The sequence below is a fragment of the Acidisoma sp. 7E03 genome (assembly GCF_054665075.1).
Genome location: NZ_BAAFHE010000001.1, coordinates 110,027 through 164,352 on the forward strand (window position 1 = coordinate 110,027; position 54,326 = coordinate 164,352).

Genomic DNA, 54,326 nt, shown 5'->3' on the forward strand with positions numbered 1-54,326 from the left:
TCATCGACAGCCATCTCGTGGATGGACTTGATCGCACGCAGCAAATCTTCCAGGCCGAGCAGCAGGTGAAGTTCATGGCGAGCCCGCTCACCAAGGAGAAGGGCATCCTTTGGCTCGATCCCGCGATCTGGGTCGAGACCGCGGAGAATCTGAAAGCCGCCGACGTCACCAAGACCGTGATCCCGACCGGCGACGGGCTGTTGACGACCTCGATCCTCGAACAGGCGAGCATGCCGAAGTTCTGAGGAGACGGGACCATGAGCATCATCCTCGCGGACGGCTGGGTCGTCACCATGAATCCCGCACGGGACGTGCTGGAGCAGGCCAGCATCCTCGTGCGTGGGGACAGAATCGCCGCCATCGGCACGCGGGCGCAACTCGCCGCGCAGGAGCCGGGGGCGGAGATCATCGACTGCCGCGATCGCATCGTCGTCCCCGGGATGGTGAATACGCATACGCATCTCTTCCAGACCCTGCTCAAGGGTCTGGGGGATGATCGCATGCTGAAGGACTGGTTCACCTGCATGACCGGCCCTGCGGCGGTGGAGCTGACGGTGGAGGATGTCGCCGCCGCCGCCCTGCACGGCTGCGTCGAGAACATCCGCGGCGGCGTCACCGCCCTCGTCGACTTCATGTATGCGCATCCCCGGCCGGGTCTCACCCAGCCGGTGATCGAGGCCTTCGAGGCGAGTGGCATCCGCGGCCGCGTCTGCCGCGGGTTCCTGACCGGCGGCGCCGAATTCGACGTGCCCGTGCCGCTCATCGAAACGGCCGAGCATGCGCTTGGTGATGCACGTGCCATCATCCGTGCCCATAACCGCCCGGGCGGCCGCGTGCAGGTCGGCCTTGCTCCCTCCATGATCTGGGCGCTGGACGCCGAGGCGCTGCGCGCCACGCGCCGCCTGGCAGACGAGGAAGGCGCCTTCATCACCACCCATGTCGCCGAAACCCCTTTCGAGATCGAGCAATCCCAAAGCCGCTTTCGCTGCACGGATACCGAGTTGCTGAGCGAGATCGGCTTCCTCGGGCCGGATGTGCTCGCCGTCCATTGCGTGCAATGCGGCGCGCGCGACATCGACCTGTTACGCCGTCATGATGCGCGGGTCTCGCACAATCCCTGCAGCAACATGTATCTCGCCTCTGGCGTGCCCCCCATCCCGACCATGCTGGATGCCGGGATCACTGTCGGCCTCGGTTCGGACGGGCCTGCGAGCAGCAACAATCACAGTCTGGTCCAGGCGATGAAATTCGCGGCCCTCATCCAGAAGGGCCATCACCGGAACCCCGAGATCATCACCGCGGAAAAGGCGCTGGAGATGGCGACGATCGACGGCGCACGCGCCATCGGCCTGGAGCACGAGATCGGTTCCATCGAAATCGGCAAGAAGGCCGATATCGCGGTCTTCGAGACGGAGGATTTCGCCATCGCGCCGGTACATCACCCGGTCTCGGCGCTGGTCTATTCCGCGCTCGGCCATGAGGTGTCGACCGTGCTGATCGACGGCCGCATCGTCTTGCGCGGCGGCCGGATGACGACGGTGGACGAAGGCGCCGTGCGCGCACGCTCCCGGTCCGCTGCCGCCTCCCTCGCCGCCCGCGCCGGCGTCGCGCATCTCGGCCGCCGCCCCTGGCGCTCCATCGGCGCCGCCCGCGCATGAGGGATCAATCCACCCTGCGGCGATGGTCGGCCGCCATCCTGCCGCCGGCGGTACTGCTCGCGCTGATCGTCGCGGCCTGGTCCATCCTCAGCGCGGAGGGGCTGATTCCGAACTACCTCCTGCCGGCCCCCCTCAAGCTCGCCGCCACCCTGGTCAGCGACCGCGCGATACTGCTGCGCCACGGGCTGGCGACGACCGAGGAAGCGCTGCTCGGCTACGGCATCGGCTCGGTCCTCGGCCTGCTGGCCGCCGTGCTGCTCAGCTTCTCGCGGACCCTGCGCCTGTGCTTCTTCCCGCTCGCCCTCGCGACGCAGGCGGTGCCTCTCATCGCCATCACGCCGCTCATCGTATTGGTGATGGGGCGCGGGCTGCCGGCCATCCTCACCCTCGTCGCCATCACCGCCTTCTTCCCGATGCTCATCAACATGACGCGGGGCCTGCGCGCCGCCGATCGCGGCTATCACGAGCTGCTGCACAGCCTCGCAGCCAGCCGCCTGCAGAGACTGGCCATGATCGAGCTTCCAGCCGCGGCACCCTATTTCTTCGCGGCACTGCGCGTGGCCGCGACGGCAAGCTTCATCAACGCCATCGTCGGCGAATGGATCGGGTCGAATGTGGGCCTCGGCTATCTCGTCGTCATCTCCGGCCAGTATTTCCGCATCCCGACGCTTTGGGCCGCCGTCTGCGTCACCGCTGCCCTCACCCTGCTGCTGGCGGGCCTCGTCGCCCTCGTCGAGCGGCTAGCGACGCCTTGGGCCGCGATGGAGGGCCGCGCATGACCCGTTGGCTCCGCATCGCCGGCCCTGCCGCCGTGCTGCTGGCGCTTCTCACCCTCTGGTGGGCGGCAACCGGGCTCGGCTGGGTCGATCCCCTGGTGCTGCCCGCGCCCGATGTCGTCTTCGGCGTCTTCTGGAACGAGCCCGGGTTGATCGCCCGCAATGCCGGTATCACCGCAGCGGAGGCGGTCATCGGTCTCGTCCTCGGCAATGGGCTCGGCCTGCTGCTCGCCATCCTCTTCGTCGCCTCTGCGACAACGCGCCGCGCCGTCCTGCCCCTCGCGATGGCAGCCCAGTCAGTACCCATCGTCGCCATCACGCCGGCGCTCATCATCGGTTTCGGCAATGGCATGGAGCCGAAGATCCTCGTCGCCATCTTCCTGGTCTTCCTTCCCATGCTGGTCAACGCCATGCGGGGCCTGCGTAGCGCGGAGGCCGAAGTCGGCGAGTTGATGCACAGCCTGGATGCCAGCGCCTGGCAGCAGCTTTGGATGGTGCGGTTGCCGGCGGCGCTGCCCTTCATCTTTACCGCGCTGAGATTCTCTGCCTGCTCTGCCTTCGTCGCCGCCATCGTCGCCGAATGGGTCGCGGCCAATCGCGGCCTCGGCTACCTCATCGTCTATGCCGGCGCGCAATACAAAACAGACGAGGTCTGGGCCGCGGTGCTGACGGGCACCGTCAGCAGCATGCTCCTGGTTGGCCTCGTGGTGCTGCTGGAGCGACGCGTGATGCCCTGGTCGCACGATCCGACGGAGGGCCTGTCATGAAGGGCACCGTACCGCCGCTCGGCCTCTTCAACCAGATGTGGGGGGCCACCCCGTTGTCCGATCGCGCCGTACTGGAAACGGCAATCGCGGAGATGGCGGTTGCGGGGTCTCTCGGCTTCGCCTCGCTCTGGATCGGCGAGCATCATCTGCCTCCCGGCACGGGCGCTTTCCACGGCCGCGTGCCGGCGGCCGAAGTGTTCCTCGCGCATCTCGCGGCGCGCCTGCCGCGCATCACCCTTGGCACCGGCGTGAAGCTCTTCGCGACCGATGCGCGCCGCGCGGCGGAGGAGATGATGACCCTCGCCCTCCTCGCACCCGGGCGCGTGGAATTCGGCATCGGCCAGGGCCCCACCCTGCCGGGCAGCGCCGAAAGCCGGGAGGAGAAGGCGCGCCGCTTCCGCCGCCAGCTCTCCGACCTTCTGTTTCATCTCTCAGGCGAAATGCCGCTCTCTCTCCAACCCCAGCCCGATCTGGTCGGAAAACTCTGGGTGGCGGCACGAGATGACGACACCATAACGCTGGCCGCCGAACGAGGTCTGAACTTCGTGGTGGGCCAGGCCGAGATCGGCATCGCCCAGGCGCGCTTCGTGCGGCGCTATCGCGCGGCCGGCGGCTGCGGCGAAGTGCGCGGTGTGCGCCTCGTCTTCCTCGCCGAAAGCGAGGCCGAGGCCGCAGCACTCACCGCCGACGCGACCGCGCTCTATTTCGGCGCGCTCGGTAACAAGGGCTACCACGCCCAGGCGGTGGCGGAGGGCCTGCTGCCCGCGCAGGCCGAAACGCCAGAGGAACAGCGCCGGCAGGTCGATTTCCTGGTTGGCCGGCCCGATCAGGTGGCGGAACAGCTCAACGCGCATATCGCGCTGCTCGGCCTCGACAGGCTCGATCTCATGCCGCAACTGCCGGGGCTGGCGAGCGATGCCGTGCAGCGCTCGCTGCATCTCATCGCGACGGAGCTGAAACCCCGCTTGCGGTTTCCGAAGAGGCTCGCTGCATGATGAGGGTTCTGGGTCCCGAAACCGTATCGCTCACCTTGGCCGATGGCGTGCGGCTGGATGCCGATCTCTATCGTCCCGCCGAAGGCGGCCCCTGGCCGGTCTTGTTGATGCGCCAACCTTATGGGCGGCGCATCGCCTCCACCGTCGTCTTTGCCCATCCCCGCTGGTATGCGGCGCAAGGCTATCTCGTGGTGATCCAGGACGTGCGGGGCACCGGCACCTCCCAAGGCCGCTTCATGGCCTTCGAGACGGAGGTCGCGGATGGCGCCGAAACCGTCGCCTGGGCCGCGGCCCTCCCCGGCAGCAATGGCCGCGTCGGCATGTACGGCTTTTCCTACCAGGGGATGACACAGCTTCTGGCGCTTGCCGGCGGCGCTTGCCTCGCCGCGCTCTGCCCCACCATGGTCGGCTGGGACGTGCATGGCGACTGGGCCTATGAGGGCGGCGCCTTCCGCCTCGCCGACAGCATCGGCTGGGGAATCCAGATGGCGGCGATCCGCGCCGCCCATGATGGCGAGGCAGAGGCCTTCACCGCCCTCTCCCGCGCTGCCAAATCGCTGCCTCTGCACGATGACACGCCGGCCTTCCCCGATATCCTGCGGCGCTACCGGCCTCTGGGTCATTTCGCCGACTGGGTGGAGCATGACGACGCGGCCGCGCCCTATTGGCAGGCCATTGCGCCGCGCGGCGCGCTGGTGGGAAAGGCCATGGACGTGCCCATGCTGCATGTCGGCGGCTGGTACGACACGATGCTGATGGGCACGCTGGACTGTTTCGCGACCACCCGTGCGCGGACGGCGCAGCCGCAGCGCCTCGTCGTCGGCCCCTGGCCGCACCTGCCCTGGGGGCGCCTCTCAGGCGGTGACATGGGCGATGCCGCTGATGCCGAGATCGACCGGCTGCAGCGGGATTGGTTTGATGCTTTTTTGAAGGATTCCGGAGGGGCCGCATCCCTCAAATCCGGCCTCGATCTCTTCGACGTCACCGCGCGCGGCTGGCGGCATTTCGCGGATTGGCCGGGCGGCACCCGCACCCTTTCTCTCGCGAGCGGAGGGCTCGCGGCGGCGACCGTGACCGATGGCGTGCTTCTGGACGCGCCCAGCGCGGCGGCGGCGCAGGATGATCTGGTGCATGACCCATGGCGCCCCGTGCCCTCGCTCGGCGGGCATGACGCGGCGCCGATGGGCCGGGCGGACCGCACGGCGCTCGACCAACGCGCCGACGTCGCCTGCTACACCTCCCCACCCTTCGAGGAGGATGCACTGTTCGTCGGCGCGGTCGATCTCGATCTCTTCGTCACCGCCGATGCCCCGTGTTTCGACGTCTCGGCCGTGCTCTCCGAAGTCACGCCCCAGGGCCGCGCGGTGGTGCTGACCCAGGGCTATGCGCGGCTTCTCGCGACGGACGCCCAGCCGCGCCGCATCTCGCTGCGCGCGCTCTGCGCCACCATCCCGGCGGGCCGCCGGCTGCGCCTGTCGCTCGCCGGGGCCAGCTTCCCGGCCCATCCCGTCAACCCCGGCACCGGCGCGCCACCGGCGACGGCGCGGATGGAGGAGGCGCGCATCATCACCCTCTCCCTCGCCCACGGGCCGGATGCCCCCTCCTGCCTGCATCTGCCCGTCACTGACCTGCGCCCCGCGCTCTCCCCTGCGCCCTTGAGGAGCCTGCACCCATGATCGCCGTCAGCACCGAAACGGTCGCGACTGCTCGCGCCTTCCGCATTTCGCCCAGCGACACGAACTACTTCGCCGTGCTCTTCGATCCGGAGAAGGACGGCATCCGCAACGTTTTTGTCATCGAAATATTCGCGTCTGGCGGCGCGACGCCGCCCAATACCCATGCGGACGCGGATGAGTTCTTCTATGTCCTCGCCGGCGAAGGCGTCGCGCGCTGTGGCGGCGCGGAGGTGCCCCTCAAGCCCGGCTCGGCGATGCTGCTGCATCCGGGACACGAGCACATCGTCGAGAATACGGGTACGAAAAAGCTTTATTGTCTTACCGTTATGACACCGAATGAAGGCTTCGCCGAACTCATCCGTTCCGGCGCGCCGGTGGCGCTCGATGCCGAAGACCTCGCCGTGCTCGGGGGCCTCGCCCATGGCTGACGGCGTCCCCCTCGGCGCCTCCCCGCGCAACCAGTGGCGGGTGAGCGCGAGCGCGGTCGATCTGCGCCGGGCGCCGCTGCCCGCCAAGCCCCGCACCATCCCGGCGGCCCCGCAGCAGGTGACGCTGGATCTCGCGCGCACCGCCCTCCTCGTCATCGACATGCAGAACGATTTCTGCCACCCGGCCGGCTGGCTCGGCCATATCGGGGTGGACGTCACCCCGGCGCGCGCACCCATCGCGCCGCTCGCCGCCCTGCTGCCCGCGCTGCGGGCCGAGGGCGTGCCGGTGCTCTGGGTGAATTGGGGCAACCGGCCGGACCGGCTGAACCTCAGCCCTTCGCTGCTGCATGTCTACAAGCCGCACGGCACCGGTATCGGGCTCGGCGACCCGCTGCCCGGCTCAGGCGCGCCTGTGCTGGAGGCAGGCAGTTGGTCGGCGGAAGTGGTGGAGGAACTGGCCCCCGCAGCGGACGACATTCATGTCGCGAAATTCCGCATGTCCGGCTTCTGGGATACGGAGCTCGACAGCATCCTGCGCAACCTCGGCGTCACCACCCTGCTCTTCGCCGGGGTGAACGTGGACCAATGCGTGCTGTGCACCCTGCAGGACGCGAATTTCCTCGGCTATGACTGCATCCTGCTGGAGGATTGCAGCGCCACCACCTCGCCCGACTACTGCTTCGCGGCGACCCTCTACAACGTGAGACAATGCTTCGGCTTTGTGGCGCAATCCACAACTCTGCTCGGCAGCCCTGCCTCGTAACCGCTCGTGCACCGTGCCATCCTCCTGCCCCTGAACGCGAGGAGGACGGCATGGGCGGGAACGAGGCGCAGAAAGACTACTGGAATGCCGCGGTCGGGCAGACCTGGGCGACGCTGCAAGGCCAGCTCGACCGGCAGCTGGCCCCCTTGGGTGCGGCGGGGCTCGCCGCCCTCGCACCCCGGCCCGGCGAAACCCTTCTCGACATCGGCTGCGGCGCGGGCGCCACGACCCTCGCCCTCGCCCAAGCGGCCGGCGCCACAGGCCATGTCCTCGGCCTCGACATCTCCGAACCCATGCTGGCCGTCGCCCGCCGCCGCATCGCCGAGGCCGGGGCCGCGGCCGAAGTGCAGACCGCGGACGTGCAGACCGCGGACATCGGCGAGAGCCGCTTCGATGGCGCCTTCTCCCGCTTCGGCGTGATGTTCTTCGCCGATCCCGTCGCCGCCTTCGCCAATGTCCGGCGCAGCCTCAAGCCCCAGGGGCGCCTCGCCTTCGTCTGCTGGCGGACGCTCGCCGAGAATGGCTGGCAGCGTGTGCCGCTGGAGGCCGCGAAGCCCATCCTGCCGCCGCTGGCACCGAGCGATCCCCTCGCCCCCGGCCCCTTCGCCTTCGCCGATGCCGCCCGCGTGCGGAACATCCTGGGCGAGGCAGGCTTCACGGATGTGGCCGTCAGCCCCTTTGACACCGAAATCGGCGCCGGGGATCTCGACCAGACCCTGGCGCTGTCGCTCGAAGTAGGTCCCCTGTCCCGTGCGCTGCGCGAGCATCCTGGCTACCGGGAGGCCGCGGTCGGCGTTGTGCGCCAGGCCCTCGCTGCCTATGTGACGCAGGCCGGGTTGAAGCTGCCGGCCGCCATCTGGGTGGTGACCGCGACGCGCGGCTGACCACCCGAGCCGGAGTTCTCGCCATGCCCCTCCGCATTCCCTTCGACAACAGCTATGCCAGCCTGCCGGAACGCTTCTACGTGAAGATGACGCCGGAGCCGGTGGCGGCCCCCGCCCTCATCCGCGTCAACCACGCCCTCGCCGCCGAACTCGGCATCGACAGCACGGCGCTGGAAACGGCGGAGGGTGTCGCCGTGCTCGCCGGCAATGCGGTGGCCGAGGGGTCAGAGCCGCTGGCCCAGGCTTATGCCGGCCATCAGTTCGGCGGCTTCTCCCCCCAGCTCGGGGATGGGCGCGCCATCCTGCTCGGTGAGGTCGTGGGCCGGCACGGGCGGCGGGACATCCAGCTCAAAGGCTCCGGCCCCACCCCCTTCTCGCGGCGCGGGGACGGGCGCGCGGCGCTCGGCCCCGTTCTGCGGGAGTATGTGGTGAGCGAGGCGATGGCGGCGCTTGGCCTGCCGACGACCCGCGCGCTCGCCGCCGTCACCACGGGCGAGCGGGTGCGGCGCGAACGGATGCTGCCCGGCGCCATCTTCACACGCGTTGCGGCCAGCCACCTGCGCGTCGGCACCTTCCAATACTTCGCCGCGCGCGGCGACACCGAAGCCGTGCGCATCCTCGCCGACTACGCCATCGCCCGGCACTACCCCGAGGCGGTGCAGGCGGAGAATCCCTATCGCGCCTTCCTCGAAGCCGTGATCCAGGCGCAGGCCGCGCTCATCGCCCGCTGGCTGCACATCGGCTTCATCCATGGCGTGATGAACACCGACAACATGACGATTTCCGGCGAGACGATCGATTTCGGGCCCTGCGCCTTCATGGACGAGTATGACAGCCGCCGCGTGCTGAGTTCCATCGATCATCAGGGCCGCTACGCCTACGGCAACCAGCCCAATATCGGCTTCTGGAATCTCACGCGCCTCGCAGAGGCGCTGCTCTCCCTGCTCGCAGAAAGCGAGGACACCGCCATCGAGGAAGCGAAGGCGGCGCTGGAACTCTACGTGCCGCGCTTCCAGCAAACCTATGATGACGGGCTCTGCGCCAAGCTCGGCCTGGCGCCGGGCGAGGAGAATACGGCCACCGCCCATGCCCTGCTGACGCTGATGGGCGAACACGGTGCGGATTTCACCCTCACCTTCCGCGCGCTTGCGGAGGCGCAGGAGCCAGAAGGCGAGATGGCCTTTCGCGCGCTCTTCGGGGATGCGGCGCCGGTTCTGGACGGTTGGCTCGCCCGCTGGCGCCAGCGCCTGGCAGCCGAAGCCGGTGCCCCCGCCAGCCGCGCCGCCGCCATGCGGGCGGTGAACCCCGCCTTCATTCCCCGCAACCACATCATGGAACAGGTGATCGTGGAGGCGGTGGACTCCCACAACTTCAAGCCCTTCGACGCCTTCATGGATGTTCTGTCGAAGCCCTATGAGGACCAGCCTGGGCGCGAGACCTACAGCTTGCCGCCGCAACCCGAGGAGCGCGTGCTGCAAACCTTCTGCGGCACCTGACCGAGAGACGAGGAGACGCCCGATGAAAGCCGCCATTCTCCAGGCCCCTGGTGGGTTCGACCGCATCGCCATCCGCGACCTGCCCGACCCCGGCGCGCCAGGACCCGGTGAGATCCGTGTCGCTCTGCACGGCAGCTCGCTGAATTTTCACGATCTTCTTGTCGCTAAAGGCACCTTGCCCACGGCAGACGGCCGCATTCTCATGGCGGACGGCGCCGGTGTGGTCGAAGCCGTGGGTGACGGCGTAGTCGCGTTCAAGCCGGGCGATACCGTCGTCTCCTGCTTCTTTCCGCAATGGCAGGACGGCACGCCGCAGGGGCATGTCGGCCACTTCCAGCACACGCCGGGGGATGGCGCGCACGGCTTCGCCTGCGCCTATGCGGTGCGGCCGGCCACCGCCTTCACCCTTGCGCCGCGCGGCTGGACGGCGCCCGAAGCCGCCACCATCACCACCGCGGGCCTTACCGCCTGACGCGCCATGGTCGGCGACGGCAAGCTCAAGGCGGGCGACACCGTGCTCGTTCTCGGCACGGGCGGCGTCTCCATCGCGGCCCTCCAGATCGGCCGCATGATGGGCGCCCGCGTCATCCTCACCTCGTCTTCCGACGAGAAGCTGGAACGCGCCCGCGCCCTCGGCGCGGATGCGACGATCAACTACCGCAGCACGCCGGACTGGGCGGAGGCGGTGAAGGATATGACCGCTGGAGAGGGCGTGGACCACGTGATCGAAGTGGGCGGCCCCGGCACGCTTGCGCAGTCTATCGCGGCAGTAAAGGTGGGTGGACACATCTCTCTCATCGGCGTGCTGACGGGCATCGAGGGACAGGTGCCGACGGCCCAGCTGATGGCCAAGCAGGCGAGGCTGCAGGGCCTTATCGTCGGCAGCCGGCGCCAGCAGACGGACTATGTCGCGGCCCTCGAACAGGCGGGCATCCGGCCGGTGATCGACCAGACCTTCCCGCTGGAAGGCATCGCCGATGCCTTCCGTGCGCAGGAGGGGGCCGGCCATTTCGGGAAGATCGCGCTCAGCTGGTAGCCGGATCATCACGGCCGCGTGGCGCACGGCTTCGTGCCCTGCGCTCGTGTTGAAGCGTGAAGCGGTGGCGCCGATCTCCTGACCAGGCCAAGCGATTGGCACCACGACAGGGAGAAGAATGATGGCAAACCATTCCACCCACGACAGCAAGCACGCGCAGGACGACAAGCACGGCACGTCGGCCGCCGGGCAGAAGGGCGTGAGCCAGGAGCAGGTGGGCTCCGGCAAGAAGAACGACCCGAACAACTTCGCCAACGACCGGGAGCGCGCCTCGGCCGCTGGTAAGAAGGGTGGCCATTCCAGCCACTGAGGCTTGCCTTCTCGATGACCGACACAGGGGGAGCCGCATCGCGGCTCCCCCGACGCATGTTCGGGGCCCGGCGCGCCGTCACCAATTCGTGCCGATACCGGACCATTGTCTTGGCAACGCGGCCTCCCATCTGCGGCCTATGCCCGATCAATCCAGCTCCTCTCCCCGCCCGAAACGACCGGCCACCCGCGAGCGGCAGATCATCCGCCTTCAGCGCCTCAGTGCCGTGCCGGAAATCGCCGCCAAGGAAGCGCAGCTCACCTACGTGAACGACGGCACGCCTGGCATCAGCCGGCTCGCCGGCCGCCGCGAAAAGTCCTTCACCTACCGCTATCCGGACGGTCGCCCGGTCAAGGATGCGGCGACGCTGGACCGCATCCGCAAGCTCGCCGTGCCGCCCGCCTACACCGACGTCTGGATCTGCAGCGATCCCGACGGGCACCTTCAGGCAACCGGGCGAGACGCGCGGGGGCGGCGGCAGTACCGCTATCACCCCCGCTGGCGCGCCGTGCGGGACGAGGCGAAGTTCGGACATATGATGCTGTTCGCGAAGGTGCTGCCGAAGATCAGGCATCAGGTCGAAGCCGATCTGGCTCGGCCCGGCCTGCCGCGGGAGAAGGTTCTCGCCGCCGTGGTCCGCCTGCTGGAAACCACGCTCATGCGTGTGGGCAACGAAGAGTATGCCCAAACCAACAAGAGCTTCGGCCTGACGACGCTACGCAACCGCCACGTACGGGTGCGCGGCCGTTCAATCCTTCTCGACTTTCGCGGCAAGCACGGCATCACCCATCACATCGATCTCGAGGATGCGCGCCTCGCCAAGATCGTGCGGCAATGCCAGCACCTTCCCGGGCAGGAGCTGTTCCAGTTCGTCGACGAGGACGGGGAGACGCACGGCATCGGCTCCTCGGACGTCAACCGCTACCTGCAGGAGATCAGCGGTGCCGATGTGACGGCGAAGGATTTCCGCACCTGGGCGGCCACCAATCTCGCAGCACTCGCTTTGCAGGAACTGGCCGTCGCGACGGACCCGCTGCCGCCCAAGAAGAGCATGCTGCAGGCGATCGAAGCGGTCTCCAAACTGCTCGGCAATACGCCCGCCATCTGCCGCAAATGCTACATCCACCCCGCCGTCTTCGACGGCTACCTGGACGGCTCCCTCCTCGAAACGCTGAAGACCCGGGCGACCGAGGAGTTGACCCAGGGCATCGGCCGGCTCAAGCCGGAAGAGGCGGCCATCACTGCCTTCCTGACGCAGCGGCTCGCACGTGGCACGGCCCAGCCGGAAGCGGCAGCGGCGGCGGCGAAAGCCGCGAAAGCGCCGGGCGGTCGCACGGCAAAGGCGAAGGCAGCCGCCCGTGCCGTGGCCGCGGCGTCGGCGGCAGGCGCCGCGCCACGGGCCTCCGCCTGACGGCGCCTCGCCTCAGTTGCCACCCTTGCGGCCCACGGAGGAGACGTCGAGATAGCGGTCCATCAGCATCTGGCCGTCGATCTTCTCCTCGGTCAACGCCATGGCCAGCACCTCCCCCCCGAAGACGTTCGGCGCCATGATCATGTCCGGCTGCACCCGGCGCACCCGATCCATGTTCTTGCGCGCGTTCACCGCCGCGATCTTGCGCGCCGGGCTGTCGAGATCCTTGAGCGCGAGGACGACGAAGGCGTTTTCGGCATCGTCCTCGGTGAGCGCGAGGACGGCCCGGGCGTTCTCCGCCCCGGCGCGGCGCAGCACGTCGAGATCGGTCGGGTCGCCCAGCTCCATCTCGGCCCCGTCCACCCGCGCCCCGTCGTCATCCGTGATGACGACGACGCCATAGCCGCGCTGCACCAGTTCGCGCGCCGTATTGCGGGCAAGCGCCCCGGTGCCGGCGATGATGTAATGATCGACGCGGCGCATTTTCTTGGCCCCTCTGGGTTCGAGGATATGCGACAGGCGGCCCTGCACGATGGGGCCGACGAGGGCGGACAGCGAGGTGACGAAGACCGTGATGCCGACCACGATGAGCGACACCACGAAGAGCCTGGCATCGTCGCTCTTGGGCAGGATATCGCCATAGCCCACCGTGCTCATGGTCACGACGGTGAAGTAGACCGCCTGCTGCAGGTCGTTGATCGGCGGGGAGAAGCCCTGGCCGAGGAAGAGCGAGCCGAGCACGCCATAGGCGAGCAGCAGCATGGTGGCGGCAAAGGCGAAGAGCGTGCTCGCCGTGACGGAGGAGCGGGTAAAGGCGCTGCCCGAGACCATCAGCGCCAGGAACAGCGCGATGACGTAGAGCACGTCCGGCGAGAAGACCGGCTGGTGGTTGTAGCCGATGGCGATGGCAACCTGCGCCAGCGTCATCAGAAGCGCCGTCACCCAGGCGAAGCGCGAGCGCAGCACCAGGCCGATCGCGACCAGCAGCTGCACCGCGCCGATCACGGCATTCGGCACGCCCTTGAGGATCAGCTCCGGCACGCTCGCCGCGAGAGGATGCAGGGAGCTGGTGAGGCCGGCGAACTGCAGGTGCAGATATTCGTCGAGATAGCGGGTGACGGCGGGGAGAAGCGCCAGACCACCTGCGACGCCGACGGCCAGTGCGAGCGGCAGTTGCGGGAACCAGAGATCGAGCCGGCCACGGTGATACAAGCGGCGCAAGCGGGCGCGGCTGCGGGGAAAACTCAGGAACCGATGAAGGGCGGGCGCGACCTGCATGCCCTTCTGACTAGCCGAGGCGACGCCGGATGACGAGCAGCCGGGTGCTCACAGGCCGTTCAACCCGCGGCTGCGAAGCATAGGGCGGCCGCGCCGATGATGCCGGCGTCGTTGCGGTGGGCCGCGAGCAGGATGCGGGGCGGCCGGTGGAAAGGGGCCCAGTAGAAGCGCGGTGCGTGCCGCAGCACCGGCGCCAGCAGCGTCTGCCCCGCATGGGACAGGCCGCCACCGAGGAGTACCGCTTCGAGATTGAGCAGGTTCGACATCATGCCGACGACCTGGGCGATCCAGCGTCCCTCTTCATCCATCACCTGGAGGGCAAGCGGCTCCCCCGCCTCGGCCCGCGCCACCACCTGCCGCGCTTCGGTGACGGACTCGTCACCGGACAGTGCGCGGTAGCGGCGCGCGAGCGCCGCAGCGCTCGCGAGATACTCGAAGGCGCCGGGCACCCCATCCGGCACGTCGGTGCGCGACGGATCGAGGCAAATGGCGCCGATCTCCGGCGGTAGGCCGTGCGGCCCGTCGATCAGCCGCCCGTCGATGACGAGGGCGCCACCGATCCCGGTGCCGAGCGTCAGCAGGGCGAAGCGGCGGAAAGCGCGGCCGGCGCCGAAGTCGCGTTCGGCCAGCGTGGCGCAGACCCCGTCATTCCCGACATGGACCGGCAGGCCGAACCGCGCCGCCAGCGCGGCCTTGAGCGAGCCGCGGTGCAGCGGCGGAACATTGGGCACGGGCGCCACCAGCGCGCCGGTCTCGGGGTGCGGATAGGCGGGCAGGCCGAGGCCGATGGCGGCCATGCCCTGCCCTTCCGCGAGCCGCGCCGCCGCATCGCCGATCGCCTCGGCGCAGGCCTCGAATGACCAGGACGGGTCGAAAGGGATGGCTTGGCGGGCCGTGACCGTGCCCGCTGCCGTCACCAGACCGAGCTTGACAGAAGAGCCCCCGATATCCACGCCCAAGGCCAGGCGGGGGCTCTTCTTCGACAGGTCCGGCTGCATCCGAGGCTCATCCAATCACGCGAGACGAGCCCCATCATGCAGCGGCCGCGGCGGGGCCGGAAGTCAGACAGTGAAGTCCAACACCATGCGGCCGTCGATCTTGCCCGCCTTCATGCGCTCGAAGATCGCATTGATCTCGGTGAGCGGGGCGCGGGTGATCTCGGCATGCACCTTGCCTTCGGTCGCGAAGGCGATGGCCTCGTCCAAATCCCGCCGCGTGCCGACGATGGAGCCGCGCACGGTGATGCGCTTGAGCACGACGTCGAAGATGGGCGTCGGGAAATTCCCGGGCGGCAGCCCCACCAGGGCAACCGTGCCGCCGCGCCGCACGAGGCTCAGCGCCTGGGCGAAAGCGGGCGGCGAGACGGCGGTGACGAGCACGCCATGGGCGCCGCCGCCGGTAGCCTTCACCACCTCGGCCGCGGCCGTTTCGCTCAGCGCATTCACCGCGACATCCGCGCCGCTGGCGCGCGCCAGTGCCAGCTTGTCCTCGGTCACGTCCAGGGCCGCGACGTGCAGGCCCATCGCCTTGGCATATTGAATGGCGACGTGGCCGAGGCCACCGACACCCGCAATGGTCACCCACTGGCCGGGGCGCGCCTCGGTTTCCTTCAGACCCTTGTAGGTGGTGACCCCGGCGCAGAGGATGGGCGAGATCTTGGCGAAATCCACGCCCGCCGGCAGGCGCGCCGCGAAAGCCGCCGAAGCGATCGCATATTCGGCGAAGCCGCCATCGCAGCTATAGCCGGTGTTGTGCTGGTGCTCGCACAAAGTCTCCCATCCGCTCTCGCAATATTCGCAGGCGAGGCAGGCATCGTGCAGCCAGGCGATGCCCACCGCATCACCTTCGCGAAAGCCCGTGACGTCGGGGCCCATGCCGACAACGATGCCGGCGACTTCATGCCCCGGAATGAAGGGCGGCTTGGGCTTGACCGGCCAATCGCCTTCGGCCGCATGCAGATCGGTATGGCAGACGCCACAGGCCATGACCTTCACCAGAAGCTGGCCGGGGCCCGGCGTCGGCACCGGCACGTCTTCGATCGCGAGCGGCTGGCCGAATGCGCGGACAACCGCAGCCTTCATTGTCTGGACCATCGTCCCTCTCCCCAAATGTCGGGGAGACCCTGCACCCCACGCCTGGCCGCCGCTTTGACCGAAATCAAAGAGAGGTCGCTTGTCGCGTCCAGGGCGCGGCGCCGGTCGCGAAGCGCGCGACGAGGAAATCCATCATGGCGCGGGTGCGCGCCGGGCGCGGGCCGCCTGCCGGCGTCACCAGATGCAGTGCCAACTCCGGGCTTTCCCACGCCGTCATCACAGCGATCAGGCGCCCCGCGGCGAGCGCTTCCCAGACGATGAAATCGGGCTGCAGGGCGATGCCCTCGCCCGCTTCCAGTGCGGCGGTGAGCGCTTCGGCGTTGTTCGCGCTCAACCGCGGCGTGACGGAGACGGTCTCCTCCCCCTCCGTCGGATGGCGGAAGTGCCAGCTATTGCCGCTCGCGAGATGGGCGTAGCCGAAGCAGCGGTGGCCCGCGAGATCGCGCGGCCGGGTGGGCATGCCGTGGCGCTGGAAATAGGCCGGGGCACCCACGACATAGCGCCGCACGGGGCAGAGGCGGCGGGCGATGAGGCCCGAATCCCCGAGCCGCGCAATGCGCAGCGCGATGTCGATCCCGCCCGCCACGAGATCGACCAGCCGATCCTCGAGATGCAGATCGACCGCGACTTCGGGATAGGCCGCGAGAAAATCGGGGAGCGCGGGCGCGACGTGGCGGAGGCCGAAGGACATGGGTGCTGCGACACGCAGGCGGCCGCGCGGTGCCGCCGATTTCGCCTGCGCCTCGGCCTCCACCGCCTCGCCCTCGGCCAGGATCTGCGCGGCACGCACGGCGAGCACGCGGCCGGTTTCAGTCAATGCGAAACGGCGGGAGGTGCGGTGGATCAGCTTTTCCCCGAACCGCGCTTCCAGCCGGGCCACTGCCTTGGAGATGGTGGGGCCCGAGAGGCCGAGATCCGCAGCGGCGCCGGCGAAGGAACCGGTTTCGGCGACTTTCGCGAAGATCGCCCAGGCTTCGAGATCGGGCAGGCTCATGCAAACCACTAAAACGGAAAGGATAAGCTTCTATCTTTTCTATTTATCGCGGAGATGTCCAGGTCCATCTTCCCGCTCAAGGACGGGACGACGGTGTCCCCCTCTTCAGGAGGTTTTTCCAATGATCGACGTCAGACCCTTCAAGAAACTGGGTGGCGCGAACCACGGCTGGCTCAATGCGAAGCATCACTTCTCCTTCGCCAACTACTACGACCCGGAGCGGATGAACTGGGGCGCGATCCGCGTGTGGAACGACGATGAGATTGCCGCCGGTACGGGCTTCCCGCCGCATCCCCATGCCGACATGGAGATCATCACCTATGTTCGGGATGGCGCCATCACCCACAAGGACAGCCTGGGCAATGCCGGCCGCACGGAGGCGGGCGACGTGCAGGTGATGTCGGCGGGCAGCGGCATCCGCCACTCCGAATGGAACGAGGAAGCGGAGACCACGCGAATTTTCCAGATCTGGATCATGCCCGAGACGCGCGGCGGCACGCCCTCTTGGGGCGCGCGGCCCTTCCCGAAGGACGAGCGCTCCGGCCGCTTCGTGACGCTGGCGAGCGGCGTGGCGGGCGATACGGATGCCCTGCCCATCCGCGCCAATGCCCGGGTGATGGGTGCGACGGTGAAGGCTGGCGAGACGGTGACCCTGCCGCTCGACCCCAGCCGCCACGCCTATCTCGTTCTCGCCCGCGGCGCGGTGACGGTGAACGGCACGGCGCTTGGCGCACGCGACGGCGCGGCCGTCACCGGGGAGGCCGAACTGACCTTCACGGGTGTGGAGGATGCCGAGGTGGTGCTGGTCGACGCCGCCTGAAATCGTGAAGCGGAGGGGCCTGTTGCAGCCCCTCCGCCACCTTTCTTTCGATCTCGTTCTCTTTAAGCTGCGCCGCACCATTCACCGCTGAAGGATGCCTGTCATGGCCGGAAAGACTGTCGCCGACCTCATCGTCGAAACCCTCGGCATCGCCGGGGTGCAGCGCATCTTCGGGGTGGTGGGCGACAGCCTGAACGGATTGACGGACTCGCTGCGCCGCCATGGCGGCATTGAATGGGTGCATGTGCGGCACGAGGAAGTCGCCGCCTTCGCCGCCGCCGGGGCGGCGCAGGTGACCGGCGAACTCGCCGTCTGCGCGGGTTCCTGCGGACCGGGCAACCTGCACCTCATCAACGGACTCTTCGACGCGCATCGCAGCCGCACGCCGGTGCTGGCGATCGCCGCGCACATTCCCTCGGGGGAAATCGGTGGCGGCTATTTCCAGGAAACGCATCCCGAAAACCTGTTCCGGGAATGCAGCCATTATTGCGAAATGGTGTCCGACCCCAGCCAGATGCCCTTCGTTCTGGAAAACGCGATCCGCGCGGCCGTGGGCCTGCGCGGTGTCGCCGTCATCGTCATTCCCGGCGACGTCGCCTTGAAGCCCGCGCCGGAGCGCGCGCCCACGCCGCAGGCGGCGCTGCTGCCCGCCGCCCCCATCGTCACGCCGCCGCCCGCCGAGCTTGCCCGTCTCGCGAGCCTGCTCAACGCCGCCGACAAGGTGACCCTCTTCTGCGGCCGCGGCTGCGCCGGCGCGCATGAGCCGCTGATGCGGCTTGCCGAAACCCTGAAGAGCCCCATCGTCCATGCGCTCGGCGGCAAGGACCATGTGGAATACGACAATCCTTACGATGTCGGCATGACCGGCTTCATCGGCTTCGCCTCCGGCTATGCCGCGATCAAGGAGACCGAGGTTCTGCTGATGCTGGGGACGGATTTCCCCTACAAGCAGTTCCTGCCGAGCCATGCCCGCGTGGCGCAGGTGGACATCCGGCCGGAAAATCTCGGCCGCCGCACCAAGATCGACATCGGGCTGGTGGGCGATGTGGGCGAGACGATCCGCGCGCTGCTGCCGCAGTTGCAGACGAAGACGGATCGGAAATTCCTGGATGCAAGCCTCGCCCATTACAAGAAGGCGCGTGACGGGCTGGACGAGCTGGCGCAAGGCACGCCGGGCCGCAAGCCGATCCATCCGCAGTATCTCGCGCGCATGATCAGCGAGGCAGCGGCGGAGGATGCGGTCTTCACCGCCGATGTCGGCACGCCCGTCATCTGGTCTGCGCGTTACCTTAAGATGAACGGCCGTCGCCGGCTCATCGGTTCCTGGGTGCACGGGTCCATGGCCAATGCCATGGCGCATGGCATCGGCATCCAGGCAGCGCAGCCAGGTCGACAGGTCATCTCGCTGTCCGGCGACGGCGGCTTTACCATGCTGATGGGGGATCTCATCACCCTGACGCAGCAGAAGCTGCCGCTGAAGGTGGTGATCTTCAACAACGGCATCCTCGGCTTCGTCGCCATGGAGATGAAGGCGAGCGGCTTCGTCGATACCGGCGTCTCACTCGAAAACCCGGATTTTGCCGCCATGGCGCGGGCGATGGGCCTTCACGCCCAGCGCGTGGAAGACCCGGGCGAACTGCCGCAGGCGATCGCCGACATGCTCGCGCATGACGGCCCGGCCGTGCTGGACGTGGTGACGGCAACCCAGGAGCTTTCGATGCCGCCTGCGATCCACGCGGAACAGGCCAAGGGCTTCAGCCTCTGGGTGCTGCGCGCCATCCTCAGCGGCAAGGGCGACGAGGTGATGGACGTCGCCAAGACCAATCTGCTGGCGCGCTGACCCTTTCAGCCGGGATGGGGGATGGTGGCGTAGACATCGTCCTCCGGCGCGTAGTCGAGCCAGGTTTCGGCTTCCGTCAGGCTCCATGGCATGTCGCGGTTGCGCGACATGCCATGGACGAGAATGGCGGGGCCAGGCCAGCCGGCGGGATCGGCACTGAGGCTATTGCGCACCAGCCTGCAGAAGTCATGGTTTGAGAGCCACATGCCCCGGTACCAGCGCAGCGTGCGCTGGTCTTCGGGATCGGTCGGCGGCGCGCCGACAAGACCCGGCGAGCCCGAGATGTTGAGCGTCTCTGGGCGGTTCTCACCCGGCTGGCACCAGCCGATGCGAATGGTGACGGTGGTGAGCTGGCTGCCTGCGTCGCGCGCGAGGGCCGCCATCGCCCGCTCGCCGATCAGCTTCGAGGCCGCATAGGGCGTGGAATCGTTAACGATCGTGCCGTTGCGCCATTTCGTGCCGGGGGCGGGCGGCATGTCGACCGTGAGGGTTCCGGGCCCGATGCGGCTCGCCAGCGGTTCGTCCTTGTAGCCGCCCATGACGTGGTTGGAGGAGAAGAAGACCATCCGGCGCAGGCCGAGCCGAAGGGCGGCGAGGCCCACGATCTCGATCATGTCGAAGGCGAGTGCCGCTTCCAGCCAGCTCGCTTCCGGAACCGGCCGAACGGCGGCGCAATGCAGCACCGCATCGCACTCCGCCATCGCCTCCTCCCAGCCGCTTTCGCGCCGCGTGAGGTCGGCATGGATCAGGCGCAGCTTGGCCTGAGCGGTTTCTGAAAACTGCGGCGCCTCGTCGCCATGCAGCGTGCCGATGATCTGGCGGCACCAGGGCGCGGCCGCCAGCGCCTCGACCGCCTTCTGCCCGAGATTGCCTCCCGCCCCGGTGATCATGACGGTCGCGGGGCGACGAAATTCGCGGTCGGTCATGGGCCTTCTCCTCCCGGTGCGGAAGCCTTCGCAGCGGCCGACGGAGGCGGTGTGACGACCGTCCAAGCCCGACGCCGTGAGCTTCTTCTCGGCTGACCTTACGGCGAAGGGCGCCCTTGGCAAGAGATTCCGCGTAGGCCGGCCCGGCACGCCCGGGCGCCCCTGCGCGCCAAGGCGTCAGGCCGCGTTGCGGCGATCGGCGGAGGCGCCGGAGGGCGGGGTGTGGAGGGTGAAGCGGCGTACCACCTTGACGAGACCGCGGCTCTCCTCGGCAAGCAACGTGGAGGCGGCATTGGTTTCCTCCACCATCGCGGCGTTCTTCTGCGTCACCCCGTCCATCTGGCTGATGGCCGTGTTGACTTCGGCGAGGCCGGTGGACTGTTCGCGGGCGGATTGCGCGATCACCTCCATGCCCGCGTTGATCGACTGAACGTGCTCCTGGATGGTTTCCAGGGCCTGGCCGGTGTCACGCACCAGGTCCACCCCTTTCTCCACCTGCGCGCTGGAGCGGCTGATCAGCGTCTTGATCTCGCGCGCGGCTTCGGCCGAGCGCTGCGCAAGCGCCCGTACTTCGGTCGCCACCACGGCGAAGCCGCGCCCGGCCTCCCCGGCGCGGGCCGCCTCCACCCCCGCATTGAGTGCGAGCAGATTGGTCTGGAAGGCGATCTCGTCGATCACGCCGATGATGCTGGAGATCTTGCGCGATGACTCCTCGATCTCCTGCATCGCCTGGATCGCCTCGCGCACCACCTCGCCGGAATGGACGGCGCTGCTGCTGGCCGCGCGGGCAACGCCGCGCGCCTCCTCCACCCTCTGCGCCGCGGCCGTCACCGTCTGGGTGATTTCCTGCAGGGCGGCCGCCGTCTCTTCGAGCGCCGCGGCCTGCTGCTCCGTCCGCCGTGACAGGTCGTTGGCGCTGCGATTGACCTCCTGCGCCCCCTGGCCGATGCCATCCGCGGCGGCCGCCACGTCGGCGATGCTCTCGGCGAGTTGCGCGACCGCGGCATTCAGATCGAGGCGCAGCGCTTCGAATTCCGGGCTGAGCGGCTCGACGAGACTGAAGGAGAGGTCACCGCCGGCGAGGCGCTTGAGGCCGGTGGCAAGGCCCGAGGTCGCCTGCAACAGGCGCTGCTGCGCCGCGGCTTCCGCCTCCTGCTGCAGCCTCTGCCGCTCGGCCGCCGCCGCCTCGCGCGCCGCTGCGGCCTCGGCCTCCAGGGCCCGGCTGCGCAGAATGCCTTCCTTGAAGACCTGCAGCGCCGCTGCCATGGCGCCCACTTCGTCCCGCCGCCGCGCCCCCAGGATGACGACCTCGGTATCGCCTTCTGCCAAGGCCCGCATCGCCGTGGTCATGCGCTTGAGAGGCCGAATGATATAGAGGGAGGAGAACAGCATGGCGGTGAGCGCCACGACCGCCCCGAGCGCCAGGCCGGCATAGATGGCCCGCTCGGTCCCCAGGATCCGCGCGAGATTGGCTTGGCCCTCATCGCTCACATTGTGACGCAGGTCGTCAACCGCGCCCTGGATCAGGTCACCCACCTTGTTGTAGGCCGCCAAAGCGTCCCCATCGAAGAGCGCCATGGCAGCGCCATGGTCCCTGCGCGCAGTCAGGCTTTGCACCTGTCCCCAGAGCCGGTCATAGGTGTCGAGACCGCTCACGATCTGCGCAAGATAAGCGAAATCCTCCTTGTCCACGAGCATCGGCCGGTAGCGGGTCACCTCGTCGCGCACCTTGTCGGAGGCGGCTTTCGCCGCGGCGAGGAAAGACGCGGCCTGATCGGCCGGCACATCGAGAGCGCCGTTTTGGGCGACGCGAACGTCGCCGAAATCCGCGTTCATCTGGCCGAGAAGCGTGAGCGCCGGAATGCGAAGGGTCTGGATGCCCTGCGTCCCCGCATCGATCGCCCGCAGCGAGAGTGCGCCGTAAAGGCCTTGCCCGGCGATGATGAGGAAGAGCAGGCCGAACAAGGCCGAGATGACCAGCCCCAGGGACATGCGCAGCCGCACCCAAACCTCCTATGCGCTGGAAGATCGTTCCGTTTTCAGCCCGACCCTGCGGACCCTAAGCGCGGGCTCTTAATTTTTTGCCCATGTCCCGGCATCCCGTTCCCGTGAGGCGGACAGGCCCCAGGCCGCCGCCGGGTCGCCAAATCCGCGCTGGGGTGGCAAGCTGACCGAAACGGGGGAAACGCATGAGCACCATCACCTATCTGACGCGCGTCGAGTTCGGCGAAGGCGAGATCCGGCGGTTGCCCGAGCTGCTGGCGGGCCTCGGCATCACCCGGCCGCTCATCGCGACCGATGCGGGTCTCGTGCGGAGCGGCCTCCTGGGCCGGATCGCGGAGATGCTGCCCGGTGCGGCCGTCTTCGACGAGACGCCCGGAAATCCCACGGAAGAAGCGGTGCTCGCCGCTTTCGCGCTGTATCAGGCGCAGGGCTGCGACGGCATCGTCGGCCTCGGCGGCGGTTCCTCCATCGACCTCGCCAAGGGCGTGCGCCTGTTGACCGGACATCCCGGCCCGCTCGCCCAGTATGTGGCGATCAATGGGGGAGCCGCGCGCATCCACGGCCGCATCTGCCCCATGATCGCGGTGCCGACGACGGCCGGAACCGGCTCCGAAGTCGGCCGCGGCGCCCTGATCACCACCGCCGAAGGCCGCAAGCTCGGCATCCTGTCGCCGCATCTGCTGCCCAGCATCGCCCTCTGCGACCCGGAGCTGACCTACGGCCTGCCGCCCTTTCTGACGGCCGCCACGGGCATGGATGCGATCTCGCATTGCCTCGAGACCTTCATGGCCCCGAGCTTCAACCCGCCGGCGGAGGCGATCGCGCTCGATGGTCTGCGCCACGGTCTCGGCGCCATCCTCCGTGCGACGCGCAACGGCCAGGATGCGCAGGCGCGGCGGGCGATGATGGTCGCCGCCTTCGAAGGCGCCATGGCCTTTCAAAAGGGCCTCGGCGCCGTCCATGCCATCACCCATCCGATGGGGGCGATTCGCAGCCTCAATCTGCATCATGGCACGCTCAACGCCATTCTGATGCCGGCGGTGCTGCGCTTCAATCGCCCCGCCATCGGCGCGAAATGGGAGGTGCTTCAAGGCATCATGGGCGGCGAGCCCGATGCGGTGATCGCGGCGCTCAACGCCGAGCTGGGGCTGCCCGCGGGCCTTGCCGCCCTCGGTGTCACGGAGACGATGATGGCGGAGGTGTCCGAGGCCGCGCTGCTCGACCATTGCCACGCCACCAACCCCCGCCCGGCGCGCGCGCAGGACTATCTGGACATCCTGCAGCAATCGCGCTGATCTCCTGTCATGAAACGGAAACGGACTTTCAAATGAGCGACAAGGCTGGCCCGCACACGGCCGCGGCCGCGCGGCCGGATGCGACGACGCTGCGGCCGCTGGGGCGGACGGGGCTTTCGGTGACGGCCCTTGGCCTCGGCACCGCGCCGCTCGGCGGGCTCTACGGCCCCCTGCCCCGCGCTCAGGCCTATGAATTGCTGGACTGCGCCTTCGAACAGGGCATCCGCTACTTCGACACTGCGCCCATGTACGGCATGACCCGGTCGGAGCACCTGACCGGCCACATCCTGCGCGAGAAGCCGGAACCCTTCGTGATCTCCACCAAGGTCGGGCGGCTGATGACGACGGAACGGGCCGGCCGGCGGCTGCCGCCCGAACCGCCGAAGAACCCGCTGGACCCAGGCTGGTACAACGGCCTGCCCTTCCGCGAGGTCTTCGACTACAGCTACGACGGCGTGATGCGCAGCTACGACGACAGCCAGCAGCGCACCGGCCTCGCCCGCTTCGACATCCTCTACGTCCACGACATCGGCCGCGTCACCCATGGCGCGTTGCATGATCATCACTGGAACGCGCTGACCAAGGGTGGCGGGTTCCGCGCCCTGCAGGAGCTGAAGGCGGCGGGTGACATCGCGGGCTTCGGCCTCGGCGTCAATGAATGGGAGGTGATCCGGGACGCGCTGGAGGAGACGGATCTCGACTGCTGCCTGCTCGCCGGGCGCTATACGCTGCTCGACCGCACGGCCGAAGAGACCTTGCTGCCGCTGGCGCAGAAGCGGGAGGTCGCGCTCGTCATCGGTGGAGTGTTCAACTCCGGCATTCTGGCCGGTCCTCCGCGTGGCGCACACAAGTTCAACTATGCCGACGCGCCGCCGGAAATCGTGGCGCAGGTGGACGCGCTGCGCGACATCTGCGAGGAGCATGGCGTGCCGCTGGGGGCAGCGGCGATCCATTTCCCGCTGCGCCATCCGGCCGTCACCTCCGTGCTGGTCGGCGCCCGCTCCCGCCCGCAGCTTTTGCAGAACATCGCCTGGATTGACATCGACCTGCCGGAGGCGATCTGGGCCGATTTCGACCGCGTGCTGAAGGGTACCTGAGGGGATGCTCGACGCCCATCAGCATTTCTGGCAGCTCGCGCGGGGCGACTATGGCTGGCTGAAGCCCGAGATGGCGGTGCTCTACCGGGACTATATGCCGGATGATCTGCGCCCGCTGATGCAGGCGGCCGGCATCCACCGCAGCATCGTGGTACAGGCGGCGGAAACCGAAGCCGAGACCGACTTTCTGCTGGCCCTCGCGCAGCAGGAGGACAGCATCGCGGGTGTCGTCGGCTGGCTCGACATGCAGGCGGCCAACTTCCCCGCCCGTCTCGCGCATTACCGGGCGCAGCCGAAATGGGTGGGACTGCGGCCGCTGCTGCAGGACCATCCGCCTGCGGCCATTCTCGATCCGCGCTTCCGCGCCAGCCTCGCCGAAGTTGCGCGCCAGGACGTGCCTTTCGACATCCTGACCTTCCCGCAGCATCTGCCGGCGATGCGCACCGTGCTGGCCGAAGTGCCCGACCTCTGGGGCATCCTCGATCACCTCTCCAAACCCGTCATGACCGACCCCTTCTCCGAGGACTGGGCGGCGAACATCACCGCGCTCGCTGCATACCCGCGGCTGATGTGCAAGATTTCGGGCATGGTGACGGAAGCGGGCAGCGATTGGACGGCGGACCGCATCCGCCCCTTCCTCCGCCATGTGGCAGAGGCCTTCGGGCCGGACCGTCTGGTCTTCGGCACGGACTGGCCGGTCTGCCTGCTGGCCGCAAGCCACGCCCAGGTCGTCGATCTCGCGCGCGGGCTTCTCAGCGAACTCTATGATGCGACCGATCTCGAAAAGATCTTCGCGCTGAACGGCGCGCACTTCTATCGTCTTTCCGCGGCCCTCTCCCCCTAGACAAAATCGTTTCCCCCCGGACAGGATGGGGCCGGCGTAACGAGCGGGCGGAGGCATGGTGGCGACAACAGGCGACGGGGCGCCCATCATCCGCCTGGAGGGCGTGCGCAAGATGTATGGCGGCGCCACCGCCATCGCGCATCTCGATCTCGACATCCAGGCCGGCGAGTTCTTCACCTTCCTCGGCCCCTCCGGCTCCGGCAAGACGACGACGCTGCGCATGATCGCGGGTTTCGAACAGCCGGATGCAGGGCGCATCACGCTGGATGGGCAGGACCTGTCCCGCCTGCCGCCCTACCGGCGGGACGTGAACACCGTCTTTCAGGACTACGCCCTGTTCCCGCACATGACGCTGACCGAGAACGTCGCCTACGGCTTGCGCGCCAAGAAGGTGCGGGAGGCGGAGGCGCTGTCCCGTGCGGCGGAGGCTTTGGCCGCCGTACAGCTCGACAGCTTCGGGGAACGCCGGCCCGGCCAGCTTTCCGGCGGCCAGCGCCAGCGCGTGGCCCTGGCCCGGGCCATCGTCAACCGCCCCCGCGTGCTGCTGCTGGACGAGCCGCTCGGCGCGCTCGACCTCAAGCTGCGGCACCAGATGCAGGTGGAGCTGAAGGCCCTGCAGCAGCGCACCGGCATCACCTTCATCTATGTCACGCACGACCAGGACGAGGCGCTGACGATGAGCGACCGCATCGCGGTCTTCAACCATGGGCGCATCGAACAGGTGGCGCGCCCCTGGGTGCTGTACGAACAGCCCGCCACCGCCTTCGTCGCGGGCTTCGTGGGTGTCACCAATATCCTCACGCGTGGTGCACGCCGCTACGCACTGCGGCCAGAGAAGATCCGCCTACTGCCGGAAGGTGCCACCGCCGAAGGGCTGGAGCAGGTCACCGCGACGGTGACCGCCGCAAGCTATCTCGGCATGGTGACGCGCTTCCTGCTGGACGCCGCCGACGGCACGCGGATCACCGCCGTCGAGCAGAATGGCGGGCTCGCCGCTGCCGCCCCGCGCCTCGCGCCCGGGGACCGCGTGACCGCCGCCTGGGCGGCCGAAGCCGCCTGGCCCCTCACCACCACCGATGCATCAAGGGAGTAGGAGACCATGAGACCGTCACTGACACGCCTGGCCGCCCTCGCGACCGCGCTCGCCCTGCCCTTCGCCCAAGCGGCGGTGGCGGCGGAACCTTTGCAGAGCATCGGCAAGGGTGAAGGCGCGCTCAACATCGTCGCCTGGGAAGGCTATGCGCAGGACGACTGGGTGAAGCCCTTCGAGGCCGCGACGGGATGCAAGGTCAACCGCAAATATGCGGGCTCCTCCGACGAGATGGTGGCGCTGATGCGCTCCGGCGGCGGCGGGCAGTATGATCTCGTCTCGGCCTCCGGCGATGCCACGCTGCGGCTGATCTACGGCCATAACGTCCAGCCCATCAACGTCGCCCTCATTCCCGCCTGGAAGGACTTCATCCCGGCGCTGCAGGCCCCGGACTTCAACACCGTGAAGGGCGTGCATTACGGCGTCTCCTATGAATGGGGCCCGAACGTGCTGCTCTACAACACCGAGAAGGTGAGCCCGGCGCCGACCTCCTGGTCCGTCCTTTACGACGCCGCGAACAAGGGGAAGATCACCGTTCCCGACAACGCTATCCAGATCGCCGATGCCGCGCTCTATCTCTCGAAGACCGATCCGTCGCTCGGCATCACCGACCCCTACGAGCTGACCCAGCCGCAGATGGATGCGGTGGTGAAGCTCTTGAAGCAGCAGCGCCCCCTGGTGCGGAAATACTGGGCCCTTGCCTCCGACGAGATCGACCTCTTCCGCAACGGCGACGTGACGATGGGTGCGGCCTGGCCCTATCAGACGAATACGTTGCAGGCGGCGAAGGTGCCCGTGGCCGATACGCTACCGAAAGAAGGCGTCACCGGCTGGGCAGACAGCTGGATGATCTCGGCCAAGGCGCCGCATCCGAACTGCGCCTATGAATGGATCAACTACGTCACCACGCCGAAGGTACAGGCGCAGCAGGCGATCTATTTCGGCGAGACGCCGGCGAATACCAAAGCCTGTGCCGAGATGGACACGCAGCAGCCAGGCGCCTGCAAGCAGTACCATGCCGATGCCCCCGCGAGCTATTTCGAGCAGATCCATTTCTGGAAGACGCCGCTCCGCGCCTGCGGCAATGGAAAGACCGACTGCCTGGACTATGGCGCCTGGCAGCAGGCCTGGCAGCAGGTGAAGGGCTGAGGCCTTGGCGCGGGGCGCGGCGGGCATGACGATCGGCACCCGGTTGGAAGCGCTGCTCTGGCGGCGCCCCGGCTGGCGCGCCGCCGCCCTGCTCTCCCTCCCCGCGGCCTGGTTCCTGGCCTTCTATCTCGCGGCCCTCGCCGCCATGTTCGTCTCCTCCCTGCACACGGTGAACGAACTGTCGGGCGAGATCGAACCGGGCTGGACGCTGGAGAATTTCCGCACCCTGCTGACGGGCTGGACCTATGGGCGTATCGCGCTCCGCACCATCGGCATCGCGGCGGCGGTGACGCTGACCGATGCACTGCTCGCCTGGCCCTTCGCCTATGTCATGGCCCGCCATGCCGGGCCGCGTGGGCGCGCGGTGCTGATGGCCCTCGTCATGCTGCCGCTGTGGTCGAGCTATCTCGCCCGCGTCTATGCTTGGCGGCTGATCCTCGCCCATGACGGGGCGCTCAACTGGGCGCTGCACGGCCTCGGCCTGCCCGGCGCTTCCATCGGCTACTCCAACTGGGCGATGTGGATCGTCTTCACCTATCTCTGGCTGCCCTTCATGATCCTGCCGCTCTTCGCGGCGCTGGAGCGGATTCCGCCGAGCCTGCTGGAAGCCTCGTCCGATCTCGGTGCCGCGGAATGGCGCAGCTTCCGCCGCGTCGTCATGCCGCTCACGCTGCCCGGCCTGGTCGCGGGCTCCATCTTCACCTTCTCGCTGACCCTCGGCGATTACGTGACGCCGCTCCTGGTCGGCGGCCCGGGGTCGGATTTCATCGGCAACGTCGTCTACGTGAACGTGGGCGTTTCCAACAACATTCCCTTCGCCGCCGCCTTCGCCATCCTGCCGCTGCTGGTGATGGCGGGCTATCTGCTGATCGCCCGTCGCACGGGAGCCTTCGATGCACTCTAGACCCGGCATCGGCACCTGGCTGTTGTGGGGCGCGGTGGGCCTGATCCTCGCCTTCCTCTTCATCCCCGTCGCCATCATCATGCTCTATGCCTTCTCGGCCTCGAACATTCAGGGCTGGCCGATCGGAGCCTTCAGCCTGAAGTGGTTCGCGCTGACCTGGAACGACGGGGAGGTACGCGCGGCGCTGTGGCTCTCCGTGGAAGTCGCCGTCGTCGCGACGGCGCTCGCGATGCTCATGGGCGGCCTCACGGCAATGGCCGTGCATCGGATGCGGGGCGCTGTGAGCGAGACGGTCTCCTTCGCAGTCGTCCTGCCCATCGCCCTGCCCGGCATCCTCACCGGCATGGCGCTGAATTCCTATTTCGTCCTGTGGGGCATGCCGCTGTCCTTCTGGACCATCGTCATCGGTCACGCGACCTTCTGCACCGTCATCGTCTACAACAACGTGGTGGCGCGGCTGCGACGGCTGCCCGCCTCCTGGGCCGAAGCCTCGGCCGATCTCGGAGCGGGCCCACTCCGCACCTTCCGCCTCATCACCCTGCCGATGATCGGCAGCGCCCTCGGCGCTGGCGCCCTGCTCGCCTTCGCGCTCTCCTTCGACGAGGTGATCGTGACGACCTTCACCGCGGGCGCACAGACAACACTGCCGCTATGGATCTTCGGTGCGATCCGCCTCGGCCAGCATCTGCCGGAGGTGAACGTCGTCGTCTTCGTGGTGATCCTGCTGACGATCGGGCCGGTGCTGCTGGCTCAGCGCCTGATGGGCCGGGCGGCGAGCCTGCACAAATAGGGCGGCGCCCGACCCTATTTCCCGAGCAGCGAATTGACCAGATCGACCAGCCCGAACATCGAGAAGGGCGTGATGATCAGCGAGATCGCCAAAAACAGGATGAAGCGGCTCAGCACCTTGTCACTCGGCATTTCAGGGCCGGAGGACGGCGGTGGCGGTTCGTGAAAATTGGTTCCATCGAAGGGCATAGGCAGCCTCTCCAGCCCGGCACGGTCCGATTGCGGTTGACAGGCGCAGGCTAGCACGCCGCGATTGCGGTTGTCGCCCTCTCAAGCGGGAAACATGCGGATGCCATCTGCCACCTTCGTCATCACGGCCCGGTGGGTGCGGCGCCCGCGCCCGCCGTGTTTCCGATCGCCGCCCCTGCCTGGGTCGCACCGCCCTCCGGCCCGCCACTGAGACCGCTCTGCGTGCCGGCGCCGGTCTGCGCACTCGCGGCAAGCGGCGTCGCGCTCGCGTTGGAGGCAGCCCCCGCAGGCGGAGTCGCCGCCGGCCGGTCAGCCCCGAGGCCGAAGGTGTCGCAGCCCGCGAGCAGCAGCGGCACGACGTACAGGAGATGACGCGGCTGCAGTCGTGGGAGGACGTTCATGGGGCGCTCCGAATGATGCCGTCTTGAGGTCGTCGGCCGGACGGCGATGCGCCAGGCCGCGCGCGGCAACCGCCCGATCATGCCTGCGTGAGGGTGAAGAATGCGGCCCCACGCCCTCTCCTTTTTGCGTCTTGCATCCGCTTTATGTTCCTGTTTCGTTCAATCCCGTTCCGCGGAGGAGCAGCGCGATGATCGGGAGAGAGCGGCCGGAGCAGGATGGGTTGACGCGGCAGGCGCTGGTCGCAACCGTCATGGCTGCCTTGTCCGAGGATTCACGCTGCAGCGCTCATCCGGCGGATCTGCGCGGGCGGCAAACCCAGGCCTTCCGTATCGTCGCGGCCATTGAGGCGGCGCTTGCTCTTCGCACAGGCGCCCCGGACGGCGCCGTGACCGAGGCGGCGGTCATCCCTTCTTATGAATGATATGCGACGCGGGGCATTACTCCCTCTGCAGCACTGCACCATATCGGGGTCAACCGAGCCGTTCATCTGTTGGGCGACGCGATATTTGAGCAGAATGGAGTTCATCCCATGAAGACCAATCTTTTCCTCTCCGCGACCACTGGCCTGATGCTGCTCGGCAGCACCGCGGTCTTCGCCCAGGGCTATGCCGACCCCAACGCCGTTCTGCTGAAGCCTGGCCAGGCTGCGGCCCCTGTCGCGACCGAGACGGCCGCGCCGGCCAACCAGGCCGTCGGCATCATCACCCTCAAGCCGGGTGAGACGGTGGCGACGGCCGGCAACCAGGACCTCGGCGCCATCCAGGCTGGCGCGACTCAGCAGCCGGCGGGCAGCTTCCAGCTTCTGGAGCCGGGCCAGCAGGCCAGCTAAGACGGTCCTCAGGACTGACGAACGGGCGGGGATGCTTCGGCATCCCCGCTTTTTTGTGTTCAGCGCACGCCAATTCCGGCGGTGAGGCCGCCGTCGATCTTGAAATCGGCGCCGGTCACGAAGGCTGCCTTGGGCGAGACGAGGAAGCTGACGAGATCGGCCACTTCCTCCGGCTCGCCGATGCGGCCCAGCGGATGCGCCGCGCCGAACCGGGCGAAGGCGCTCTCCACATCCGCCTCCGGCCCGTCGAAGGTCTGCGCCGCCAGGGTCAGGATGGGCGTGCGGATGGAGCCCGGGCTGATCGAGACGACGCGGATCTGGTCAGCCGCGAAATCCAGCGCCATAGCCCGCGTCAACGCGTGGATCGCGCCCTTCGACGCGACATAGGCGGCAACCCCCGCCTGACAGGCGAAGCCCTGCACGCTGGAGAGGTTGACGATCACCCCGCCGCCCCGCTTGCGCATCTCCGGCACGCCATACTGGGCGGTGAGATGGATGGAGCCGACGTTGACCGCCATGCAGCGCATGAAGGTCTCGTGGCTGGTCTCCACCGCATCACCATAGGGATGGATGGCGGCGGCATTGACGATCGCATCCAGCCCGCCATGCAGCGCGACCGTCTCGGCAACGGCCGCGGCAACCGCCGCAGGCTCCGCCACATCCGCCTGTCGCACCGTGACGGTCAGCCCTGCCTCCACCGCCAGCATCTCAAGCCCTTCATTGCCCGCGGCATCGATGCCGAGCGCCATCACGGCATAGCCTTCGCGCGCCAGAGTAAGCGCCGAGGCGCGGCCGATGCCGGTGGTGCCGGTGACGAGCGCCACCTTGGGCTTGGTATCATTCATCGCAGTCTCTCCCTTGCGCATGCCCCTGCCTGCGCATGCCCTTGTCGCCTAGCTCCCCGGCTGGCTGCAATGGTTGACGCGCCGGGGCGAAGTGGAGAGCTTGCGGCCCAAGATGGAGCCGGAGGAGGCATCAGATGGAACAGACCTGGCGGTGGTTCGGACCGGACGATCCGGTACCCCTCGCCCATGTGCGGCAGGCCGGCGCCACGGGCATCGTCACCGCCCTGCACCACATCTATGACGGCCGCGCCTGGACGGATGCCGACGTGCTGGAACGCAAAGGCATCGTGGAAGCGGCGGGGCTGCGCTGGTCGGTCTGCGAATCGATCCCGGTGCCGACGGCGATCAAGCTGCGCAACGGGGCCCATACGGCGGCGATCGACGCCTGGAAAGACAGCCTCGCCGCCCTCGGCCGCGCCGGCATTCCCACCGTCTGCTACAATTTCATGCCCGTAGTGGACTGGACGCGCACCGACCTGCGCTACGCCATGCCGCATACGGGCCTCGCGCTCCGCTTCGACATGGTCGAGTTCGTGGCCTACGACGCCTTCGTCCTCAAGCGCCCCGGGGCCGAAGGGGATTACCCGGCAGCACTGCTCGACCGGGCGCGCGGCGTGCTCGCCCGCCGGACGGAGAGCGAGATTGCCCAGATCGAGACCAACATCATCGCGGGCCTGCCGGGGGGCGAGGACAGCTACACGCGCGAGACCATCGCCCGCCGCATCGCCGAATTCGACGGCGTGACGCCTGCCGACATGCGCGCCAACCTCATCGCCTTCCTGCGCGAGGTGGTGCCGGTGGCCGAGGAATTCGGCGTCAAGCTCGGCATCCATCCGGACGACCCGCCCTTCTCGCTCTTCGGCCTGCCGCGCATCGTCTCGACGGCCGAGGATGCGGCCGCGATCCTCGCGGGCGTCGACAGCCCGGCGAACGGGCTGACCTTCTGCGCCGGCTCCTACGGCTCGCGGCCGGACAACGACGTGCCGGCCATGGCCGAACGCTTCGCCGACCGCATCGCCTTCGCCCATCTGCGCAACGTGCTGAAGGAGCCCGATGGCTCCTTCACCGAATCGGATCATCTTGGTGGTGACGTCGACATGGTGAAGGTCATCGGCACGCTGCTGCGGGAAGAGAAGCGCCGGGGCGCCGCCATCGCCATGCGGCCGGACCACGGCCATCTCATGGGTTTCGATGGCGAGCGCCGCTCCAATCCCGGCTATTCCTATATCGGCCGCTTGCGGGGCCTGGGCGAGCTGCGCGGCGTCATGACGACGCTGGAGGCCGTGGGGGTCTGACCTCCACGGAACGGGGTGTGGCGCGGCCCGCAGGCCCGTCACACCCCGCCACGTCTCAGGCGGTATCGCGCAGGCCCTGCCCGCACAGGGCCTGCGCGCGACGCGCGAGACGTTCGCGGATCGGATAGGGCACCTGCCGGTGCGAGAGCGCGCGCGGGTAGGCCATCTCGGCGATGGGTGCCGCGCCATAGAGCGCGTCGTGCTCCGCCCAGTTCTCGAAGGCCATGCGCCCGATATTGTCGACGAAGCTTTCTGCCGGCGTGCCCTCCGCCAGCAGCAGCACGTGCTCCTCCAGTTCGACATGGTAATAGGTGAAGACCTCCGGCACCGCGCGCTCGCGCAGGATGGAGAGGCCGTTCACCAGGGCACCGGCCTGAACCAGAACGCCATCCACCAGCAGCGCATGGTCCGGTGAAACCAGCAGATCGCGCGTCGGCAGCCCCTCGCCCAGCGCGCCGGCGCGGATGCGGATCGGCAGCACGCGCAACGGATCGGCGAAGCGGGTGGAGACGGTGTTGCGCCCCATCCAGCGCACCGGCAGCACGCGGCCATCTGCCGTCGTCACCAGATCGCCGGCTGCCAGAGCATCCACCGCGGTCTCGCCCGCCGGGGTCGCGATCATCGTGCCGGGATAGTAGCAGACGACGAGTTCCAGCGTGCCGTCGCTATCCGCGGCAAGGTGCAGGCCGTCGGTGCTCGCCCCTGCGATCGTCAGGGAATAAGTCTCCCCGCCCGCCGAGATGGTAACGGAATCGCCCGAGATGACGAGACTGTCGCCCGAGGAGGAGGTGAGGAAGCCGAAGTCGATCACGTCTCCGGCGCCGAAGCCCGAGATGGTCGTGCTCGGCACGGCCGAGCCGTCCATGATCTCCAGCACGCCGCCGCTGCCCGAGAAGGTAATGCCGTCCGCGGTCACCGCGCCGCTGCTCAGGATCAGGCTGCCGCCGGCAATGCCCGTCGCGTCACTCTCACCGCCACCGGAGACAATCTCCGTGCCGCCGGCGCTGATCGTCGTGAAGCGTGCGACATTGCCGGAAGAGACGTTTTGGAGCCCGCCCGCGCTGATGATCGAGGAGATGGCGGTGCCACCGGTGATCGAGAAAAGACCGACATTTTCGGTGCCGCCGCTCAGCACCGTGGTACCGCTCGCGGTGCCGCCGGCGTACAGATACTGCGTGCCGCCACTCAAGACCGCGCTGCTCGCAACACCTTGGCCGAACACATATTGTGCGCCACTGGTCCCGAAGACGCTGCCGCTGTCAACGCCCCCGAGATTCTCGATGCCACCGCTGGTGACCGTGGCGCTGATCGCGGTGCCGCCGGCCGAAACATATTCCGTGCCACCGCTGCTGACGATGGCATAGCTGGTGACGCCGCCATTCTCGACATATTCGATGGTGTTGTAATTGCCGCTCAGCAACGTACCGATGGCCGTGCCGCCGGAAGAGACGAATTGATTTCCGCCCCACCCATAGGGGTTGTCGCCGGTCAGAACCGCCGAGATCTGCGTGCCGCCGGCGGAGACGAAAGCAGACCCGTAATTATTGACCTCGATACCACTGCCGGTGCCGCCGGAGAGTATTACCGTTCCACCGGAGCTGACGACGCCACCACTCGCGAGGCCGCCCGCGGAGACGATCTCATAGCCGCCCGAGCTGACGATGGTGCCGCTCGCAAGGCCGCCGGAAGAGACGATCTCGGTCGCGCCACTGCTGACGGTCGTGCCGACCGCCGTCCCACCCGAGGAGACGGTGGCGATGCCGAAGCCGCTCAACACCGTGCCGGTCGCCACACCGCCCGCAAGGATCGTTTGCAGTCCTCCGCTCAGCGCCGTCGTTCCGCTCGCGACACCGCCGACGACTTCGGTACCACCGCTGCTGAGGATCTCTGTCCCGATATCCGTGCCGCCGGAGAAGATCACTAAGCTGCCACCGGACACAGCAGCGCTGATGGCAACGCCACCGGAGGAGAGGTTGATCGTCCCACCATTGGTGATGTCGTCGTCCCAGTCTGTTCCGCCGGAGAAGACGGTCACCGTCCCGCCGCTATCGACCTCGCCGAAGACAACTTGCCCACCGGCGGAGATGAGCACGATCCCGCCAGAAGCGACGGTTTGACCGGTGGCGACGCCGCCTGATGAGACGATGAGAGTGCCGCCGGAGGTGATGCTCGGGGCGCCGTTTGCCGTTCCGCCCGCCGAGACGACGATCGTCCCTCCACCGACGGCTTTGTCGTCGGTCGCTGTGCCGCCCGAGGAGACGATCAGTGTCCCACCACTCGTAATGGACGCCGACTGAGCGCTTCCTCCGGACACGACCAAGGTGCCGCCGGAGGAAACGACCAGAACGCCGCCGCTCTTTGCGGTATCATTCACCGCGAGGCCACCGGAAGAAACGATCTCGGTAGCCCCACTGCTGACCGTCGTGCCGACCGCCGTCCCGCTCACAAAGACGACCTCGGTGCCGCCGGCGCTCACCATCGTATTGATGGCAGTACCCGCAGAGTAGATGAATTCCGAGCCGCCGCTGTTCAGCACCGTACCGCTGGTGAGACCGGAATAGTTGAACTCCCCGCCTCCGGCGTTGATGGTCGAGCCGCTGGCGACACCGGCAATGACCTCCGAGCCACCCGAGTTGACGACGGTTCCAATGTTGGTGCCGGTCGAGAAGACGTTTTCGACGGCGCCTGCGTTCAGAACCGTCGCGTTGGCGATGCCGCCAGATTTGATCTCGAGGTAGCTGCCGGAATTGACGGTCGTACTGGTGGCGCTGCCGCCCCAGACATATTCCGACCCGCCGCTGAGCACCGTGCCGCTGGTCGTGCCACCCAAAGAAACGATCTGGGAACCACCGGCAGAGGCAATCGTATCGGCCGCCGTGCCGCCCGAAGAAACGATCTGGCTGCCGGCACTCATCGTGGTGCTGACCGCCGTGCCACCCGATGAGATGATCTGCTGGCTCGCGCCCGTGACGAGTTTCGTGCCGCTCGCGAGACCGCCGGTATAGACGACCTCTGATCCGCCCGAGTTGACGGTGGTTCCGACCGCTGTGCCGCCGCTGATGAACTCCCGCCCGCCATTACTGACGGTCGTCAGGCTGCCGACGGCGCCGCTGGACAGGATCATCGAACCGCCGTTGCTGACGAGCGTTCCGCTGGCGATCCCACCCGCTTCGACGAACAGACCTCCGTTTGCGACGATTTTCGTCGCGCTGGCGATGCCGGCGAGAGTCTCTTTCCCGCCTGAACTGATGGTGGTGCTGACGGTGGTACCGCCGGAGAGAACGCTCTGGCTGCCAGCGCGCAGAATGGCCCTCGATCCGACGCCGCCCGAGGAGATGGTCTCAAGACCGCCAGAGGACACGGTGGTGCCGTAGGTGGTGCCCCCGGAGGAAACGATCTGGGTGCCGCCGGCAGAAACGGTGTCGTTGGTGGCGAACCCCTGCGCGTAGATCGTTTCCACGCCGCCAGAGGATATGACGAGCTGAGCCTCGGTCGCACCGGAGAGGACGCTGACGACACCGCCCGAATAGATGCTCCCCTGCACCATCGATCCGCCGGAGAGGACGAACACCGTCGTGCCGGAGCTGACCTGAAGCCCGGTCGAGGTAGCCCCGGAGGAAACCACCGTTATCGTCATTCTATTCCTGCCCCATAAAGATGCCGCGGGAGATCGCCTTCGGTTGACGATTTTTAAGGAAAATTAAACGAATTTTTTTGGTTTCATTAACGAATAAAAGGAACCTTTGGGTTTTGCCGCGCCTCAGGTGGTCGTGCGCAGGTCCTCCCGCACAGGCTGGCGCGGCAAGCCTGCGGGCGATCCTCCGTATTGCCGAAGAAACGATGAGCCGCCTTCTGTGCTGACTCGGACGGCTGCGCGACGTTGCGCGACACGACCCACACATCGTTGCGGCTGACCATCCTGTTCAGGGTGGTCTCTACGGAGAGACGCGCGCACGCTTGCGCCGGAGCTTCACACGCGGGGAAAAGGCCCGTCCGCAGACATCGCAGCAGGCTTACGGGTCCGTCATCATGGCGCGAAGCGCTTCAGCCGCCGCCGTGCCTTCTTCCGCCAAGCCATCGGCGACGCCCGCGCGGTCCACCGGGGAGCGATTCTGGCTCATCTTCCACTTGGCCGCGATCGCGGTGACCTCGAGCTGCACACCGACGATGGCGCGCAATTGCGCCGCGACGAAATCCGCGGGCGCGTCCGACACCGCCCAGGGCGCGGCACGCGACCTCTCCTGCGCCTCGGTCAGCCGCGTGACGAGGGCGAGCAGGGCCTCAGGATCCTGGGTGAAGCGGAGGCGCCCGCGAATCTGGATCGAAACGTAATTCCAGGTTGGCACCACCTTGCCGGTTTCGTGCTTGGTCGCGTACCAGGAGGGCGTGACGTAGCCATCGGGCCCCGAGAAGATGGCCAGCGCCTCGACGGCGGTATCCGCCGTCTTCCATTGCGGATTGGCGCGGGCGAGATGGCCGAGCAGGCTGCCCTGCGGTCCCTCCTCCGGCACGAAGAGCAGCGGCAGCGGCGTCGCGGTGAGGCCGCCTTCGCCGAAGGTGACGAGCTGGGCCAGAGGATAGGCACGAAGTGCTGCGGCGATGCGCTCAGGGTCGTCTTCGGCGAAGCTGCGGGGCAGATACATCTGACCTGTCAGACGGATGGAAGATGCTCGAGTTCGGTATCGGTGAAGACGCGCGACCGGGTGAGGAAGCGCTGCCCGCTGCCGTTCTCGAGCGAGAACATGCCGCCGCGGCCCGGCACCACGTCGATGATCAACTGGGTGTGCTTCCAATAGTCGAACTGGCTGCGGCTCATGAAGAAAGGTGCGCCGCCGATCTCGCCGAGCCGGACGTCGCCGTCACCGATCAGGAAATCGCCGCTCGCGTAGCACATGGGGGAAGAGCCGTCGCAGCAGCCGCCGGATTGATGAAAGAGGATCGGGCCATTCGCCTGGGCCAGCGTGCCGATTAGGGCAAGGGCCTCGGGCGTTGCCGTCACGCGCGGAATGGCCTGCTCCATCGCCCTGCCCTTCGTCTCTACCCGCGCCAGCGGCGCGGCCGGGTGCTGCCGCGCGAGCCGGAAAAGCTGATCGCGCCGCCGAAGAAGACGAGGCCGATGGCCGTCGGCAGCAGCCAGGCCGGCCGTTCCAGCAGCGGCCAGGCCAGATTCGTCCAGACCCAGGGCGAGGTGCCCTGGATCTCGGTCTGCAAACCAGGCACCAGCGTTCCGTCCGCCATGGCGAGCAGCGTCTTGAGCAGCATGTCCGGCGGCCAGATGCTGGCGACGGCGAAGGCAGCCACCAGGAAGATGGCAGCCAGGACGGAAAGGGTGCGGACCAGGATCACATGAAGAGTTTACGCGTCTGGGGCATCCCAGCATAGAGAGAAGCGACCCACTCCCCATAGCCATTGTAGATTTGCGTATCGACGACCTGATCCGTGCCGATCAGCCGCTCCTGCGCCTGGCTCCAGCGCGGATGCGGCACACCTGGGTTCACATTCGCCCAGAAGCCGTATTCGTCGGGGCCGAGTTCCGCCCAGAAGGTCTTCGGCTGGGTCGCCGTGAAGGTGACCTTGACGATCGATTTGCCGGATTTGAAGCCGTATTTCCACGGCAGCACCAGGCGGATCGGGCCACCGTTCTGCGGCGGCATCGGCTTGCCGTAGAGGCCCGTGCCGATGAAGGCGAGTTCGTTGTTGGCTTCCGCGAGGGTCACGCCTTCCCGATAGGGCCAGGGCATGAACCCATCCAGACCGGGCATCACCTTGGGATCCTCGTCGCTCGTGAACATCACGAACTTGGCGTCCGCCGTCGGCTTGGCCAGCGCCACGAGCTTGGACAGCGGAAAGCCGCTCCACGGCACCGTCATCGCCCAGGCTTCGACGCAGCGATGGCGGTAGACGCGCTCTTCGACCGTCACCTGTTTCACCAGGTCGTCGATGCCGATCGTGAAGGGCTTTTCCACCAGCCCGTCGATCGCGATGGTCCAGGGGCGCTGCGGGAATTTCTGCGCGAGCCGCCACATGTCCTTGTCGGTCGAGAATTCGTAGAAGTTGTTGTAGGTTTCGGCCACCTTCTCAGCGGTGAGCGCCCGGCCCGGCTTGAAGCGCATGGCGGAAGCGGGAATGCCGGGCGGCGGGGCATCGTCGGCCGCCGCCGGGCGCAAGCCGATTGCGCCGAGACCAACGGCGCCGGCCATCGCTCCCGCCCCCTTCATGAGCGCCCGCCGGCCGTGAAACTCGGCTTCCGGGGTGATCTCCCGTCCCGGATTTTCCCATCCGCGCAGCCGCTTGATCAGCATCGGGCTCTCCCTCTTCGACGATTCTGACAGCTATACGCTCGGACGGCCCGGCCGGTTTCGTCGATCATCGAGCGGCAGGCGGACGGCGGCCACCACGATACCGCTGTGGGCGGGATGCCGCCACGACGACCGTCTCCGGCCTTACTCGGGGATGGTGATCTCCATGCCGTCATAGGCCGGCTCGAAGCCGCGCGGCAGGTTCCGCATCATCCAGGCCCAGTCCATGTCATGGCCCATATGGGTGAGGATGGTGCGCTTGGCCCCGAGCTTCGCCGCCCATTCGATGACGAGGGCGAGCCAAGCATGAGTGCGGTGCGGCTCACGCTGGAAGCAATCGACCATCCAGGTCTCGACGCCGGCCAGGGTCTCCCATGCGGCCTCGTCGAGATCGACCACATCCGTGCAATAGGCGAAGCGACCGAGACGCAGGCCGAGCGTGGTGCCGAAGCCGTGGTCCTGCTCGAAGATCGCGAGCTCCATCCCGGCCAGCGTCACCACCTCGCCGGGGCGCACCGCCTCGGCCTCCAGCACCGGGCGGATGAAGCCCGGCGGCCGCCAGGGCAGGAAGGCATAGTCGAAGCGCCGCTGCAGTTCCGACAGCGTGTGCGCGTCGCCGCGCACCGGCATCGGCCGGTCGATGATGCGGTTGAGGATGCGGACGTCATCCAGGCCGAGAATATGGTCGGCATGGGAATGGGTGTAGAGCACCGCGTCGATCTGGCCGATGCCGTGCTCCACCAGCTGGCTGCGCATGTCGGGCGAGGTATCGACCAGGATGCGCCGCCCGTCATTCCCCTGCAGCACGATGGAGGACCGGCTGCGCCGGTTGCGTCTTTCCGCGGGGTCGCAGACGCCCCAGTCCCCGCGTCCGTCCGCCCCGCCGATCAGCGGCACACCCGCCGAGCCGCCGCAGCCCAGAACGATGGCCTTCATGCGGCGGCCTTGGGATAGAGCCTGCGGAAGTTCGCGGTCGTGAGTGCGGCAAGGTCTTCCGGCGACAGGCCGCGCACCTCGGCAAGCTTCGCTGCGGTATGGACGACATGGGCGGGTTCGTTGCGCTTGCCGCGGAAAGGAACGGGCGCGAGGTAGGGGCTGTCGGTTTCGACCAGCAGGCGCTCGGCCGGCACATCGGCCGCAATGCCGCGCAGCTCGTCCGACTTCGGGAAGGTCAGAATGCCCGAGAAGCTGAGATAGCCGCCCATCTCGATCGCGGCTTCGGCCAAGGCACGGCCGGAGGAGAAGCAGTGCAGCAGGAAGTCGAAGGAGCCGCCCTCCGCCCGCTCCTCGCGCAGGATGGCAGCGATATCGTCGTCGGCATCGCGGGCGTGGATCGCCAAGGGAACCCCGGCCTGACGCGCCGCGCGGATATGCGCGCGGAAGCCCGCCTTCTGCACCTCGGGCGGCGCCGTGTCGTAGAAATAGTCGAGCCCGCTCTCCCCGATGCCGACGACCTTGGGATGCCGGGTCATCTCAACCAGCGTCTCGACCGCCGGCACCGGCTCTTCATGCGCATGCTGGGGATGGATGCCGATGGAGCACCAGATGCCGGGCTTGTCCTCCACCATGGCGAGGATGCGGCGGCTCTGTTCCAGGCTGGTGCCGATGGAGACCATCTCGCCCACCCCGGCCGCGCGGGCCCGGGCGATGACGGCGTCCAGCTCCTCGTCCTTGAAATAGTCGAGATGGCAGTGGCTATCGACAAGCACGCTCAGGCCACCTCTTCCACGTAGCGCGGGAAGACACCCTGCGGCGCCGGCAGAGCCGCGCCCTCCGTCAGCGGATGGGCCAGCGACGCGAGGCTGCGGGCCTCCGCCGGCACGACGAGTTGATCGAGCATCTTCGTCATGCTGTCCGGCATGAAGGGCTGCAGCACGATAGCTATATGGCGGATCACCTCGGCCAGCACCCGCAGCACATGGCCCATGCGCGCGACGTCGGTCTTCTTCAGCGCCCAGGGTGCCTGATGGTCGATATAGGCATTGCCGGCGCGGATCACCTTCCAGGCTTCCTCCAGCGCGACATGGAAGGCCTGGGCCTCGATCGCAGCCCCCATCACCACGGGCAGCGCGCGCGCCGCGCCGAGCAGCACTTCATCCGCATCCGTCAGCGGTTCAGGCAGCGGCGGAAGGCGGCCCTCGCAGTTCTTGCCAATCATCGACAGGCTGCGCTGGCAGAGATTGCCGAGGTCGTTCGCGAGTTCGACGTTGAGGCGCGAAATCAGCGCACGGCGGCTGAAATCCCCATCATTGCCGAAGGGCATCTCACGCAGCAGGAAGAACCGCACGGCATCGCGGCCGAACTGGTCGACCAGGGCGACGGGGTCGACGACGTTGCCGAGCGACTTGCTCATCTTCTCGCCCTCCGCGGTCCACCAGCCATTGGCGGCGACGCGCTTCGGCACCGGGATGCCCGCCGCCATCAGGAAGGCCGGCCAGTAGACGGCGTGGAAGCGAATGATATCCTTGCCAACCATATGCACGTCCGCCGGCCAGAAGCCGGCGCGCGGCGCCGCCGCATCCGGGTAGCCCGTCGCCGTCAGATAGTTCGTCAGCGCGTCGAGCCAGACATACATGACGTGCGCTGGATCGTTCGGCACCGGCACGCCCCAGCGGAAGCTGGTGCGGCTGACCGAGAGATCGGTGAGGCCGCCGCGCACGAAGCTGATCACCTCGTTACGCCGCGCCTGCGGGCCGATGAAATCCGGATTGGCCTCGTAATGGGCGAGCAGACGGTCCTGCCAGGCGGAGAGGCGGAAGAAGTAGGAGGGCTCGCGCACCCATTCCACCGGTGCGCCCGTGGGCGCAACGCGCACGCCATGGGCGTTAGTCACCAACTCGTCTTCACCGTAGAAGGCCTCGTCACGCACTGCGTACCAGCCCTCGTAATGGTCGAGATAGATGTCCCCGGCCTCGACCAGCTTGGTCCAGAGCGCGGCGCAGGCGCGCTTGTGCCGCTCTTCCGTGGTGCGGATGAAATCATCGTTCGAGAGGCCGAGGGTCTTGGCCAGATCTTCGAACTGCCGCGCCACCTGATCGGTGAAGGTCTGCGGATCGACGCCCGCATCCAGCGCCGCCTTCTCGACCTTCTGGCCGTGCTCGTCAGTGCCGGTGAGGAAGAACACCTCGTGGCCGGAGAGGCGCTTCCATCGCGCCAGCACGTCGGCCGCGATCGAGGTATAGGCATGGCCGATGTGCGGCGCCCCGTTCACGTAATAGATCGGTGTGGTGACGTAGAAGCGTTCGGTCATGTTCCTGCCATCAGGCTCAGCCCCGCCAGCACCGCCTGGCGGCGGTCGAGGGCAAAGCGCTCCGTCTCATCCTGGATTTGCGTCAGGGCCTGCCATACCTCACCCCAGCCCTCAATGGAACGGCGGGTCAGGAGCACGGCCTGATGGCTGTCCGGCGTGCCGCGCGCCCCTTTGCGCACCACCCCGGCGACGGCATGGCGCAGCAGATCCATGAAGAGGGAGAAGCTCGCCTCCTCCCGCCCGACCTGATCGGCGACGGCGAGGGCCGCGGTGCCGCGCGGGAAGGTCTCGAGCACCCGCCTCACCTCGATGGCCATGGCCGGCCCTTCGCCTTCCGCGAGCGCCAGCGCCCGGCCGATCGAGCCTTCGCCGAGATGCGCCATGGCCGCGCGATCTTCGGCGACGATCTCCCGCGCATAGCGGTCCATCAGGGTCTGCACCGTCTCGTCCGGCAGCGGCGCCAGGCGCAGGCGGCGGCAGCGGCTGCGAATCGTCGTCGGCAGCAGGCCCGGCGCATGGCAGACGAGCAGCAGCAGGGCGCCGGCCGGCGGCTCTTCCAGCAGCTTCAAGAGCGCATTGGCGGCATTGGTGTTCATGTGCTCCGCGCCGTCGACGATGACGACACGATACGTCCCCTCGCCCGCCGTGCGGCGCAGGAACTGCGAGACCTCGCGCACCTCATCCACCACGATCTCGCGGCGCTGGCGCTTGGTCTTCTCGTCCGTTCCGCGTTCCACCGTCATCAGCCCGGCATGGGTGCCGGCGGCGACGCGGCGGAAGACCGGATCGGCCGGGTCCATCTGCAGGCTCTCGCCGGGGGCGCGCCCCGCCAGAAGGCCGCGCGCCAGACGATAGGCGAGCGTCGCCTTGCCGATCCCCTCGCTGCCGGTGATCAGCCAGGCATGGTGCAGCCGGCCGCTGGCGCGCGCCTGACCCCAGAGCCGCTCGGCCGTCTCATGGCCGAGCAGGTCCGGGTTTTCGCGCGGTAGCGGCGCGGTCAGTTGGTCCCCACGAGCGTGATGTCGAAGATCAGCGTCGCGCCGGGCGGAATGGCACTCCCCGCGCCCTGATCGCCATAGGCCTGGTCCGGCGGAATGATCAGCGTGCGCTCGCCGCCCACCTTCATGCCCTGCACCCCGGCATCCCAGCCCGGAATGACCTGGCCGTTGTCCAGCACGAATTTGAAGGCCTGGCCGTGGTCGTAGGAGCTGTCGAACTTCTGCCCCTTCTGGCCGTTCACGTAGAGCCAGCCGGTATATTGCACGGTGACGAGGTGGCCGGACTGGGCGGTGGCGCCGGTGCCCACCGTATCGTCATGCATCATCACGCCGTCGGAGAGGGTGGTGAAGCCGGGCGGGGCCGAGTCCGCGAAGGCCTGCGTCGCGAGTGGCGCGGCAGACAGGGCCAGAAGGAGGGCTGCGGCGGCGGGGGCAAGATAACGGCGCATCGTGTCTCTCTATCCTATCTCTGGGGGTTGGTCTGGAGCCAGGCCTGCAGCTGCGCGAGCAGCCGCTCCTGCACCTCGGCCAGGGGTGGCGCGGCGTCGATCACCAGATGGCGCGCGGGGTCGGCGGCGGCCTGGTCGAGGAAGGACTGACGCACCCGCTGGTGGAAGGCGAGATCGAGCGATTCGAAGCGCCCTTCGTCCGCCCCGGCCGCGGCAAGCCGCGCGCGGCTGCGCGCCAGCGCGACCTCGGGCGCCACGTCCAGCAGCACGGTGAGGTGCGGCCGGTAATCCTCCACGAAATCCCGATGCAGCCCCAGGATCAGCGCGGCGGGCAGACCACGGCCGCCGCCCTGATAGGCGAGCGTCGAGCCAAGGTAGCGGTCACAGAGGACCATCTGGCCCGCGGCCACGGCCGGGCGGATGACGCGCTTGACGTGTTGCACGCGCGCCGCCGTCATCAGCAGCAGTTCAGACCCCTGGTCCCAGACGCGGCCGGCTTCCGACAGCAGCAGGGCGCGTAGCGCCATGCCTTCCTCCGTGCCGCCGGGCTCGCGCGTCGTCAGCACCTCCCGCCCCTCGGCACGCAGGGCCGCGGCAGCCGCAGCCAGGGCCGAGCCCTTGCCGGCCCCGTCCCCGCCTTCGAAGACGATGAAGCAGCCCGGGGCGCGCGGCGCTTCCCGGGTCACGGTCAGCGGCCCGTGACGAAGTGCTTGAGACGGGCGAGCGCGCGGCCAGGGAGGCCGAGGCGCGGCACCGCGTTCATGGCGACGAGCGGCTGGGTGAGCGAGGCCTGGCCCGGCGGGATGTTGGTGCCGGTCAGAGTAATGGTGCCGATCTGCTGGCCCGCGGCGATGGGTGCCGGCACGGGGGCCGCGTAATCCGCCGCGACCTTCACACTCTGCTTCCAGCCCATCGGCAGGGTGACGAGGTCCGAGTGCTCGACGGTGAGGCCGACGGACGGCGCCTCGCCGAGCCAGACCGGCGCTTCCGTCACCTTCTGCCCGGCCGAGAAGAGCGGCACGTCCTCGAAATTATTGAAGGCCCAGTCGAGCAGGCGCTTCGATTCCGTGACGCGGGAATTCCAGGTCGGCAGGCCGTTCAGCACCACGATGACGCGGCGGCCGTTGCGCTCCGCCGTGCCCGCCTCGGAATAGCCGCCCTCCTGCGTGTGGCCGGTCTTGAGGCCGTCGCCGATGCCGGCGGCGACCAGAGGGTTACGGTTCGGCTGGGTGATCTTGTTGTAGGTGAAGGTCTGCTCGCCCGCATAATGATAGTATTCCGGGAAATCGCGGATGATGGCGGCCGAGAGCGTCGCGATGTCGCGCACCGACATATAGTGATTGTCCGCCGGCCAGCCCGAGGCATCGACGAAGTGCGAATGCGTCATGCCGAGCTTCTGGGCCTGCTCGTTCATCATGGTGGCAAAGGCGTCTTCCGACCCGGCGATGCCCTCGGCCAGGGCGACCGCCGCGTCATTGCCGGAATCGACGAAGATGCCGCGAATCAGGTCCTCGATCGTGACGTCGGTATCGACCTGGATGAACATGCGGCTGCCGCCCATCTTCCAGGCGTGCTGGCTGATGTGGAAGGTCTGGCTGAGATGCAGCTTGCCCTCCTTCAGCTGCTTGAAGGTGATGTAGATGGTCATCAGCTTCGTGAGCGAAGAGGGCGGGCTCGGGTCATCGGCGTTGCGCGTCAGCAGCACGGCGCCGGTGTTGAAATCCACGATGATGGCATGGCTCGCCAGCACATCCACGGGGCCGATCGGCGTATCGGCCGGGCCGGGGTTGGAGGGGCCGCTCGTCGCCGGGCTGCCGTCCTCGCTGGAAGCGGCGGGTGCCGCCGGCTGAGCCTTCGCCTTTTTGCTTTTAGCCCAAGCGGGTACGGCGGACAGGCTGGTCAAGGCAGCGCCCGAGAGAAGCAGAAAGCGGCGAGTGTTCATGAGCATGTCCGTTCTGAGCGAGCGCGGGCCGGAAGGCGCGGCCCGCCTTACTGCACGATGATGGCGGCGTCCACGGCGCCGGCCGCAAGGCTGGAGGAAAGCGCCTGGTCGGCCTGCGGCACCGAAAGATAGGGGCCGGTCTGCACGCCATAGAGCATGCGCGCGCCATCGGAGAAGGTGATGACATGGGGATTGGGCAGGCCGGACAGCCGGGCCGCCTGGCGGAAGGCATCATAGCTGCGGCCGAAGCTGCCGGAGCGGATGTAGAGGGCGCCGGGGCTCGGCGGCACCTGGGTCAGTTGCTCGGGCAGGCGCAGCGGCGGCACCGTCTGCGTCGCCTGCGGAAGGTTCGCGCGATCGCTCTGCTGCACCTGGCTGCCGCCGGCCTGGGCGACACCAGGCGGCGGCGCCAGGCTCGCGGCCTGGAAACTGCCGACCGGGGCGGCCTTGATCTGGATGCCGCCGCCGAGACTGTCGGCGAGCGCTTCGCTCGCGGCCTTCTGCACCGTCACGCGGACTTCCGAGGCGCCGTCTTCGGGGATGCCGAGCAGCCGCGCGGCACGGGGCGTCACCGCCAGGATGCGGCCCGGCATGTCCGGCCCGCGATCGTTCACCCGCAGCAGCAGCTGGCGCCCGGTCTGGAGATTCGTCACCTGGACGATCGCGGGAAGCTGCAGCGTGGGGCTCGCCGCGGCCATCGCCTGCGGATCGTAGATCTCGCCATCCGCCGTGTTGCGCGGCGTGTCGTCGGTGATGACGGAGGCGAGGCCGGTGCGATCGTAGCCGAAATCCTCGCTCGGATAGTACCAGATGCCGCCGGCCTGATAGCCCTGGCCGATCGTGTAATGGGGGTTGGAGACGAGGGCCGGCCCCTGGTTCATGCAGCCGGCCAAGCCGGCGGCCACGAGCGCAAGCGCCAGGGCGCGTCCCTGGAACGGGATGGAGATCATGCGGTCACGAGGTCGCCGAGCAGCCCCACCGAGAGCGCGTAGTAATCGGAGGGGTTGTAGCGGCGGATCACCTTGAAATTGGGATAGACGAGGAAGGCCGCGCCACCCGGACCGTCCGGCAGGACCAGCCGTGTGGGCGTCGCCAAGGCCACCGCCGGATGGCGCGGCAGGCGGCGTACGCCATAGCCGATCCAACGCGACAGAGGCAGGACCTGATCCGGCGCATAGGCCTGGCGGTTCACCTCCGGCGGCAGCACCACCGCCTCGCCCCAGGCTTCGCCCAGATGCCAGCCGGAGCCGCGCAGGTAATTGGCGATGGAGGCCAGGCTGTCTGGCACGCTGGTCCAGATGTTCGGGCGGCTCTGCCCGTCATAGCTGACGGCGAGCTTCTGGTAGACGCTCGGCATGAACTGCGGCTGGCCCATCGCACCCGCCCAGCTTCCCGTCATGCCTTGCGGTGTCACCGCGCCGCTGTCGATGATCTGCAGTGCAGAGATCAGCTCGTTACGGAAATAGACCCGCCGCTGGCTGCTCCAGGCCAAGGTCGCCAACGACTGCACCACCGAATAGCCGCCGGTGTAGCTGCCGTAATTGGTCTCGAGCCCCCAGATCCCCATGATGACGCCCGAATCGACCCCGAAGCGGGCGCGGACGGAGGCAAGGACGGCCCGATAGGCGGCGTCGTTCTGCCGCCCGGCATCGATGCGCGCCTGCGACAGGCGCTTTTGAGAATACTGAACCCAGGTCTGGGTAAATTCTGGCTGATGACCGTTCAGCCGGATCACGTCCTGATTCGGCTGCAGATTGCGCAACGCGGCATAGCGGGTCTGGTAGCTCACGCCTTTCGCCGCCGCCATCCGGTCGACCTCGACCAGGAAAGCGTTGAAGCTGTCAGCCTCTGCGGCCCCGGCGCTTCCGAGAAGCAGGGTGGCCGAGGCGGCGGGAATCGTGTGCAGAAGGGTGCGGCGGCGCATCAGCGCTCTCTGCCAGAGGCGCGGCCAGGGAGCAACTTAACCCTGCGGCAAGCTTGGCATGGACGGAGCAGCGGCATCCGGCGCCCGCCGTGGCGCGCCTGCCCTGCCTGCGCAACGCTTGCACCAGCGGTCCGGCTTTGCGCATTCTCCCTCGATTGAGGCCGGGGGTTCCCGGCTGGCGGAGACGAGACGATGGACGGCGAAGCGGACGCGCGACGAATTACGATCTACAACCCGGAAGATTTCGCGGGCATGCGCGCGGCCGGGCGGCTGGCGGCCGAAGTGCTGGACATGATCGCGCCGCACGTTGTGCCCGGCGTCACCACGGATGAGCTGGACCAGCTCTGCCACGACTTCATCCTGGCGCATAACGCCGTGCCGGCGCCGCTGAACTATCGTGGCTATCCGAAGTCGATCTGCACCTCGATCAACCATGTCGTCTGCCATGGCATCCCGGGGCCTCGGAAGCTCGAGAACGGCGACATCCTGAACATCGACATCACCGTGATCCTCGATGGCTGGTACGGCGACACGAGCCGCATGTACATCGCCGGCACCGCCAATACCAAGGCCAAGCGCCTGATCGATGTGACCTACGAATCCCTGATGATCGGCCTGGCCGAAGCAAAGCCCGGCCGCTCGCTGGGCGACATCGGCCATGCCATCCAGACCTATGTCGAAGGACAGCGCTTCAGCGTGGTGCGGGATTTCTGCGGCCATGGCATCGGCCGGCGCTTCCACGAGCCGCCGAACGTGCTTCATTACGGCCGTCCGGGCTCGGGCACCAAGCTGCGCCCCGGCATGTTCTTCACGATCGAGCCGATGGTGAACACCGGCCGGCCGGACGTGAAGATCCTCGACGACGGCTGGACCGCGGTGACGCGCGACCGCGGATTGTCAGCGCAGTTCGAACACATGATCGGGATCACCGAGACCGGCTGCGAGGTCTTCACCCTGTCGCCCGCTGGCCATACCAAGCCGCCTTATTCGTAGAGGGTCACCCCGGGGCCGGCAGGACGAAGACCGTCACCTGCTCCGGCCCCACGCCTTCCTCCAGCACCTGCCAGCCGAGCCCGGTATAGAAAGAGACACGGTGGGCACCCGCATAGAGATAGGCGCGCGGGAAGCCTGCGGCGAAGATCGCCTCTGCCGCGCGGCCGACCAGCAGGCGGCCGAGGCCGCGGCTGCGGGCCGCTTCTTCCACCCAGACCCCGGCGACCCAGGGCTGATACTGCGGCCGCAGGTCCAGATCGTCCCGGATGGCAGAGGCGGTGCCGAGAAAGCGCCCCTGTTCATGGGCCACGAAGACACGCGGGAGCGGCCCATCCTCCAGCGCCTGCGCGACCAGGAGACGGAAATTCGGCAGGTCGTAAGAGCTGTCGTGCCACCAGGCGTGCCACAGCCGATCGGCCACGACATCGAGGAAGCTCGGGCACTGTCGGAGATCAGAAATCACGATCGTGCTAGTCATGGAGTTCCGTTTCTGGTCCTTGACGCCATCTTGTCATCGTCTGTCACGTTGCGGTCGGCAGCAAGCTGACTATCCTGCTGTTTTTCCTCGCCTAATCACCAAAGGATCGCTCATGCTCGGCGCCTATGCCGCCCGCGAGGGGCAACCCCTCTGCGATTTTCCGCCGGACGGTGACCTCGCCGAGGCGCAGTGGATCGACCTTTTCGAACCGACCGACGAGGAAAAGGCGCGGGTGGAGACGGCCACCGGTTTCAGCATATCGACGGAAGACGAACTGTCCGAAATCGAGACCTCCAGCCGTCTCTATTACGACGGGAGCGCCATCTACCTCAGCATGCCGCTGGTGTCCAAGATGGAGGGCATGCCCGCGGACGTGCGGCCGATCGGCTTCATTCTCAGCCGCGAGCGTCTTGTCACCATCCGCTTCAACCGCAGCCGGGCCTTCCACAACTTCCTCGATGCCCAGCACCGCAAGCCCATGCAGTCGCACGAGCCGATCGACATCTTTCTGTCCCTGCTCGAGGCGATCAGCGACCGGCTGTCGGATCTGCTCGAAAACATGCGTGACGAGCTGGACTCGGTCTCGAAGCAGATCTTCCTCGAAACCCGCCAGGGCGCGAGCCATGGCCGGAAGCTCGACAACGAATTGCAGAGCGTGCTCAAGCGCCTCGGCCGCACGGCGGACCTCATGTCCAGCATCCGGGACAGCCTGCTCGGTGTCGGCCGCATCCTGCCCTATGTGGCGCAGATCGCCGCGCCCTGGATCGACCGCGAGGGCCGCGACCGTATCAAGTCCCTCCGGCAGGACATCCTGTCGCTCACGGATTACGATGGCCACCTCAACGGCAAGCTGCAGTTCCTCCTCGATGCGACGCTTGGTCTCATCAACAACGCGCAGAACAACATCATCAAGGTGCTAACGGTGGTCTCCGTCGTCGGCGTGCCGCCGACGCTCATCGCCAGCATCTACGGCATGAATTTCAAGGATATTCCGGAATTGAACTGGGCCTGGGGTTATCCCTATGGCCTGACCATGATTTTGCTGTCGGCGGTTTTGCCGTTGATCTGGTTCAAGATGCGCGGCTGGCTCTGACCGGCACGATCGAGACCGCCTGGTTTCTTCGAGGCAACGACCATTTTTAGACATTGACGTTCCGGCCCTTCCCGAGGAACTGTCCACCAAAATAACGACGGTCGCTGCCATGCTGGCGGGATGGCTCTCCTGGGCAGAAACGGTGCTGCAGGCCGCAATCTATCGCGGCCGGCTCGAACTCGCCCTCTTCGGCCGCCATACGCTCTTCTCCCTGGATTGCTGGCGCGCAAAGCTCGCTTTGCTCATCGGGCCCGCCTATTGGCTGTCTCCCATCGATCTCATTCCGAACCGGATGGCCTATGTCGGCTATCTCGACCAGGTCGGCTTCCTGGCCGCGGGCGTGCTGCTCGCCCTCGCGATGGTCCCCGCCCCGCATCGCGCCACCCTGTCCGAGCGACTGCCCCGCCCGACGCCGCGCCGCTTCCGCACGCTCGTCTTCTGCCATTGCCCGAAGACCGCCGGCACCAGCCTGTTCCGGGCGCTGAGCGACCGCATCGGCTACAAGGCGAGCTACCTGATGCGCCGCCGCCGGCCCGACCTCGCGCTCTTGCAACGCCGTGGCTTTGCCTTCGTCTCCGGCCACGCCCCCTATGACCATTATTGTCGTGACGGGGTGCCGCCGCCGCAGACTGCCTTCATCACCTTCTACCGCGATCCTCAGGCCGTTCTACTCTCACGCTTCGCCCATATGCTGCGTCATCGGGGAGATTGCCCGGCGCGACGCCAATTTTTCGAAACGGAGCTCGCGGCCCGCGGGCTTGCGATGACGGCGCCGGAAGCCGTGCGCCTCTTCCTCACCCGCCAGGCCGAGTTCGACGGCTGCGACGCCGACAATCCGCAGACGCGCTTCGCGGCCCATCATTTCCGCGGGCCGCTCACGCCCGCGCATCTGGACCACGCCAAGCGGACCTTCGCGGCAATGACCGTGCTGGGCAGCACCGAGCGTTTCGATGATTCGCTGCGGCTGCTCGCCTACCGTCTCGGCTGGGATCACCTCTCCTATCACCAGCTCAACGTCTCGGGTGAGGGTCAAAGAGCGAAGCCGGACGCGGCCCTCGCCGCCGAGCTGGAGGCGATGCTGACCTATGATCGCGCGCTCGTCGCCTGGGCGGAGGCCCGGTTCGAGCAGGATTATGCGGCGATGGTGCAAGACTGCGCCGCCCGCGGCGTGCCGCTACCGGCCATCCGGCGGCTGGAGCAAGCGCCGCCCTACCGGCGCTTTCGCAACCGGCTCGCTGCCGCCTGCACCTTTGCCTTGGACGATTGGCTGGCCTGGGGCGAGGCGGCGCGCCATGCGCGCCGCCGGCGGCTGGTTGGAAGCGCTTAGTTATCCCTCAAACGGAGCGAGGCGTCAGCCCGCGGGAAGCCGGCGATGGTCCCGATCGCCCATCAGCCGGTGCAGCGTCGGCTCGATGGCATTGGCGATCAGCGCCATGCCCTGGGCATCGGGATGCAGCGCGACGCTCGCGACGGTTGCCGTCGTCACCCCCGGCTCGTGGCTCGCCGCCACCGCCTCATGCGGATCGAGATACAGGCCACGATCGAGCCGGCCGTTCTTGTAGAAGAGATAGCCGAGGTTGAGGAAGGTCACGTGGGACTTGTCCGCGTAGACCCGTTGCAGATGGGCGTTGAGGATCTGCGTGTTCTCGGTGATCCAGGCCGACCGCGCGCTGGGCAGCACGCCGAGCAGCAGGATCTGCGTGTCGGGCAGTTTGCGGCGTAGGGTATGGACGATGGCGTTGATGCCATCCAGGGTCTCGTCCGCGTCCCAATGAGTATGGCCGAAGTTGTTCGCGCCGATCAGCAGGATGACCACCTTGGGGTAGATGCCGTCGATCTCGCCGTGATCCAGCCGCCACAGCACGCTCGCCGTCGTGTCGCCGCGGAAGCCCATGTTAACGGCGGCGCGGTCGCCATAGAAGTGCTCCCAGACCGGGCGGTAGTCGGCGAAGGGTTGCGGCCCCGCCAGTTCCCAATTCTGGGTGATCGAGTCGCCGAGCCAGACGAGGCCGACATGGCCTTCCCGCACGCGCGCCAGGCTGTGCTCGAAGCGGGTGCGCCACCAGGGCAGCGCCATGCGCCCGATCGGGGCGGCCGCCATGTTGACGGGATGGGGCGGCGCCGGCTCGGCTGCCCGGCCCTGCGGCACGGCAAGCCCGAGAGCAAGGCCGGCCCCGAGTAACAGCTGCTTGATCATGCCCGGCTTCTACCCCGCGATGAGCAGGAATCCCACACTGAAGAGACCAGCCACCACACAATAGAGGGCGAAGGGCGTCATCGCCCATTTGTCGTGGCCACGGAACCAGCGCATCAGGAAGGCCGTGCTGGCCAGTGCCGTGACCCCGGCGACCACCGCCGAGAGCAGCGCGAGCCCCATGGCGCCCTGCGCGGCATGGGCATGCATCAGCTTCGGCACCTCCAGCACGGCGGCGGCGACGATGATGGGCAGGGCGATCAGGAAGGAGAAATGGGCCGAATCCTCATGGTCCAGCCCGCGCAGCACCCCGCCCAGGATGGTCGCGCCCGAGCGCGACAGGCCCGGGATGAGCGCCAGGCACTGCCAGCAGCCGATGACGAAGGCGTCCACCGGCCGCAGGGAGGAAAGCGCCCGGGTCTCCCGCAGGCTCGCTTTAAAGCGCTCCCCCACCAGCAGCAGCAGGCCATTGAGGACGAGGAAGATGGCGGCGATCAGCGCCGTCTCGAAAATCCGCCGCAGAAGATGTTCCAGCAGGCCGCCGACGATAACCGCGGGGATGGTGGCGACGACGATGAGCAGGAAGACGCGCCGCGCCTCCGAGACCTCGTGCGCCGTTCCGGCGCCGACGAGGCCCTTCAGGATCTGCCACCAGTCGCGCCAGAAGAAGACGAGCAAGGCGGCGGCCGTGCCGACGTGCAGCATGACGAGGAAGGGCAGGAAGGCACTCGCATGCTCGTCCAGCCGCCAGCCGAGCAGCGCGGGCAGGACCACCGCATGGCCCAGGCTGCTGACCGGGAAGAGTTCGGTCGCGCCCTGCACGATGGCGATGACGATGGCGTGAATCGGGTCCATGGGCAGCCTTCTCTTTGCGGCCGGTCTTCATAGCGTGCTTCGCGCAGGTCGCAATTGCCCGAACGCGGTATAGGGCGGGTGTGAAGCACGACGATAGACCCTCTCTCCTCACGGCCGACCCAACCCGGTCCGCCGCCCTCGCCCTCCTCTCGGCTGTGCTCGATCGCCGCCGCCCACTGGATGAAGCGCTCGACCAGCTGCCCGCCATGGAGCCGCGCGACCGCGCGGCCGCCCATCGGCTGGCCGCGGCAGCGCTGCGCCGGCGCGGCACGATCGACGCGCTGCTGGAGCCTTACCTCAAGCGCACGCCGCCCGACGGGGTGATGCACATCCTGCGCCTCGGCGCGGCCGGGCTGCTCTTCCTCGACACGCCGGCCCATGCCGCGGTCGCGACGGCCGTCGGCCTCGCGCGTGGGCGGGGCTTCGACAAGTTCGCGGGCCTCGTGAATGCGGTTCTGCGCCGCGTCTCGGAAAACGGCGCAGCGGCGCTGGAGGAGCTGGACGGGCCGCGGCTCGATACGCCGGCCTGGCTGTGGTCCGCCTGGGGACGCGAGGCGCGCGCCATCGCGACCGCGCATTATCAGGAGGCACCGCTCGACCTCAGCCTGCTGCCAGGGACAGAGGCGCCGGAGGGCGGGGTGATGCTGCCCACCGGTTCGCTGCGCTTCCCGGCCGGCACCAGGGTCGCCGAACTGCCCGGCTTCGCCGAAGGCCACTTCTGGGTCCAGGATGCGGCGGCCTCCCTGCCCGCCGCCCTGCTGCATCTCCAGCCGGGGGAGACCGCGGCCGATCTCTGCGCAGCGCCAGGCGGCAAGACAGCGCAGATGGCCGCGACCGGCGCCCGGGTCTGGGCGATCGAGCTGCGGCCACAGCGCCTGCGCCGGCTCGTCGAAAATCTCAGCCGCCTGCATCTCACGGCGGAGACGATCCAGGCCGATGCCGGCAGCTGGGCGCCACCCGCCCCGCTC

Annotated in this window: 56 protein-coding genes (2 of these 56 running past the window's edge); 30 read left to right on the forward strand and 26 right to left on the reverse strand. The window is 67.8% G+C overall.

All coding sequences use genetic code 11. From position 1 onward, the window contains the following. The 14 genes from ACYQ6W_RS00570 to ACYQ6W_RS00635 all read left to right on the forward strand — a co-directional run. Positions 1-245 carry the 3' end of an ABC transporter substrate-binding protein gene (locus tag ACYQ6W_RS00570; protein ID WP_459672887.1) on the forward strand. The gene continues 754 nt to the left of window position 1, outside the view, so the window shows 245 of its 999 coding nt (coding positions 755-999); its start codon lies beyond the left edge, outside the window; it ends in the stop codon at positions 243-245. Positions 246-257: 12 nt separating this feature from the next. Next, entirely contained in the window at positions 258-1,658 is a 1,401-nt protein-coding gene (locus ACYQ6W_RS00575) for an amidohydrolase family protein (protein ID WP_459672888.1), read from the forward strand. Continuing rightward, on the forward strand, positions 1,655-2,437 hold the full coding sequence (locus tag ACYQ6W_RS00580; RefSeq protein ID WP_459672889.1) for an ABC transporter permease: 783 nt from the start codon (positions 1,655-1,657) through the stop codon (positions 2,435-2,437). Before ACYQ6W_RS00575 ends, ACYQ6W_RS00580 begins: the two co-directional genes overlap by 4 nt. Next, positions 2,434-3,201 (forward strand): ABC transporter permease, encoded by a 768-nt coding sequence (locus ACYQ6W_RS00585; RefSeq protein WP_459672890.1) that lies wholly within the window; start codon positions 2,434-2,436, stop codon positions 3,199-3,201. The genes ACYQ6W_RS00580 and ACYQ6W_RS00585 overlap by 4 nt, the downstream gene beginning before the upstream one ends. After that, on the forward strand, positions 3,198-4,196 hold the full coding sequence (locus ACYQ6W_RS00590) for an LLM class flavin-dependent oxidoreductase (RefSeq protein WP_459672891.1): 999 nt from the start codon (positions 3,198-3,200) through the stop codon (positions 4,194-4,196). Before ACYQ6W_RS00585 ends, ACYQ6W_RS00590 begins: the two co-directional genes overlap by 4 nt. Further along, positions 4,193-5,872, forward strand: coding sequence for a CocE/NonD family hydrolase (locus ACYQ6W_RS00595; RefSeq protein ID WP_459672892.1), 1,680 nt, complete (start codon positions 4,193-4,195; stop codon positions 5,870-5,872). The genes ACYQ6W_RS00590 and ACYQ6W_RS00595 overlap by 4 nt, the downstream gene beginning before the upstream one ends. After that, positions 5,869-6,300: a cupin domain-containing protein gene (locus ACYQ6W_RS00600; protein ID WP_459672893.1), complete on the forward strand. Its 432-nt coding sequence runs from the start codon at positions 5,869-5,871 to the stop codon at positions 6,298-6,300. Before ACYQ6W_RS00595 ends, ACYQ6W_RS00600 begins: the two co-directional genes overlap by 4 nt. Further along, positions 6,293-7,063, forward strand: coding sequence for a cysteine hydrolase family protein (locus tag ACYQ6W_RS00605; protein WP_459672894.1), 771 nt, complete (start codon positions 6,293-6,295; stop codon positions 7,061-7,063). The genes ACYQ6W_RS00600 and ACYQ6W_RS00605 overlap by 8 nt, the downstream gene beginning before the upstream one ends. A gap of 50 nt (positions 7,064-7,113) precedes the next feature. After that, positions 7,114-7,947: a class I SAM-dependent methyltransferase gene (locus tag ACYQ6W_RS00610; RefSeq protein ID WP_459672895.1), complete on the forward strand. Its 834-nt coding sequence runs from the start codon at positions 7,114-7,116 to the stop codon at positions 7,945-7,947. Between the two features lie 23 nt (positions 7,948-7,970). Further along, on the forward strand, positions 7,971-9,443 hold the full coding sequence (locus ACYQ6W_RS00615) for a protein adenylyltransferase SelO (protein WP_459672896.1): 1,473 nt from the start codon (positions 7,971-7,973) through the stop codon (positions 9,441-9,443). A 22-nt stretch (positions 9,444-9,465) separates the two neighbouring features. Next, a complete protein-coding gene (locus ACYQ6W_RS00620) occupies positions 9,466-9,915 on the forward strand; it encodes an alcohol dehydrogenase catalytic domain-containing protein (RefSeq protein WP_459672897.1) in 450 nt (149 codons plus the stop codon). 6 nt (positions 9,916-9,921) lie between these two features. After that, the gene (locus ACYQ6W_RS00625) at positions 9,922-10,479 is read left to right on the forward strand and encodes a zinc-dependent alcohol dehydrogenase family protein (protein WP_459672898.1); all 558 of its coding nucleotides are present in this window, start codon (positions 9,922-9,924) and stop codon (positions 10,477-10,479) included. A gap of 121 nt (positions 10,480-10,600) precedes the next feature. After that, entirely contained in the window at positions 10,601-10,789 is a 189-nt protein-coding gene (locus tag ACYQ6W_RS00630; protein WP_459672899.1) for a KGG domain-containing protein, read from the forward strand. A gap of 139 nt (positions 10,790-10,928) precedes the next feature. Next, positions 10,929-12,200: a DNA topoisomerase IB gene (locus ACYQ6W_RS00635; RefSeq protein WP_459672900.1), complete on the forward strand. Its 1,272-nt coding sequence runs from the start codon at positions 10,929-10,931 to the stop codon at positions 12,198-12,200. A 12-nt stretch (positions 12,201-12,212) separates the two neighbouring features. Here ACYQ6W_RS00635 and kch read toward each other — a convergent pair whose 3' ends face one another. The 4 genes from kch to ACYQ6W_RS00655 all read right to left on the reverse strand — a co-directional run bounded on the left by kch (position 12,213) and on the right by ACYQ6W_RS00655 (position 16,565). After that, positions 12,213-13,478 carry a voltage-gated potassium channel protein gene (kch, locus tag ACYQ6W_RS00640; protein WP_459672901.1) on the reverse strand — a complete coding sequence of 422 codons (1,266 nt, stop codon included), beginning with the start codon at positions 13,476-13,478 and terminating at the stop codon, positions 12,213-12,215. A gap of 59 nt (positions 13,479-13,537) precedes the next feature. Continuing rightward, positions 13,538-14,476 carry an ROK family protein gene (locus ACYQ6W_RS00645; protein ID WP_459672902.1) on the reverse strand — a complete coding sequence of 313 codons (939 nt, stop codon included), beginning with the start codon at positions 14,474-14,476 and terminating at the stop codon, positions 13,538-13,540. Between the two features lie 63 nt (positions 14,477-14,539). Next, positions 14,540-15,571, reverse strand: a complete 1,032-nt coding sequence (gene adhP / locus ACYQ6W_RS00650; RefSeq protein ID WP_459672903.1) for an alcohol dehydrogenase AdhP — start codon at positions 15,569-15,571, stop codon at positions 14,540-14,542. 64 nt (positions 15,572-15,635) lie between these two features. Continuing rightward, positions 15,636-16,565, reverse strand: a complete 930-nt coding sequence (locus ACYQ6W_RS00655) for a LysR family transcriptional regulator (RefSeq protein ID WP_459672904.1) — start codon at positions 16,563-16,565, stop codon at positions 15,636-15,638. A 121-nt stretch (positions 16,566-16,686) separates the two neighbouring features. Between ACYQ6W_RS00655 and ACYQ6W_RS00660 the strand changes: the two genes are divergently transcribed. Both ACYQ6W_RS00660 and poxB read left to right on the forward strand, forming a co-directional pair. Then, positions 16,687-17,385, forward strand: coding sequence for a pirin family protein (locus ACYQ6W_RS00660; RefSeq protein ID WP_459672906.1), 699 nt, complete (start codon positions 16,687-16,689; stop codon positions 17,383-17,385). A 103-nt stretch (positions 17,386-17,488) separates the two neighbouring features. Beyond that, positions 17,489-19,225 carry a ubiquinone-dependent pyruvate dehydrogenase gene (gene poxB, locus ACYQ6W_RS00665; RefSeq protein ID WP_459672908.1) on the forward strand — a complete coding sequence of 579 codons (1,737 nt, stop codon included), beginning with the start codon at positions 17,489-17,491 and terminating at the stop codon, positions 19,223-19,225. Between the two features lie 5 nt (positions 19,226-19,230). Here poxB and ACYQ6W_RS00670 read toward each other — a convergent pair whose 3' ends face one another. Together ACYQ6W_RS00670 and ACYQ6W_RS00675 are read right to left on the reverse strand one after the other, a co-directional pair. Continuing rightward, entirely contained in the window at positions 19,231-20,151 is a 921-nt protein-coding gene (locus ACYQ6W_RS00670) for an NAD-dependent epimerase/dehydratase family protein (protein ID WP_459672910.1), read from the reverse strand. A 177-nt stretch (positions 20,152-20,328) separates the two neighbouring features. Next, positions 20,329-22,155: a HAMP domain-containing methyl-accepting chemotaxis protein gene (locus ACYQ6W_RS00675; RefSeq protein WP_459672912.1), complete on the reverse strand. Its 1,827-nt coding sequence runs from the start codon at positions 22,153-22,155 to the stop codon at positions 20,329-20,331. Positions 22,156-22,340: 185 nt separating this feature from the next. On the opposite strand from ACYQ6W_RS00675, the gene ACYQ6W_RS00680 reads away from it, so the two are divergent. The 7 genes from ACYQ6W_RS00680 to ACYQ6W_RS00710 are packed head-to-tail and all read left to right on the forward strand — an operon-like array spanning position 22,341 to position 29,324. Beyond that, the gene (locus tag ACYQ6W_RS00680; protein ID WP_459672913.1) at positions 22,341-23,450 is read left to right on the forward strand and encodes an iron-containing alcohol dehydrogenase; all 1,110 of its coding nucleotides are present in this window, start codon (positions 22,341-22,343) and stop codon (positions 23,448-23,450) included. A gap of 32 nt (positions 23,451-23,482) precedes the next feature. Further along, positions 23,483-24,547, forward strand: coding sequence for an aldo/keto reductase (locus ACYQ6W_RS00685; RefSeq protein ID WP_459672914.1), 1,065 nt, complete (start codon positions 23,483-23,485; stop codon positions 24,545-24,547). Positions 24,548-24,551: 4 nt separating this feature from the next. Then, the gene (locus tag ACYQ6W_RS00690; RefSeq protein WP_459672915.1) at positions 24,552-25,391 is read left to right on the forward strand and encodes an amidohydrolase family protein; all 840 of its coding nucleotides are present in this window, start codon (positions 24,552-24,554) and stop codon (positions 25,389-25,391) included. 55 nt (positions 25,392-25,446) lie between these two features. Beyond that, positions 25,447-26,484, forward strand: a complete 1,038-nt coding sequence (locus ACYQ6W_RS00695; RefSeq protein WP_459672916.1) for an ABC transporter ATP-binding protein — start codon at positions 25,447-25,449, stop codon at positions 26,482-26,484. A 6-nt stretch (positions 26,485-26,490) separates the two neighbouring features. Beyond that, the gene (locus ACYQ6W_RS00700) at positions 26,491-27,630 is read left to right on the forward strand and encodes an ABC transporter substrate-binding protein (protein WP_459672917.1); all 1,140 of its coding nucleotides are present in this window, start codon (positions 26,491-26,493) and stop codon (positions 27,628-27,630) included. A gap of 25 nt (positions 27,631-27,655) precedes the next feature. Then, entirely contained in the window at positions 27,656-28,534 is an 879-nt protein-coding gene (locus tag ACYQ6W_RS00705; RefSeq protein ID WP_459672918.1) for an ABC transporter permease, read from the forward strand. After that, positions 28,524-29,324, forward strand: coding sequence for an ABC transporter permease (locus ACYQ6W_RS00710; RefSeq protein WP_459672919.1), 801 nt, complete (start codon positions 28,524-28,526; stop codon positions 29,322-29,324). Before ACYQ6W_RS00705 ends, ACYQ6W_RS00710 begins: the two co-directional genes overlap by 11 nt. Positions 29,325-29,338: 14 nt before the next feature. Here ACYQ6W_RS00710 and ACYQ6W_RS00715 read toward each other — a convergent pair whose 3' ends face one another. Both ACYQ6W_RS00715 and ACYQ6W_RS00720 read right to left on the reverse strand, forming a co-directional pair. Beyond that, positions 29,339-29,512 (reverse strand): hypothetical protein, encoded by a 174-nt coding sequence (locus tag ACYQ6W_RS00715; RefSeq protein ID WP_459672921.1) that lies wholly within the window; start codon positions 29,510-29,512, stop codon positions 29,339-29,341. Between the two features lie 122 nt (positions 29,513-29,634). Further along, complete coding sequence (locus tag ACYQ6W_RS00720) at positions 29,635-29,913, reverse strand: hypothetical protein (RefSeq protein ID WP_459672922.1); 279 nt, start codon at positions 29,911-29,913, stop codon at positions 29,635-29,637. Positions 29,914-30,101: 188 nt separating this feature from the next. Between ACYQ6W_RS00720 and ACYQ6W_RS00725 the strand changes: the two genes are divergently transcribed. Further along, a complete protein-coding gene (locus ACYQ6W_RS00725) occupies positions 30,102-30,335 on the forward strand; it encodes a hypothetical protein (protein WP_459672923.1) in 234 nt (77 codons plus the stop codon). A 108-nt stretch (positions 30,336-30,443) separates the two neighbouring features. Then, positions 30,444-30,743, forward strand: a complete 300-nt coding sequence (locus ACYQ6W_RS00730) for a hypothetical protein (protein ID WP_459672924.1) — start codon at positions 30,444-30,446, stop codon at positions 30,741-30,743. Positions 30,744-30,802: 59 nt separating this feature from the next. Here ACYQ6W_RS00730 and ACYQ6W_RS00735 read toward each other — a convergent pair whose 3' ends face one another. After that, positions 30,803-31,588 (reverse strand): SDR family NAD(P)-dependent oxidoreductase, encoded by a 786-nt coding sequence (locus tag ACYQ6W_RS00735; protein ID WP_459672925.1) that lies wholly within the window; start codon positions 31,586-31,588, stop codon positions 30,803-30,805. A 134-nt stretch (positions 31,589-31,722) separates the two neighbouring features. Between ACYQ6W_RS00735 and uxuA the strand changes: the two genes are divergently transcribed. After that, positions 31,723-32,883: a mannonate dehydratase gene (gene uxuA / locus ACYQ6W_RS00740; RefSeq protein ID WP_459672926.1), complete on the forward strand. Its 1,161-nt coding sequence runs from the start codon at positions 31,723-31,725 to the stop codon at positions 32,881-32,883. Positions 32,884-32,938: 55 nt separating this feature from the next. On the opposite strand, the gene ACYQ6W_RS00745 is transcribed toward uxuA, so the two are convergent. The 14 genes from ACYQ6W_RS00745 to ACYQ6W_RS00810 form a co-directional block, all read right to left on the reverse strand. Next, positions 32,939-36,520, reverse strand: coding sequence for an AIDA repeat-containing protein (locus tag ACYQ6W_RS00745; protein WP_459672928.1), 3,582 nt, complete (start codon positions 36,518-36,520; stop codon positions 32,939-32,941). 376 nt (positions 36,521-36,896) lie between these two features. Further along, positions 36,897-37,526, reverse strand: a complete 630-nt coding sequence (locus tag ACYQ6W_RS00750) for an FMN-binding negative transcriptional regulator (RefSeq protein WP_459672929.1) — start codon at positions 37,524-37,526, stop codon at positions 36,897-36,899. An 8-nt stretch (positions 37,527-37,534) separates the two neighbouring features. Continuing rightward, positions 37,535-37,903 carry a DUF779 domain-containing protein gene (locus ACYQ6W_RS00755; protein WP_459672930.1) on the reverse strand — a complete coding sequence of 123 codons (369 nt, stop codon included), beginning with the start codon at positions 37,901-37,903 and terminating at the stop codon, positions 37,535-37,537. A gap of 17 nt (positions 37,904-37,920) precedes the next feature. Then, a complete protein-coding gene (locus tag ACYQ6W_RS00760; protein ID WP_459672931.1) occupies positions 37,921-38,229 on the reverse strand; it encodes a hypothetical protein in 309 nt (102 codons plus the stop codon). After that, positions 38,226-39,185 carry a protein-methionine-sulfoxide reductase catalytic subunit MsrP gene (gene msrP / locus ACYQ6W_RS00765; RefSeq protein WP_459672932.1) on the reverse strand — a complete coding sequence of 320 codons (960 nt, stop codon included), beginning with the start codon at positions 39,183-39,185 and terminating at the stop codon, positions 38,226-38,228. Before msrP ends, ACYQ6W_RS00760 begins: the two co-directional genes overlap by 4 nt. 141 nt (positions 39,186-39,326) lie before the next feature. Continuing rightward, complete coding sequence (locus ACYQ6W_RS00770; protein WP_459672934.1) at positions 39,327-40,118, reverse strand: MBL fold metallo-hydrolase; 792 nt, start codon at positions 40,116-40,118, stop codon at positions 39,327-39,329. After that, positions 40,115-40,891, reverse strand: coding sequence for a TatD family hydrolase (locus ACYQ6W_RS00775; protein WP_459672935.1), 777 nt, complete (start codon positions 40,889-40,891; stop codon positions 40,115-40,117). The genes ACYQ6W_RS00770 and ACYQ6W_RS00775 overlap by 4 nt, the downstream gene beginning before the upstream one ends. A gap of 2 nt (positions 40,892-40,893) precedes the next feature. Continuing rightward, positions 40,894-42,432, reverse strand: coding sequence for a methionine--tRNA ligase (gene metG / locus ACYQ6W_RS00780; protein ID WP_459672936.1), 1,539 nt, complete (start codon positions 42,430-42,432; stop codon positions 40,894-40,896). Then, positions 42,429-43,433, reverse strand: a complete 1,005-nt coding sequence (locus tag ACYQ6W_RS00785; RefSeq protein WP_459673427.1) for a DNA polymerase III subunit delta' — start codon at positions 43,431-43,433, stop codon at positions 42,429-42,431. The genes metG and ACYQ6W_RS00785 overlap by 4 nt, the downstream gene beginning before the upstream one ends. Continuing rightward, a complete protein-coding gene (locus ACYQ6W_RS00790) occupies positions 43,430-43,879 on the reverse strand; it encodes an FKBP-type peptidyl-prolyl cis-trans isomerase (RefSeq protein ID WP_459672938.1) in 450 nt (149 codons plus the stop codon). Before ACYQ6W_RS00790 ends, ACYQ6W_RS00785 begins: the two co-directional genes overlap by 4 nt. Positions 43,880-43,893: 14 nt before the next feature. Beyond that, entirely contained in the window at positions 43,894-44,565 is a 672-nt protein-coding gene (tmk, locus tag ACYQ6W_RS00795; RefSeq protein ID WP_459672939.1) for a dTMP kinase, read from the reverse strand. A 2-nt stretch (positions 44,566-44,567) separates the two neighbouring features. Beyond that, positions 44,568-45,821, reverse strand: a complete 1,254-nt coding sequence (locus ACYQ6W_RS00800) for a D-alanyl-D-alanine carboxypeptidase family protein (protein WP_459672940.1) — start codon at positions 45,819-45,821, stop codon at positions 44,568-44,570. 47 nt (positions 45,822-45,868) lie between these two features. Then, on the reverse strand, positions 45,869-46,771 hold the full coding sequence (locus ACYQ6W_RS00805; RefSeq protein WP_459672941.1) for an RlpA-like double-psi beta-barrel domain-containing protein: 903 nt from the start codon (positions 46,769-46,771) through the stop codon (positions 45,869-45,871). Further along, positions 46,768-47,745, reverse strand: a complete 978-nt coding sequence (locus ACYQ6W_RS00810; RefSeq protein WP_459672943.1) for a lytic murein transglycosylase — start codon at positions 47,743-47,745, stop codon at positions 46,768-46,770. The genes ACYQ6W_RS00805 and ACYQ6W_RS00810 overlap by 4 nt, the downstream gene beginning before the upstream one ends. A gap of 192 nt (positions 47,746-47,937) precedes the next feature. Here ACYQ6W_RS00810 and map point away from each other — a divergent pair, with 192 nt between their 5' ends. Then, positions 47,938-48,738: a type I methionyl aminopeptidase gene (map, locus tag ACYQ6W_RS00815; protein ID WP_459672945.1), complete on the forward strand. Its 801-nt coding sequence runs from the start codon at positions 47,938-47,940 to the stop codon at positions 48,736-48,738. A gap of 4 nt (positions 48,739-48,742) precedes the next feature. On the opposite strand, the gene ACYQ6W_RS00820 is transcribed toward map, so the two are convergent. Continuing rightward, positions 48,743-49,216 (reverse strand): GNAT family N-acetyltransferase, encoded by a 474-nt coding sequence (locus ACYQ6W_RS00820; protein ID WP_459672946.1) that lies wholly within the window; start codon positions 49,214-49,216, stop codon positions 48,743-48,745. Between the two features lie 112 nt (positions 49,217-49,328). On the opposite strand from ACYQ6W_RS00820, the gene ACYQ6W_RS00825 reads away from it, so the two are divergent. Beyond that, complete coding sequence (locus ACYQ6W_RS00825) at positions 49,329-50,309, forward strand: magnesium transporter CorA family protein (RefSeq protein WP_459672948.1); 981 nt, start codon at positions 49,329-49,331, stop codon at positions 50,307-50,309. A gap of 109 nt (positions 50,310-50,418) precedes the next feature. Beyond that, entirely contained in the window at positions 50,419-51,636 is a 1,218-nt protein-coding gene (locus ACYQ6W_RS00830) for a YkvA family protein (RefSeq protein WP_459672950.1), read from the forward strand. Between the two features lie 24 nt (positions 51,637-51,660). Here the strand turns inward: ACYQ6W_RS00830 and ACYQ6W_RS00835 are convergent, their stop codons facing one another. Together ACYQ6W_RS00835 and ACYQ6W_RS00840 are read right to left on the reverse strand one after the other, a co-directional pair. Beyond that, positions 51,661-52,506, reverse strand: coding sequence for a GDSL-type esterase/lipase family protein (locus ACYQ6W_RS00835; RefSeq protein WP_459672952.1), 846 nt, complete (start codon positions 52,504-52,506; stop codon positions 51,661-51,663). Between the two features lie 9 nt (positions 52,507-52,515). Continuing rightward, positions 52,516-53,358: an undecaprenyl-diphosphate phosphatase gene (locus ACYQ6W_RS00840; protein WP_459672954.1), complete on the reverse strand. Its 843-nt coding sequence runs from the start codon at positions 53,356-53,358 to the stop codon at positions 52,516-52,518. Positions 53,359-53,438: 80 nt separating this feature from the next. Between ACYQ6W_RS00840 and ACYQ6W_RS00845 the strand changes: the two genes are divergently transcribed. Further along, on the forward strand, positions 53,439-54,326 hold the 5' portion of the coding sequence (locus ACYQ6W_RS00845; protein ID WP_459672956.1) for an RsmB/NOP family class I SAM-dependent RNA methyltransferase. The gene runs 381 nt beyond the window's last position; the window shows 888 of its 1,269 coding nt (coding positions 1-888); it begins with the start codon at positions 53,439-53,441; the stop codon falls past the right edge of the window.

What these genes read in the sequence shown, in the direction of transcription:
- ACYQ6W_RS00840 (WP_459672954.1), bottom strand. Translation starts at nt 53,358, where the DNA reads ATGGACCCGATTCACGCCATCGTCATCGCCATCGTGCAGGGCGCGACC.
- ACYQ6W_RS00790 (WP_459672938.1), bottom strand. Translation starts at nt 43,879, where the DNA reads ATGCGCCGTTATCTTGCCCCCGCCGCCGCAGCCCTCCTTCTGGCCCTG.
- ACYQ6W_RS00745 (WP_459672928.1), bottom strand. Translation starts at nt 36,520, where the DNA reads ATGACGATAACGGTGGTTTCCTCCGGGGCTACCTCGACCGGGCTTCAG.
- adhP (WP_459672903.1), bottom strand. Translation starts at nt 15,571, where the DNA reads ATGGTCCAGACAATGAAGGCTGCGGTTGTCCGCGCATTCGGCCAGCCG.
- ACYQ6W_RS00820 (WP_459672946.1), bottom strand. Translation starts at nt 49,216, where the DNA reads ATGACTAGCACGATCGTGATTTCTGATCTCCGACAGTGCCCGAGCTTC.
- ACYQ6W_RS00595 (WP_459672892.1), top strand. Translation starts at nt 4,193, where the DNA reads ATGATGAGGGTTCTGGGTCCCGAAACCGTATCGCTCACCTTGGCCGAT.
- ACYQ6W_RS00670 (WP_459672910.1), bottom strand. Translation starts at nt 20,151, where the DNA reads ATGACCGACCGCGAATTTCGTCGCCCCGCGACCGTCATGATCACCGGG.
- ACYQ6W_RS00685 (WP_459672914.1), top strand. Translation starts at nt 23,483, where the DNA reads ATGAGCGACAAGGCTGGCCCGCACACGGCCGCGGCCGCGCGGCCGGAT.
- ACYQ6W_RS00705 (WP_459672918.1), top strand. Translation starts at nt 27,656, where the DNA reads ATGACGATCGGCACCCGGTTGGAAGCGCTGCTCTGGCGGCGCCCCGGC.
- ACYQ6W_RS00750 (WP_459672929.1), bottom strand. Translation starts at nt 37,526, where the DNA reads ATGTATCTGCCCCGCAGCTTCGCCGAAGACGACCCTGAGCGCATCGCC.
- uxuA (WP_459672926.1), top strand. Translation starts at nt 31,723, where the DNA reads ATGGAACAGACCTGGCGGTGGTTCGGACCGGACGATCCGGTACCCCTC.
- ACYQ6W_RS00690 (WP_459672915.1), top strand. Translation starts at nt 24,552, where the DNA reads ATGCTCGACGCCCATCAGCATTTCTGGCAGCTCGCGCGGGGCGACTAT.
- ACYQ6W_RS00725 (WP_459672923.1), top strand. Translation starts at nt 30,102, where the DNA reads ATGATCGGGAGAGAGCGGCCGGAGCAGGATGGGTTGACGCGGCAGGCG.
- ACYQ6W_RS00620 (WP_459672897.1), top strand. Translation starts at nt 9,466, where the DNA reads ATGAAAGCCGCCATTCTCCAGGCCCCTGGTGGGTTCGACCGCATCGCC.
- ACYQ6W_RS00720 (WP_459672922.1), bottom strand. Translation starts at nt 29,913, where the DNA reads ATGAACGTCCTCCCACGACTGCAGCCGCGTCATCTCCTGTACGTCGTG.
- poxB (WP_459672908.1), top strand. Translation starts at nt 17,489, where the DNA reads ATGGCCGGAAAGACTGTCGCCGACCTCATCGTCGAAACCCTCGGCATC.
- ACYQ6W_RS00635 (WP_459672900.1), top strand. Translation starts at nt 10,929, where the DNA reads ATGCCCGATCAATCCAGCTCCTCTCCCCGCCCGAAACGACCGGCCACC.
- ACYQ6W_RS00630 (WP_459672899.1), top strand. Translation starts at nt 10,601, where the DNA reads ATGGCAAACCATTCCACCCACGACAGCAAGCACGCGCAGGACGACAAG.
- ACYQ6W_RS00645 (WP_459672902.1), bottom strand. Translation starts at nt 14,476, where the DNA reads ATGCAGCCGGACCTGTCGAAGAAGAGCCCCCGCCTGGCCTTGGGCGTG.
- ACYQ6W_RS00825 (WP_459672948.1), top strand. Translation starts at nt 49,329, where the DNA reads ATGCTCGGCGCCTATGCCGCCCGCGAGGGGCAACCCCTCTGCGATTTT.
- ACYQ6W_RS00830 (WP_459672950.1), top strand. Translation starts at nt 50,419, where the DNA reads ATGCTGGCGGGATGGCTCTCCTGGGCAGAAACGGTGCTGCAGGCCGCA.
- ACYQ6W_RS00835 (WP_459672952.1), bottom strand. Translation starts at nt 52,506, where the DNA reads ATGATCAAGCAGCTGTTACTCGGGGCCGGCCTTGCTCTCGGGCTTGCC.
- ACYQ6W_RS00735 (WP_459672925.1), bottom strand. Translation starts at nt 31,588, where the DNA reads ATGAATGATACCAAGCCCAAGGTGGCGCTCGTCACCGGCACCACCGGC.
- ACYQ6W_RS00625 (WP_459672898.1), top strand. Translation starts at nt 9,922, where the DNA reads ATGGTCGGCGACGGCAAGCTCAAGGCGGGCGACACCGTGCTCGTTCTC.
- ACYQ6W_RS00755 (WP_459672930.1), bottom strand. Translation starts at nt 37,903, where the DNA reads ATGGAGCAGGCCATTCCGCGCGTGACGGCAACGCCCGAGGCCCTTGCC.
- ACYQ6W_RS00660 (WP_459672906.1), top strand. Translation starts at nt 16,687, where the DNA reads ATGATCGACGTCAGACCCTTCAAGAAACTGGGTGGCGCGAACCACGGC.
- ACYQ6W_RS00610 (WP_459672895.1), top strand. Translation starts at nt 7,114, where the DNA reads ATGGGCGGGAACGAGGCGCAGAAAGACTACTGGAATGCCGCGGTCGGG.
- ACYQ6W_RS00600 (WP_459672893.1), top strand. Translation starts at nt 5,869, where the DNA reads ATGATCGCCGTCAGCACCGAAACGGTCGCGACTGCTCGCGCCTTCCGC.
- ACYQ6W_RS00800 (WP_459672940.1), bottom strand. Translation starts at nt 45,821, where the DNA reads ATGAACACTCGCCGCTTTCTGCTTCTCTCGGGCGCTGCCTTGACCAGC.
- ACYQ6W_RS00715 (WP_459672921.1), bottom strand. Translation starts at nt 29,512, where the DNA reads ATGCCCTTCGATGGAACCAATTTTCACGAACCGCCACCGCCGTCCTCC.
- ACYQ6W_RS00730 (WP_459672924.1), top strand. Translation starts at nt 30,444, where the DNA reads ATGAAGACCAATCTTTTCCTCTCCGCGACCACTGGCCTGATGCTGCTC.
- ACYQ6W_RS00695 (WP_459672916.1), top strand. Translation starts at nt 25,447, where the DNA reads ATGGTGGCGACAACAGGCGACGGGGCGCCCATCATCCGCCTGGAGGGC.
- ACYQ6W_RS00770 (WP_459672934.1), bottom strand. Translation starts at nt 40,118, where the DNA reads ATGAAGGCCATCGTTCTGGGCTGCGGCGGCTCGGCGGGTGTGCCGCTG.
- metG (WP_459672936.1), bottom strand. Translation starts at nt 42,432, where the DNA reads ATGACCGAACGCTTCTACGTCACCACACCGATCTATTACGTGAACGGG.
- msrP (WP_459672932.1), bottom strand. Translation starts at nt 39,185, where the DNA reads ATGCTGATCAAGCGGCTGCGCGGATGGGAAAATCCGGGACGGGAGATC.
- ACYQ6W_RS00580 (WP_459672889.1), top strand. Translation starts at nt 1,655, where the DNA reads ATGAGGGATCAATCCACCCTGCGGCGATGGTCGGCCGCCATCCTGCCG.
- ACYQ6W_RS00605 (WP_459672894.1), top strand. Translation starts at nt 6,293, where the DNA reads ATGGCTGACGGCGTCCCCCTCGGCGCCTCCCCGCGCAACCAGTGGCGG.
- ACYQ6W_RS00585 (WP_459672890.1), top strand. Translation starts at nt 2,434, where the DNA reads ATGACCCGTTGGCTCCGCATCGCCGGCCCTGCCGCCGTGCTGCTGGCG.
- ACYQ6W_RS00805 (WP_459672941.1), bottom strand. Translation starts at nt 46,771, where the DNA reads ATGATCTCCATCCCGTTCCAGGGACGCGCCCTGGCGCTTGCGCTCGTG.
- ACYQ6W_RS00615 (WP_459672896.1), top strand. Translation starts at nt 7,971, where the DNA reads ATGCCCCTCCGCATTCCCTTCGACAACAGCTATGCCAGCCTGCCGGAA.
- map (WP_459672945.1), top strand. Translation starts at nt 47,938, where the DNA reads ATGGACGGCGAAGCGGACGCGCGACGAATTACGATCTACAACCCGGAA.
- kch (WP_459672901.1), bottom strand. Translation starts at nt 13,478, where the DNA reads ATGCAGGTCGCGCCCGCCCTTCATCGGTTCCTGAGTTTTCCCCGCAGC.
- ACYQ6W_RS00710 (WP_459672919.1), top strand. Translation starts at nt 28,524, where the DNA reads ATGCACTCTAGACCCGGCATCGGCACCTGGCTGTTGTGGGGCGCGGTG.
- ACYQ6W_RS00810 (WP_459672943.1), bottom strand. Translation starts at nt 47,745, where the DNA reads ATGCGCCGCCGCACCCTTCTGCACACGATTCCCGCCGCCTCGGCCACC.
- ACYQ6W_RS00590 (WP_459672891.1), top strand. Translation starts at nt 3,198, where the DNA reads ATGAAGGGCACCGTACCGCCGCTCGGCCTCTTCAACCAGATGTGGGGG.
- ACYQ6W_RS00700 (WP_459672917.1), top strand. Translation starts at nt 26,491, where the DNA reads ATGAGACCGTCACTGACACGCCTGGCCGCCCTCGCGACCGCGCTCGCC.
- ACYQ6W_RS00575 (WP_459672888.1), top strand. Translation starts at nt 258, where the DNA reads ATGAGCATCATCCTCGCGGACGGCTGGGTCGTCACCATGAATCCCGCA.
- ACYQ6W_RS00680 (WP_459672913.1), top strand. Translation starts at nt 22,341, where the DNA reads ATGAGCACCATCACCTATCTGACGCGCGTCGAGTTCGGCGAAGGCGAG.
- ACYQ6W_RS00655 (WP_459672904.1), bottom strand. Translation starts at nt 16,565, where the DNA reads ATGAGCCTGCCCGATCTCGAAGCCTGGGCGATCTTCGCGAAAGTCGCC.